We start from the raw sequence: 57671 nt of genomic DNA on the forward strand, positions 1-57671 counted from the left end.
GCCGGCGCACTCGACTCGCTCATCGGGCGCATGAGCTCGAACGTCTCGGTGCAGTCGCGGCAGCGGTAGGCGTAGGTGGGCATGACGGTGATTATCGCTGCCGCGCCTCGTTGGTGGGAAGCTGTCCCGGTGGATGTGCCTCAGTACGCGGATGTTCCGCATCTCAGCCAGGTCGTGCCGTCGTTGCTGGGCTCGCTCGGCGTGCCCGGCGAGGCCCGCAGCCTCGACCTGCCGGAAGCCCGCAGCGCCTGCGTCCTCCTGATCGACGGCCTCGGCTGGGAACTGCTGTCGCAGCATGCCGCCGACGCCCCGGTGCTCACCGAACTGGCCAGCCGTCCGTTGCGCGTCGGCTTCCCGTCGACGACGGCGGCCGGCGTCGCCGCGATCGGGACCGGCCTGGCGTCGGGTGAGCACGGAATGGTCGGCTACACCTTCGAGGTCCCGGGCGCCGGAGTGCTGAACGCCCTCCGCTGGCGCTCCCACGACGACGGCAGCGACCTCCGCGGCGCTCTCCCGCCGCGAGAAGTCCAGCCGTTGCCGACCACCTTCGAACGCGCCACCGCAGCCGGCATCGAGGCCGCGGTGGTGTCATCGGCGCATTTCGCCAACACCGCCTTGACCCAGGCGACGCAGAGCGGCGCTCGCTACGCCGGCGTCCATGCGCTGGGGGATCTGGCCGCGCGCACCCTGGAGATTCTTTCCTCACGGGCGTTTTGCTATGCCTACCACAGCGAATTGGACTTGCTGGGCCACCTGTACGGCCCCGGGTCGGCCGCCTGGCGGATGCAGCTGCGCCACGTCGACCGGCTTGTCGAGTCCATTGTGGAGGACCTGCCGTCCGGTGCCTTGCTGGCAGTGGTGGCCGACCACGGAATGGTGACCGTCGAAGAGAAACTGAATCTGGAAGACACCCCGGAGCTGCTGGCCGGCGTCCGCGCTTTCGCCGGGGAAGTCCGCGCCCGGCACGTTTACGCCGAACCGGGCGCGACCGCCGACGTCGTCGCGGCTTGGCGCGAGGTACTGGGCTCACGGGCCTGGGTGCTGCCCCGCGACGAGGCGATCGCCGCTGGCTGGTTCGGTGCTGCGGTAACAGACCGGGTTCGACCGAGGATCGGCGACGTGGTCGCCGCGGCGACCGGGACGTTCGGCATGGTCCGCGAACTGGCGGAAGCGGTCGAGACGAACCTGATCGGCCAGCACGGTTCGCTGACGACAGCCGAGCAGCTCGTCCCGCTGGCGATCGCGCACGGCTGACCGGAGGGTCCGGCTCCCGGCTAATCGGGCTGAGCCGGGCGGCCAAGCCGCGTGCCGAGAGTGCGGCCGCGATTTTCGTGCCTTGTTCGGCTGATTGGCCGCGATCTTCCCGCCGGTCTCTGGCGGGCCAGTCAGTCCTGTTCGCGCCTGGCCCACCGGCCCGTCGTCGCCAAGCATCCCGCGGCCATGGCGGCGAGCACCGCGCCGGAGAAGAACATCCAGGTCGCGTTCGCGGTCCCGGCCAGCCCGCCGACGAACGTCCCGACCGCGATCCCCACGTAAATCCCGGCCGCGTTCAACGAGATCACCAGCGGGGCCTCACCTGGCGCCGCGGCGATCAGCCGATACTGCTGGGGCGGCGTCTGACACCAGCAGCTCGCACCCCAGGCCACCGCCAGCACACCGGCCGCGACGGGGAACGTGCCGGCGAGTAAAGACAATCCGCCCAACGCGGCGAGCGCGCAGACCATCACCGAATAGCCCGCGACCAGGACCCGCGTCCCGCCGAACCTGTCGGTCAACCGGCCGGACAGCTGCGCGCCAACGATGGCGCCGACGCCGTAAAGAAGCAGCATCCACTGTGTGTCTTCAGGGGAAACGCCGACGGCCCCGAATGCCGGAATCGCGTAGGCGTACGCGGTGTAGGCCGCGGCCATGCCCAGCACGGTCACGGGCAGAATGATCCGCACGCCGCGGTTGCGCAGCACGGCTAAGCGTGTCGTCAGCGGAAGACGGACTCCGCCGCTCAGGTACGGCAGCAGGGCCGCCAAGCCCGCTCCGGCGAGCAGGCAAAGCCCGGCGACCAAGCCCAGCGCGGCCCGCCAGCCCATCACTCGAGAGGCCAAGTTCCCCAACGAAACCCCGATCGCCGTGGCGATCGTCAGACCGCTGATCACGAGTGCCAGCGCGCGGCCGCGGCGCTCCGCCGAGACGAGCGACGAGGCGGCCACGCCGGCGTTCGGCGTGAACCCGGCCGCGCCTGCCGCTGCCAGCGCACGCGACACCAGCAACAACGCGAAACTCGGAGCGAGCGCGGTGCCGACATTCGCCAGCCCGAGGACGACGAGTGCCGCCACCAAGAGCCGGCGTCGGGGAACGGTGGCGGTGAGCGTCGCGAGCACAGGGGAGAACACCGCGTAGCACAACGCGAACACGGTCATCGAGTAGCCCGCCGCCGCTTCGGACACCCGGAGTTCGCTTGCCATCTGCGGCAGGAACCCGGCGACGACGAACGCGTCCGTCCCGACCGCGAACGTGCCGAGCGCCAGCAACGACACCTGGCCACCAGCTCGGCGGGAAGCTGTCTCCGGTGCATTTAATGAGACACTCAATGTCCCGATTCTCCTTCCGAAAAAGGGCCTCGCCGCTCAGGTTGTAGTCGCAGGTCAGGCGGGTCTTTTACGAACCGCCGGTTGCGGTCGGTGGTCAGGCGGGTCTTTTACGAACTGCCGGTTGTGGTCGCTGGTCAGGCGGGTCTTCTACGAACCGCCGGTTGTGGTCGCTGGTCAGGCGGGGTTCTCGACGAACCGCCGGATCCGGTGCCGGGCCGCGGGCGGACTCGACGCGAGCAAATCGGCGAGGGTCTGGCCGGCAAGCTCGCGCCGCCAGGCCAGCTCGGCTTTGCGCATGGCCCGCGCGATCCCGCACGGCCGGGCGAACTCCTTCGCCGCCGCGGACGATCCCGCTCCGCGCTGTCGGATCTCAGCGCACTGGAACGGATCCGCGCTGCCCTCGATCGCGGTGACGACGTCCATCAAGGTGACCGACTCCGGCGCGCGGCCGAGCCGGTAGCCGCCGCGCGCGCCGGCTTCGGAGCGGAGGATGCCGCTCTTCGCCAGGGGCTGAAGCTGCTTCTTCAGGTACTCGGGCGGAAGGTCGAAGACCTCGGCGAGCCGCCCGACCGGAATCGGGGCGAGATCGTCGAGCCACGCGAGCACCAGGCAACAGTGCAGGCCCCACTCGATGCCTTCGCTCATCCGCATAATGGGGATGCTACACATCCCGATTATGCGGCGAAAGCTGGTTGCCCAGTCTGGGCAGGGCAGCCACCGGCAGGCAGGAGAGCTGATCATCGTCGGCAGGGTCCTCCCGCCGCCGCCCGCGGCTGCCGGTTACCGTTCAATTCGTGCCCCGACGCAATACTCCCGGCCGCGGTCGGCCCGGCCGCGGCGAGCAGCCCAGCCTGGGTGCGATCAGCGGCTGGGCGCACTCCGAATCCGGCCCCGACGGCGACTGGCTCGTCCGGACCGTGCCGGGTTCGCACGCCGCCAAGACCTACCGCTGTCCCGGCTGTGACCACGAGATCCGGCCGGGCACGCCACATCTGGTGGTGTGGCCCGCGGACGACACCGGCGGCGTCGCCGACCGCCGGCATTGGCACCGGCCTTGCTGGGAAGCCCGGGCTCGCCGACGCCCGAACCGTCGCCGCTGACTGGCTGCGCGATCGATGGGAGCCTTCTCATCGATCATGCTCGGGATCGCCGTCCTTCGGCGCCGCTGTTATGCACGGCCGTCGACGGCGGCGTTCCGTCAGCACTCCTGAACCGGCGGCGTTCCGTCAGCACTCTTGAACCGGCGGCGTTCCGTCAGCACTCTTGAACCAGCCGGAATCGCGCGCGTTCCGCCGCCGCGATCCACGCTCCCGTCGGGAGCTGAACCAGCCGGAGTCTCCGCGGCTCGCCCCGCCCCGCCCCGCCACAGCCCCTCGGCCCGCCCCGCCCCGCCACAGCCCGCTCGGCCCGTCCGTCAGGGGCCCCTTGAGGGAATCTAAGTCCGGCAATGGGCCCTTCACGGACGCGCCTGAGGCCGCTAGCGTTTTGCCGCCACCAGGAACCGCGTGCGTTCCGCCACCACCAGGAACCGCGAGCGCCCCGCCACCGCCTCAGCCGCCCGGGTCCGAGCTGGGCCGCCGCCTTCGGCCGCCGGCCGCCGCATTCGTCCGCCGGTCGCCGCCTTCGTCCGCCGGCCGCCGCCTTCGGCCGCCTACCGGCGGAAATGCCGCGACATCGCTCCGTCGTAAACGTCCTCCTGGTACTTCGTGAAACCCAGCTTCTCCACGACCCGCAGCGACGGCTCGTTCGTCACCGTCACGCTGATCAGCACCGGAATCTCCGGGATCTCCCGTTCCGCCCACTCCACCGCCGCCCGGGCGGCCTCCAGCGCGTAGCCCTTTCCCCACGCCGACGGGCGGAACCGGTACCCCAGGTTCAGCACCTTCTCTCCCCGGAAATCCCGCTTCCGTACTCCGGTCATCCCGATCACGTCCGACCCGTCCGCGGCCGCCGGCTTGCCGCGTTCCCGCACTGCCAGATAGCCGTAGCCGAGCTCGGCCCAATGCGCGAGCCAGCTGTCGAAGGTCAGCCGCGTGGTGGCGGCGTCCGGCGGCCGCGGGTTGAACCGGTTCGTCTCCGGATCGGTCTGGATCTCCAGCACCGCCTGCCGGTCCGCCTCCACGAACGGCCGCAGCACCAGCCGTTCCGTCACGATCTCTGTCACTCGTCCGACCATAGCTGCGGGGTACGACAAGAACCGGCGAGAATGCCGTCATGAGCGAGACCGACCTGCCGACCGAACCGCCGTCCGCCGAAGTCCCGTTGGTGCTCTTGCACGCTTTCCCGCTCGACGCGCGCATGTGGGACCCGGTCCGTGCGCCGCTCGCCGAGCGGCTCCGCGTCATCACGCCGGACCAGCGCGGCCTCGGCCGCAGCCCGCTGCCGGAGACCGACGCCGAGCCGAGCCTCGCGCACGCCGCCCGGGACGTCGTCGCGCTGCTCGACAAGCTCGGGCTCGACCAGGTGGTTATCGGCGGCTGCTCGATGGGCGGTTATCTCGCGATGGCCGTCCTCCGCGAGGCTCCCGAACGCGTCGCCGGGCTCATTCTCATCGACACCAAGGCGACTTCGGACACGCCAGAAGCCGCGGAGATGCGTGAAGTCGTCGCGAAGCGCGCCGAGGAAGAAGGCGTGGCCGGCTGGCTCGCTGACGCGAACCTGCCGAAGCTGCTCGCTGACACCGCGTCTCCGGACGTCGTCACGCGCGTACGTGAACTGATCGACGCACAGCCGCCGTCGGGGGTCGCCTGGGCTTCGCGCGCGATTCGTACTCGGCCCGACTCGGTGGAGCTGCTGCGCGAAACGGAGATTCCGGCGCTGGTAATCGTCGGCGAGCGCGACATCCTTACGCCGCTCGAGGACGCGAACACCATGGTGGAAGCGCTGCCCAACGCGACTCTCGTCGTGGTTCCCGAGGCCGGTCACCTGTCGTCGTTGGAAGCGCCCGCAAGCGTTGTCGAGGCGATCCTCGGCTGGTACCCGGTCAGCTGAAGTACTCCGCTGCGGTGACGCGCGCCTCGTCCAGCCGGTCTGGGAACCGCTGTGCGATCAGGAAGCGCCACGCCACCGCGAAAACCGACCGAAGCTGCGTACACGTCGCGAGGACGGCTTCGTCCGCTTCGCCCGGGTACGCGGCGAGGAATTCCGGCCCGCCTTGGCGCGCGAGGATCGCCAGGTCCCATTCGAGCGGTCCGCGCCACGCGTCTTCGAAGTCGAGCCAGCACGGGCCGTCGGCGGTCTGGATCAGGTTGCCGGGGTGCGCGTCGCCGTGCAGGGGCTGGCCGGGGCCGGTCGGCAGGAGTGCTTCGAGCCGGTCGCATTCCGCGCCGATCCGCTCGCCGAAGCCGTCCAGCGCGGCGGTGTTGAGGGCGATCAGGCCGCGCAGTTCCGAAACTGGCCCGCGATCGGGCAGTTCGCCCGGATAGTCGCGCAGCGCGCGGTGCACCTCGGCCAGCGATCCGGCGACCTCGGCCGGGGAGTGCCGATGGCCAGGATCGTGATCGGTCCAATGCCAGAGCGTGACCGGCAGGCCATCCGCGAAATGGGGGCCGGCCGGGGGATCCGTCGTCGGTGAGACGACGCGCACACCACGCTGGGTGAGATGTGCCGACAGTGCGACGTCCCTCTCCAGCCACGGCGTCGCGTCCGGCCGCAGCAGCTGGGTCGTGCCGGGGATCCGCGCGACGACCGGACCCATCCTCACCAGCACGTTCGAGCGCTCGTGGAGCACCCGCGCGGCCTCGGTGCGGAGGCCGAACCGGCGGCCGACCGAGAGCGCCGCGGAGACCGCCGCATCGCGGTGCGGGTCTGCCATGCGGTGATCTAACCAGCCGGTGCGAGCGACCGTCGGCACCGAGGGCTACGATCCCCCTAGCCGCCCGGATCAGGCCCGCCTGAAGCCCGAGCGACTGAACAATTTGACCACCACCAGGCTGCAGTGTTGGAGGCAGGAGTGACGGCCGTAGCCCCGAAGCCGATCGCAACGCGCCCGTATCCCGCGCGCGAGACGGCAAAGGGTTCGTACCTGCTGCGGTTGTTCCGCACGACGGACCACAAGCAGATCGGGATCATGTATCTCGTCGCGTCGTTCGCCTTCTTCATGGTCGGCGGCGCGATGGCCATGCTCATGCGGACGGAGCTCGCCCAGCCGGGCCAGCAGTTCCTGTCCCAGGAGCAGTACAACCAGCTGTTCACCATGCACGGCACGGTGATGCTGCTGCTGTACGCGACGCCCAGCCTGTTCGGGTTCGCGAACTTCATCCTGCCGCTGCAGATCGGTTCGCCGGATGTCGCGTTCCCGCGCCTGAACGCGTTCTCGTTCTGGCTGTTCCTCTTCGGCAGTCTGATCGTGCTGTCCGGCTTCCTCACCCCGGGTGGCGCCGCCGACTTCGGCTGGTTCGCCTACACGCCGCTGTCCGACGCGATCCACTCGCCAGGCGTAGGCGCCGACCTGTGGATCGCCGGTCTAGCGGTATCCGGTCTGGGCACGATCCTCGGTGGCGTCAACATGATCACCACCGTGGTGTGCCTGCGCGCGCCCGGCATGACCATGTACCGGATGCCGATCTTCACCTGGAACATCCTGATCACGAGCATCCTGATCCTGCTCGCGTTCCCGATCCTCACCGCGGCCCTGTTCGGCCTGATGGCGGACCGGCACCTCGGCGCCCACGTGTTCGACCCCGCCAACGGCGGCGTGATCCTGTGGCAGCACCTGTTCTGGTTCTTCGGCCATCCCGAGGTGTACATCGTCGCGCTGCCGTTCTTCGGCATCGTGTCGGAGATCTTCCCGGTGTTCAGCCGCAAGCCGGTGTTCGGCTACAAGGGCCTGGTCTTCGCGACGCTGTCGATCGCGGCGCTGTCGGTGGCGGTGTGGGCGCACCACATGTACGCGACCGGCGCGGTCCTGCTGCCGTTCTTCTCCTTCATGACGTTCCTCATCGCGGTCCCGACCGGCGTGAAGTTCTTCAACTGGATCGGCACGATGTGGAAGGGCCAGCTGTCCTTCGAGACGCCGATGATCTTCTCGATGGGCTTCATCGTCACGTTCCTCTTCGGCGGTCTGACCGGCATCATGCTGGCCGCGCCCGCGATCGACTTCCACGTGTCGGACAGCTACTTCGTGGTGGCGCACTTCCACTACGTGCTCTACGGCACGATCGTGTTCGCGACCTTCGCTGGCATCTACTTCTGGTTCCCGAAGATCACCGGCCGGATGATGGACGAGAAGCTCGGCAAGTGGCACTTCTGGACCACGTTCATCGGCTTCCACACCACGTTCCTGGTGCAGCACTGGCTGGGCGCGGAAGGCATGCCGCGGCGTTACGCGGACTACCTGGCCAGCGACGGGTTCACCACGTTGAACACGATCTCCACGATCGGCGCGTACATCCTCGGGGCGTCCACGCTGCCGTTCATCTGGAACGTGTTCAAGAGCTACCGCTACGGCGAGATCGTCACGGTCGACGACCCGTGGGGCTACGGCAACTCGCTCGAGTGGGCCACGTCCTGCCCGCCGCCGCGGCACAACTTCACCGAGCTGCCCCGGATCCGTTCCGAGCGGCCGGCGTTCGAGCTGCACTACCCGCACATGATGGAGCGGATCCACGCGGAAGGCGAGATCGGGTTCTTCGGCAAGGCCAAGCACCTGGCGGCGCCGTCGCAGAAACTGGTCGAGGCCACGATGCCGGGCGACCACGGCAAGGACAACGCCAGCGAGCAGTAGGCGATTGAGTCTGAAGGGCGCGTGCCCGGCCACTTGGCCGGGCACGCGCCTTTTTCGCGTAGTGAGCGGTTGAGGTCCATGAAGGACTCCAGGTCCGGCAAGCGGCCCTTCACGGCCTGGTGAGCGCGGATGCGGCAGGCTGGTTACCTGGTGAGGCCGTACCCCCGTTCGTGGTGCGACGGTGTGAAGCAGGGCACGAGGGCGTTCTGCCTGCCGCCTGGGGAGGCCAGACTGGGTGTGCCGACTCGCCGTGACCGAATGTCGGCGCCGAGACGAACGAGGGATAGCGAACCAGTGACCCAGACTCCCGTCCTCATCACCACGACCGGTCCGGACAGGCCCGGCGTCTCGTCCGTCCTGTTCGCCGTGCTCACCCGGCACGACGTGGACGTGCTCGACATCGAGCAGGTGGTGATCCGCGGGCAGCTTGTGCTCGGCGTGCTCGCCGGCGTCTACCGCGACCCGGAAGGGCTCCAGGAGTCCGTCGAGCAGGCCATGGCGACGGTCGGCATGCAGGTCGAGGTCCGGATCGGCGAAGCGATCGGAGCGGACCCGTTCGCGCTCGGGCGCCGGGACTCCTCGCATGTGCTGGTGCTGCTCGGACGGCCGGTGACGGCGCGGGCGTTTTCCGAGGTCGCGCGGCGGCTGGCGGGGGTCGAGGCGAACATCGACTCGATTCGCAGCGTCGCCGACTACCCGGTGACCGGGCTGGAGCTGTACGTCTCGGTGCGGGAAGACACCGAAGAGGCCGACGCCGAACTCCGGTCCACGCTGGCGGATGCCGCGTCGGAGGCGAACATCGATGTCGCGGTGGAGCGGGCCGGCATCACGCGCAGGGCGAAGCGGCTGGTGGTCTTCGACGTCGATTCCACGCTCATCCAAGGCGAGGTCATCGAGATGCTCGGTGCGTACGCGGGGGTCGAGGAGAAGATCCGCGAGGTCACCGAGGCCGCGATGCGCGGCGAGCTGAACTTCACCGAATCTCTCGAGCAGCGGGTTTCGCTGCTCGCCGGGCTGCCGGAGTCGGTGCTGGACGAGGTCGCAAAGGCGGTCGAGCTCACCGCGGGCGCTCGGACGACGGTGCGCACGTTGAAGCGGATGGGCTTCCGCTGCGGCGTGGTGTCCGGCGGGTTCACCCAGGTCATCAGCCATCTGGTCGAGGACCTGGGGCTGGACTTCGCGGCCGCCAACGAGCTGGAGATCGTCGACGGGAAACTCACCGGCCGGGTCGTCGGAGAGGTCGTGGACCGGGCTGGAAAGGCGACGGCGCTGCGGCGGTTCGCCGGACAGTACGGGGTCCCGCTGGAAGCGTGCGTCGCGGTCGGCGACGGCGCCAACGACATCGACATGCTCGGTGCGGCGGGCATGGGCGTCGCGTTCAATGCCAAGCCGGCGCTCCGGGAGGTCGCCGACACGGCGCTGTCGCACCCGTACCTGGACGCGGTGCTGTTCGTCCTCGGCGTCACGCGCGCCGAGGTCGAGGCGGCCGACGCGGCGGACGGGCTTGAGCTGGTCCGCCCGTGAACCCAGTGCTCGAACCGCTGCGCAGCCGGTACGCGACCTGGCTCGGCCTGCCCGCGGAGGACACCGCGGACACTTCGGACGAGAACCCGGACGAGGTCCGCGCGATGCCGATCATTCTGCGGATCGAGCGGGCTGAACCACCGGGGCGCACCGCGCTGCTCGAAGCGGCAGCCGCGGCGGCCTTGGCGGTGTGCTTGGACGAGCGTGCGGCTCCTGGCGGCGAATGGGCCGAGCCGGTGCACGCGTGGCTCGACAACCGGATTCGCAAGGTCGCGCGGCGGGCGCGCGGGACGCACTGGCAAGCCGTGCTCGACCAGCCGGGAATCACCGTGGAGGTCGACGGGGCAGAGGCGCGCGCTCTGGTGCCCGGGCTGGTCAAGGAAGCTCCGAAGGAGGTCTCGCGGCTGCAGATCTCCGGGAGCGAGCTGCCTGCCGACACGCCCGGTCCGGCCCCGGCGGACGTGCCGTTGCTGATGCTCAACCCGGAAGTGCCGATGACCGTCGGGAAAGCGTCCGCCCAGGTCGGGCACGCGACGATGATCCTCGCCGCGCTGCTGTCCGACGCGGAGCTGGCGGCCTGGGCGGCGCGGGACTACCGGGTCGCGGTGCGGACGCCCAGCCCCGGGCGGTGGAAGGAACTGTGCCCGGTCGACGACCCGGAAGCCGGCTGGCGCGAGAACCGGGTGGTCGCGGTCCGGGACGCCGGATTCACCGAGGTCGACCCCGGCACGATCACCGTGCTGGCGCAGCACCCCTGAGGAACATCGGCGCGGTCGGCACGGTTGGTGCCGAGGCGATCAGTCAGACGAGGGAAGGTGCCGGGATGACCCTGGAAGTGCAGCGCGAAGGCAAGCACAGCTTTGTCGGCCGCAACGAACGCGGCGCGGAGGTACGGGTCGGGCGGGCCGGTGCGGAGGGCGCGTTCTCGCCGTCGGAGCTGCTGCAGATCGCGACCGCGGGCTGCTCGGCGGTGACGGCCGAGGAGCTGATCACCCGCCGGGTGGGCGAGGACTCGAAGTTCCGCGTCGAGGTGTCGGCTGACCGGCGCGAGGGAGCCTCGGAGCTGGACGCGGTGCGGGTGGCGTTCGACGTCGACGTGTCCGGGCTGGACGAGAAGCAGCGGGCGGCACTGGCCGGTGCGGTGGACCGCGCGATTGAGCGGCTGTGCACGGTGCGCCGGACGCTGACGAAGGGGATTCCGGTTACCGAGAGCTTCCCGAAGGAATGAGCGGTGGCGCGGCTCCGTCGGGGGTGGCGGAGCCGCGGGCGGTGCGTTTTCGGCCTGGATGGCGCAGCCGCGCGGGTGGTGCGGGGAGGATTCTGCGGAGCCAGGCTGAGCCCGCGGCAGCCGTCCGGCGGCTGTCACCGGCTCCGGCAGGGCGAATCCGGCCGTGAGGTGCAGGTCTGGCGGGGGCCCGGCCGTGACACGCAGGTCTGGCCACCGAGTGCGAAACCCCGGCGGCCGCCCTCAGTCCTGGGGCGCGGTCAGCTCTGCCACACCACGTACGCCTGGTCGGCGTCCGTGGTCATCGCTTCGACGAACTTGTCGTTGTCGAACCCGGGCAGCGTCTGCAGGCGCTCGATGAGCGCGTCCGCGGCCGGGTCGCCGCTCGGGACCGCGGTGCCTTTGCCGTCATTGCCGACGAGCATGAAGAAGACGTCTTCGTTCCACGGTCCGTCGGGGATGACTCTCACCATCACGGATTGCAGCTCCGACCAGGCCACAGCCTCTTCGCTGCCGTCGGCGAGCCGGCGCCGCACGCCGGTGTCGTCGACACTGACGGTCCGGGATCGTGCGTTGGACGAATCCTGGGTCAACCGGTGCTCCCTGTCGTGGTTCGTTCCGTTCACCGTACCCGCTTGCCCCGTGCGCTCCGTCACGCGGGCGCGGCCGCGTCGAGCCGCTTCAGCGCGTCCCGGGCGACCTGCGGATCTGTCGTGGGCCAAAACGGCGGCAGCGACGCACGCAGGAAACCGCCGTAGCGGGCGGTGGCCAGGCGGGAGTCCAGCACGGCCACCACACCGCGGTCGGTGACCGAGCGGTGCAGGCGGCCGGTGCCCTGCGCCAGCAAAAGCGCGGCGTGCGTGGCGGCGACGGTGAGGAACCCGTTGCCGCCCCTGGCTTCCACCGCGCGTTGGCGTGCCGAGGACACCGGGTCATCCGGCCGGGGGAACGGGATCCGGTCCACCACCACGAGCTGCAGCGACGGACCGGGCACATCGACGCCCTGCCACAGCGTGAGTGTGCCGAACAGGCAGGTGCGCGGGTCCGCGGAGAACTGCTTCACCAGCAACGGTGTCGCGTCGTCGCCTTGGCAGAGGATCGGGTGGTCGAGGCGTTCGCGCATCGCCTCCGCGGCCTGTTTCGCGGCGCGCATCGACGAGAACAGGCCGAGCGTGCGGCCGCCGGCCGCTTCCACCAGTTCGGCCAGTTCGTCCATTGTGGACTCGGCAAGGCCGTCGCGGCCGGGCGGCGGCAGATGCTTGGCGAGGTAGAGGATCCCGTTGCGGCGGTGGTCGAACGGCGAGCCGACGTCCAGACCGGTCCACTTCGGGCCGGTGTCCTCATCCGACGGGGCTTCCTTGTCGGTCGCCGTGCCGGGCGCCTTCGTGACGCGCGCGCCGCCGGGCGGAAGGCCCCATTGCCGCGCCATCGTGTCGAATTCCCCGCCCAGGGTGAGCGTCGCCGAGGTGAGCACGGTGGTGTGCTGGTTGAACACCCGCTCCCGCAACAACCCCGCGACGCCGAGCGGCGCGACCTTCAACGCGGGCGGCCGCGGGTTCGCGGAGTACTTGTCGCCGGTCAGCCAGACGACGTCGCGCTGGTGCGCCAGATCCTCGTCGTAGGCGTCCAGCAACCGGACCGCGGTGTCGTGCACCTCTTCCAGCAGCGAACGCGCCAGTTTGCGCGCGGTGGCCTCGCCGACGTCCTCCTTGCGGTCCGAGCCCAGTGCGGTCAGGCATTCCTTCGCCGCGTCGCGCACCGCGGGGATCGCGCCCTGCAATGGCTTCGGCAGCGTGTCCAGCCGTCCGGCCGGGATGTCGTCGAGGATCAGCGCCAAGCCGTCGGACGATTCCAGCAGCCGGTCCGCGATGCCCGCGTCCATCAGCTTCCCGCAGCGGCGGGCGGCGGCCGACACCATGGCGCTGGTCAGCTCGCCGGTGGCGACCGAGGTGACCCGGTCGACCAGGTCGTGCGCCTCGTCGATGATCACCAGGTCGTGGTCCGGCAGCACCTGGTAGCCCTGCAACGCGTCGATCGCGAGCAGCGCGTGATTGGTGACGACGACGTCGGCGCGGCCGGCTTCGGCCCGGGCGCGCTCGGCGAAACAGTCGGTGCCGACCGGGCACTTCGCCGCGCCGAGGCATTCCCTCGCGGTGACGGAAACCTGCCGCCACGCCTGGTCGGACACGCCGGGCACCAGCTCGTCGCGGTCGCCGGTCTCGGTGTCCGACGTCCACTCGTGCAGCCGGGTGACTTCCTTGCCGAGCCGGGACACCGCGAACGGATCGAACAGCTGCGCGTCCTCCGGCTCGTCCGCCGGGCCGGTGTCGAGCCGGTGCAGGCACAGGTAATTGCGGCGGCCCTTGAGGATCGCGAAGGTGGGTTCGCGGCCGAGCGGCTTCTTGAGCGCCTTCGCCAGCCTCGGGAGATCGCGGTCGACCAGCTGGCGCTGCAGCGCGATGGTGGCGGTGGAGACGACGACGGTGGTGTCTTTCTCCACCGCGTGCCGGATGGCCGGGACCAGGTACGCCAGCGATTTGCCGGTGCCCGTCCCGGCTTGCACGGCGAGGTGTTCGCCGGTGCGGATGGCGTGGCCGACGGCGTCGGCCATCTTCACCTGGCCGGGGCGTTCGGCGCCGCCGACGGACTCCACCGCGTGGGTGAGCAGTTCGAGGACGCCGGGGAAATCGGTTCGGGCGGGCACAGCCAGACACGATAGCCGCCAGGCCCGACAGGATCTTCGATCCGGCGCGAACGGACCGCTCGCGCCGGATCGAAGCCGTGCTCAGTCTTCCTTGCGGAACCGGGAAACCGCAGCCCAGGCGAGCGGCAGCACACCCGCCGCGACGACCGTCTTCAGCAGGTCGCCGACGAGGAACGGGGCAACGCCCTTGTCGAACGCGGTGGCCAGATCGAACCCGGTGACGGCCATCAGCCACGGCACGCCGAACGCGTAGATGGCCAGATTGCCGAGCACCATGGTCCCCGCCGTGCGCAGCGGGGTGCGGTCGCCGCCGCGCCCGGCGAGCGCGCCCACGAGCGCGCCGGCGAAGACGAAGCCGACGATGTAGCCGGCCGAGGCGCCGGACAGCCCGGACGTGCCGCCCTGGAACCACGGCACGCCGACCGCGCCGACGAGCAAGTACAGCAGCATCGAAGCGGTGCCGCGGCGCATCCCGAGCGTCGCGCCGACCAGCAGCGCCGCGAAGGTCTGGCCGGTCATCGGCACCGGGGTGCCGGGAAGCGGGATCACCAGCTGCGCGGCCGCGCCGGTGAGCACGGCACCGCCCGCGACCAGCGTCAGGTCGCGCACCAGAGTGCCGGGGACCAGGTCAGCCAGCACCTGGCGGCGACCGGAGAGAGACAGTGACGACACGAGACCTCCAACCACGGGAAAACGGACGTCCGGGCAGGTTATCGCCGCGTGCGGAGGCGGAACGGGACAAGTTGCGTTCCTCACGGTGCCGGGACCGCGCCACTCGACCGGGTGAGCCGTGCGGCGCGACGTTTCGGACCCGGCCAGGCTGCCGATGTCGAAGCACCGGCGAAGGGAGACAGATCGAATGCGTGGACGGACCTTGCTGGTCACCGGGGTCTTGCTGCTGGCCGCGCCGGCGGCGGCGCACGCCGACCCGCCGATCGAGTCGACCGGCTGGGCCTCGGCCGGCAGCCTGGACGTGCTGGCCGACAACGAGCACGTAGTCACCGGGGAGCTCGCGCGCTGCGACGCCGACGGACCGGCGACCGTACGCACCCCCGGCGGAGCGGCCGGCCGGATCGCGGTGTTCGGCTTCGGCGGGACGGTCTGCGGGCGCAACGGCCCGATCGCCGAGGCGCAGGCAGGCGGCCAGCGGTTCGAGTCGGATTTCCTGGCCCGCTACGGCGGACCGAAGCTGAAGGTCCGCACGTACGCCGTCAACTGCTCGACGACGGCGGACGCGGGCAGCACCGGCTCGATGTCGATCGGCGAGGTCGCCGGGTTCACGGTGCCGTCGTCGATCCCGGCGAACTACCGGATCACTGTCCCGGGCGGGCCGGCCGGCACGGCGCTGGCCACGATCACGCTGAACGAGACCGTGACGCCGACGCCCGCCGACGGCAGCCTGGTCACGCACGCGGTGCACGTGAAGCTGTTCCCGCAGGGCGGACCGGCCAGCGGGGACATCTACCTGGGCACCGCGGCGTGCAACCCGTTCGGCAAGCACCCCAATGTGGCTTGGGGTGCTTTCGGTTAGGCGGGCGGCAGGGCGGGCGTGCCGGAGTAGCGCACGCCTGCCTCGTCGAAGTCCTTCAGCGTCGCGTCGACGGTCGGGCGCGAACCGCCGACCGTCAGGTCCAGCAGCACCTGCACGCCGAACCCGGCGCGAGCGGCGTCGAGAGCGGTGGCGCGGACGCAGAAGTCGGTGGCGATGCCGACCACGTCGACGTCCGTCACGTCGCGGGCGCGGAGCCACTCGTCGAGCGTCTTGCCGTCGCCGGACTTGCCCTCGAACCCGGAGTAGGCGGCGGAGTACTCGCCCTTCGAGAACACCGCCTCGACCGGCACCACGTCCAGCGCGGAGTGGAACGACGCGCCCGCGGTGCCCGCGACGCAGTGCCGCGGCCAGCTGGTGTTGAAATCGGGGGTGTCGCTGAAGTGGTCGCCCGGGTCGATGTGGTGATCGCGGGTGGCCACGATGTGCGCGTAGCCGCCGTCGGCCATCCGCTGCGAGATGGCCGCCGCGGCCGCCGCTCCGCCGGGCAGGCCCAGCGAACCTCCTTCGCAGAAGTCGTTCTGCACATCCACCACGATCAGCGCGGTACCCATGGTCGGCTCCCTACAGAAAAATCGTCGGAATCGCGGGCTCGCCGTGCGAGAGCTTGAGGCCCTCCCACGGCAGGCTCACCTGCGCGCGCCGCAGCCGGGCCCGCGCGTCGTCCAGTGTGGGCAGATCATCCACCGGAGCGCCGTCGCGCACCAGGGGGATCTGCAGCTCGAGATCGTTTTCGCCGGCCTCCGGGCGGCCCCCCGCCGAGGTCCAGACGACCTCTTCGACGGCCGTGCCGGTGCTTCGGTGCCGGCGCAGCGCGTACTTGCGTCCGCCGCGGGATTCCTTGTGCGCACTGCGTTTCGCCACCGGTTTGCCGTCGACCTCGACCAGCTTGTAGACCATCCCGGCGGTCGGCGCGCCGGAGCCGGTGACCACCGAAGTGCCGACGCCGTAGGCGTCCACCGGTTCCGCGCGCAGCGCCGCGATCGCGTGCTCGTCCAGGTCGCCGGACACGACGATCCGGGTGTCCTTCGCGCCGAGCGCGTCGAGCTGGTCGCGGGCCTTGCGGGCGAGCGGGCCGACGTCGCCGGAGTCGATCCGGATCGCGCCCAGCTCCGGACCGGCCACCCGGACCGCGGTCTCGATGCCCGCGGTGATGTCGTAGGTGTCGACCAGCAGCGTGGTGTCCGCGCCCATCTTGCTGACCTGGGCGCGGAAAGCGGCTTCCTCGCTGTCGTGCAGCAGCATGAACGCGTGCGCGACGGTGCCGCGGGTGGGGATTCCGTAGCGACGGCCCGCTTCGAGGTTCGACGTGGTGGCGAAACCGGCGAGGTAGGCGGCTCGCGAGGCGGCGACCGCGGCGTATTCGTGGGTGCGCCGTCCGCCCATCTCGATGATCGGCCTGCCGTGCGCCGCGCCGGACATCCGCGCCGCGGCGGAGGCGATCGCGCTGTCGTGGTTCAGGATCGACAGCACCAGCGTCTCCAGCACCACAGCCTCGGCGAAGCTGCCGGTCACGGTGAGGATCGGCGAGCCGGGGAAGTACAGCTCGCCTTCGCGGTAGCCGTCGATGTCGCCGCGGAACTCGTAGTCGGCCAGCCAGGCGAGCGTCGCCGGGTCGACGACCGCGGCCTGCTCCAGCATGGTCAGCTCGGCGTCGGTGAACCGGAAGTCGGCGATCGCGTCGAGCACCCGCGCGGTGCCCGCGACGACGCCGTACCGGCGCCCGTCGGGCAGCCTGCGGCCGAAGACCTCGAACACGCACGGCCGCTCGGCCGTTCCGTCCGCGAGGGCGCTCGCCAGCATGGTCAGCTCGTAGTGGTCGGTGAGCAGCGCCGTGCTCGCGCTGGTGACCGGCTCGGGGGAACCCATGGCAGCAGCCTATTCACCCACATGGACGGACCTGGCGCGGCGTACCGGGAGGCCGCCGTGACACCATGGGGTGCATGTCCACGCCTGTCGCATCCGAACAGACGCAGGTCGATCCACTCGGGGCCGAACTGGCCGACTCCGACCAGCCCTGGCGGACAATCGTGTGGAACGATCCGGTCAACCTGATGTCGTACGTGACGTACGTGTTCCAGAAGCTGTTCGGCTACAGCCGGGACCACGCCACGAAGTTGATGCTCGACGTGCACAACAAGGGCAAGGCGATCGTGTCGTCCGGTTCGAAGGAGAAGGTGGAGACCGACGTGGCGAAGCTGCACGCCGCGGGCCTGTGGGCGACGATGGAGCAGCCCTCGTGAAAGCGTGGCGCCGCAAGGGCGACGTCATCCTCGCCGGGTTCGAGCAGCAGGAAGCCGCGGTGCTGCGCGGGCTGGTCGGGCAACTGGAGGACATGCTCACCGCCCGGGCCGAGGAGGCCCCGCAGGACGAGCTCGCCGAGCTGACCGGCATCCGCACCGGGCCCAGCGAATCGCCGGACGACCCGGTGCTTTCGCGGCTGCTGCCGGACTTCCACAAGCTCGACCCGGACAACCCGAGCAGCGAGGAACTCGACTCGGCGGCCGCGATGCGGTCGCTGCACGAACCGGAGCTGCTGGAGAAGAAGGTCGGCGTCGCGAAGACGGTGCTGGACACGCTGCCGCGCGACGGCGGCCCGGTGCAGCTGAGCTTCGAGCAGGCGGACGCGTGGCTGGGCGCGCTGAACGACGTCCGGCTGGCGCTGGGCACCGCGCTGGACGTCACCGAGGACATGCCGGACGAGCTGCCCGAGGACGACCCGCGCGCGCCGCACCTCGGCGTGTACCACTGGCTGACCTGGGTGCAGGAGACGCTGATCCAAGCGCTCACCGGCTGACGTCTCGGAGGTTCGCGCGATGATCACCGACGTTCCCGGCGTGCTCGTCGGGCATTACCAGCGGCTCGGCGACGGCTGGGCCACCGGCACCACCGTGGTGCTCGTGCCCGGCGGCGCGACCGGCGCGGTCGACCAGCGAGGCGGCGCGCCGGGGACGCGTGAGACGAACCTGCTGGAGCCGGAGAACCTGGTGCAGCGGGTGAACGCGGTCTGCCTGTCCGGCGGCAGCGCGTACGGTCTCGCCGCGGCGGACGGCGTGATGCGGTGGCTGGCCGAGCAGAACCTCGGGTTCCCGGTCGGCGCGCAGCCGCACGAGGTGGTGCCGATCGTGCCCGGCGCGGTGCTGTTCGACCTGCCGCGCAGTGCCTGGGGAAACCGGCCGGACGCGGATTTCGGTTACGCCGCTTGCGAAGCGGCCACGGACACGGTGGTGTCCGGCACGGTCGGCGCGGGTACCGGCGCGGTGGTCGGTTCGCTCAAGGGCGGCATCGGGACGGCGAGCGAGGTCGTCGGCGAGGTGACCGTCGGCGCGATCGCGGCGGTCAACGCGGCGGGCGAAGCGGTGGATTTCGCGACCGGGCGTGCGTTCGCCGGGGATCACGAGGTGGACGGGGAGTTCGGCGTCCGCTGGCCCGATCGGCCGGGTGAGGTGCCGGGGCAGCGGACGGACTTGAACACCACGATCGGCGTCGTGGCCTGCGACGCTGCCCTCACCAAGGCTGAAGCGCGCCGGCTGGCGGTGGCCGCGCAGGACGGGCTGGCGCGGGCGGTGCGTCCGGCGCACTCGATGTTCGACGGCGACACGGTGTTCGCGCTGGCGACCGGTGCCTGGGAACTGCCCGGGGAGCCGGGCTCGTTCGCGCTGGCGGCGCGAGCCGGGGCGCTGGACGCGCTGTGCTCGGCCGCGGCGCGGGTTTTCGCGCGGGCGATGGTGCACGGGTTGCTGTCGGCTGCTTCGGCGGCCGAGGTTCCCGCGTATCGCGACGTGTGGCCGGAAGCGTTCAGCTGAACACCGGGCGTGCTCGCGGCGCGTCGGCGGCGACCGGCCGATGCCCGCTGGTCCGGGCGGCAGCCGGGCCGCGGATCGCCGTCGAACCGGGGCGTCCGGGTCGTCTCGGCTGACCTGCGGATGAGCGGTACGTCTCAGAGTGTGGACCCGCTCGGTCCACGACCTAAGATGTGCGTGTGCTCCGGATCCGCCGTGACCTCGTCGACGAGATCGTCGCCCATGCCCGTCGTGACCACCCCGACGAGGCGTGCGGCGTGATCGCCGGACCGCTCGGGTCCGATTCGCCCGAACGGTTCATCCCGATGCTGAACGCCGCGCGCTCGCCGACGTTCTACGAGTTCGACTCGGGCGACCTGCTCAAGCTCTACCGCGAGATGGACGCCAACGACGAGGTGCCGGTGGTCATCTACCACTCGCACACCGCCACCGAGGCGTACCCGTCCCGCACGGACGCGAACATCGCCGCCGAGCCGGACGCGCACTACGTGCTCGTCTCCACGAAGGACCCCGATTCGCACGAGTTCCGCTCGTACCGGATCGTGGACGCCGAGATCACCGAGGAGCCGGTCGAGATCTTCGACTGACCCCGGAATAAAGCGCGGCGTCCATTACGTCTGCGTCTAGGAACCCACCCGGAGGTAAGAACCCATGGCCGTGACCGTCTCCATCCCGACCATCCTGCGCACCCACACCGGCGGCGAGAAGTCCGTCGAAGCGGCGGGCAAGACCGTCCTCGAGATCATCGACGACGTCGAGTCGCGGCACGCCGGCCTGAAGGCACGCCTGGTCAAAGAGGAGAAGCTGCACCGCTTCATCAACGTCTACGTCAACGACGAGGACGTGCGCTTCGCGGGCGGCCTCGGGGCCGAGGTCAGCGACGGCGACACCGTGACGATCCTGCCCGCGGTGGCAGGCGGCGCTCGCTGATCCGATGGCCCGTTACGAATCCCTCCTCGACGCTCTCGGCGGCACGCCGCTGGTCGGGCTGCCGCGGCTGTCCCCGACCGACGACGTCCGGCTCTGGGCGAAGCTGGAGGACCGCAATCCGACCGGCTCGATCAAGGACCGCCCCGCGCTGGCCATGATCGAGGCGGCCGAGCGGGACGGCATCCTGCGCCGCGGGTCCACGATCCTTGAGCCGACCTCGGGCAACACCGGGATCTCGCTGGCCATGGCCGCGAAGCTCAAGGGCTACGGCCTGGTGTGCGTGATGCCGGAGAACACCTCGACCGAGCGCAAGCAGCTGCTGCAGGCGTACGGCGCGCGGATCGTGTTCTCCCCGGCCGCGGGCGGTTCGAACGAGGCAGTGCGGCGAGCCAAGGAACTGGCGAAGCAGAACCCCGACTGGGTGATGCTCTACCAGTACGGCAACCCGGCCAACGCGGACGCGCACTACCGCGGCACCGGTCCGGAGCTGCTCAAGGACCTGCCGACGCTCACGCATTTCGTCGGCGGCCTCGGCACGACCGGGACGCTGGTGGGAGTGGGCCGGTACCTGCACGACGCGAAGCCGGACGTCCAGGTCATCGCCGCGGAACCCCGCTACGGTGAACTGGTGTACGGCCTGCGGAACCTCGACGAGGGGTTCGTGCCGGAGCTGTACGACGAGAGCGTGCTCAACGGCCGTTACTCGGTTGGCGCGTACGACGCGCTGCGCCGTACGCGGGAGCTGCTGGAGCACGAAGGCATCTTCGCCGGGATCTCGACCGGTGCTGTGCTGCACGCGGCCCTCGGGGTCGCGGAGAAGGCCGCCGCGCGCGGCGAGAAGGCGGATGTCGCGTTCATCGTCGCGGACGCCGGGTGGAAGTACCTGTCGACCGGAGCGTATGCGGGCTCGTTGGACGAGGCCGCGGAACGGCTCGACGGCCAGCTCTGGGCGTGAAGATCGGAACGTCTGGTCCGTGAAGAGGCCCTTGAGAGACTCTGCTTCTCTCAAGGGCCCTGCACGGCTTCCAGCGCGACCGGGCACGGCCTGGACGCCCGGAAAGTAGGGGTTTTCTCCCGAGGCCCGGCGCAGCCACCCGACGTAATCTGGGTGGCGTGAGCACACTGCCTCCCCTTCCGCCGATGTCTCCGGTGCCTGCTGCCGGCGGTCCGGGCAAGTCCGTCGAAGCCTCGAAGCGCATCCTGCCCGCCAATCCCAAGGCGGCGGCGATCGTCGCGCTGGGGTTTGTCGCGGTGTTGTACCTCGTGGAGCTGCTGGACGTCATCTTGCCGGGCAGCTTCACGCACGGCGGGATCGTGTCGCGGCAGGTGACCGGGCTCGACGGGATCCTCTGGGCGCCTCTGCTGCACGCCGGGTGGTCGCACCTGTTCTCCAACACGGTGCCGGTCCTCGTCTTCTCGTTCCTCGCGATGGCGGCCGGCATCGGCCGGTACGTCGTTGTCACCGCCATCATCTGGGTGGTGTCCGGGGTGGGCGTGTGGCTCGTGGGGCCTTCGAACACCTACACCGTCGGCGCCTCCGGGCTCGCCTTCGGCTGGCTCGCCTACCTGCTGGTGCGCGGACTGTTCCACCGGTCGCTCGGGCAGATCCTGGTCGCCGTCGTCCTGCTCGGCATCTGGAGCGGGATGCTCTGGGGCATCCTCCCCGGCGACCCGGGCATCTCCTGGCAGGGCCACCTGTTCGGCGCGCTGGCCGGCGTCCTCGCGGCCTGGCTGACCTCACGCGGAGAACGCGTCAAATCCGCCCCGGGTAGCCTCGAGGCGTGAGTTTTCCCGAGGCGCCCATCGGTGTTTTCGATTCCGGCGTCGGCGGGCTCACCGTCGCCCGGTCGATTCTCGAACTGTTGCCCGCTGAGCAACTGCGGTACGTCGGCGACACCGCGCGCAACCCGTACGGGCCGTTGCCCATCGCTACGGCCCGCGAGTACGCGTTGGAGGCTCTCGACGACATGGTCGAGAGCGGGGTGAAGGCGTTGGTTATCGCGTGCAACACCGCGTCCGCGGCTTGCCTTCGCGACGCACGCGAGCGTTACGACGTGCCGGTGATCGAAGTAGTCCTCCCCGCCGCACGGCGAGCGGCTGTGGCGACGCACAGCGGGCGCGTCGGTCTGATCGGTACCGAGGGCACTGTGCGGTCGCGTGCGTATGACGACGCTTTCGCCGCTGCGCCGGACGTACAGCTCACCAGCGTCGCCTGCCCGCGTTTCGTCGACTTCGTGGAGCGCGGCATCACGACGGGGCGACAGATCCTCGGCTTGGCACAGGGTTACCTGCAACCGCTTCTCGAAGCGGAGGTGGACACTCTCATCCTCGGCTGCACGCATTATCCGCTGCTGTCCGGCGTCCTCCAGATCGTGATGGGCCAGGACGTCACGCTGGTCTCCAGCGCCGACGAAACCGCGAAGGACCTCTACCGGGTCCTGACCGAGCTGGACCTGCTGGCCGAGCGTGCCGAACCGCCTCGGCACGAGTTCCTCGCCACCGGTTCGCCGGAGCCGTTCGCGCGTTTGGCGCAGCGGTTCATGGGCTTCGCGCCCGGTGCCCTCGCCCCGGCGAGCGCGTGACGCTGCGGTCGCGACGAGCAGCGTTAGGGTGACGGGGTGCGACTGACGATCCTCGGGTGTTCGGGCAGCATTCCCGGCCCGAACGCTGCCGCGTCCGGGTACCTCCTGGAGGCGGAGGGGTACCGGCTCGGGCTCGAGCTGGGCACCGGTGCCTTCGCGCAGCTCCAGACCGTGCTGGACCCGTTTGACCTGGACGCGCTCGTCCTCTCGCACCTGCACGCGGACCATTGCGCGGACGTCAACTCGCTCACCGTGCTGCGTCGCTATCACCCTGCGTCGCCGTACCCGGCGCGCCCGCGCCAGCTGCCGCTGTATGCGCCGGCGGGGGCACCGTCACGGCTAGGGCACGCGTACGCGGCTGACGAGGCGGAGCGGGCGTCTGTGGATCTGTCTGACGTGTACGCGTTCCACGAGTTACGTGAAGAGTCTGTGCAGATTGGGCCCTTCGACGTGACCGCTGTGGCCGTCGACCACCCGACACCGGCATTCGGCCTACGCATCGCGTACGGCGGCACCATTCTCGCGTACACCGGTGATACCGGATACTGTCGCGCACTTGGCGAGCTCGCGGACGGCGTCGACGTGCTGCTTTCCGAAGCGTCCTGGACGGACGCCGCGGACCGGCCGCAGGGCGTGCACCTTTCCGGCAAACAAGCTGGTGAGCTGGCGAAGGAGGCCGGGGTCGGCCGCCTGCTGCTTACGCACGTCGCGCCCTGGACTGACCGGGCCGCGGTCCTGGCCGAGGCCCAGGCGGTGTTCCCGGACGCCGAACTGGTGACCCAGGGCGCGGTCTACGACCTCTGACCGCGAAAGGGACCGCGGGACCCGGCGTTCGCCCCTCCCACCACCCTCAGCGGACTGGCGTGGCCAGGCAGTATCGTCTGGCGCGTGGCTAGAAAAGATGGCAGGAACGACGACCAGCTCCGCGAAGTGAAGATCACCCGCGGATTCCAGAAGTGGCCTGCCGGGTCAGTGCTCATCGAGTTCGGCAACACCCGGGTGCTGTGCGCGGCGAGCGTCACCGAAGGCGTGCCGCGCTGGCGGGCCGGCTCCGGCCTCGGCTGGGTCACCGCCGAGTACGCGATGCTGCCGTCGGCGACGAACACCCGCAGCGACCGCGAATCGGTGAAGGGCCGCATCGGCGGCCGCACCCACGAAATCTCCCGGTTGATCGGCCGCTCGCTGCGCGCCTGCATCGACCTGGCCGCCTTGGGCGAGAACACCATCGTCATCGACTGCGACGTCATCCAGGCCGACGGCGGTACCCGCACGGCCGCGGTCACCGGCGCGTACGTCGCTCTCGCCGATGCGATCACCTGGCTGAGCGCGGCGAACCGGCTGAACGACCCGCAGCCGCTGTCGTCCTCGGTGGCCGCGGTGAGCGTCGGCGTCGTGGACGGCCGGGTGCGGCTCGACCTGCCGTACGAGGAGGACTCGCGTGCCGAGGTCGACATGAACGTCGTCGCCACCGACGCGGGCACCTTGATCGAGGTGCAGGGCACCGGCGAGGGCGCCACCTTCGCGCGGTCCACTTTGGACGCCATGCTCGACCTGGCGCAGGCCGGCTGCGAGGAATTGACCCGGCTGCAGAAGGAGGCGCTGGCCTTGCCGTACCCGGGCGAGCTGCCGGAACCGCGTCCGGACCGGAAGAAGGGCCAGAAGTGACCAAGCTGCTGCTGGCGTCGCGCAACGCGAAGAAGCTCGGCGAACTGCGCCGCATCCTCGAAGCGGAAGGCATCGAGGGGATCGAGGTGCTGGGGCTCGACGACGTCGACGAGTTTCCGGAGGCGCCGGAGACCGCGCCGGACTTCGAGGGAAACGCGTCGGCCAAGGCTCGGGACGCGGTCGCGGCTACCGGGTTGCCGGCCATCGCCGACGACTCGGGGCTGGCGGTGGACGCGTTGAACGGGATGCCGGGGGTGCTGTCCGCCCGGTGGGCCGGCCGGCACGGGGACGACTCGGCGAATCTGGAGCTGGTGCTGGCGCAGCTTCGGGACACGCCGGACGAGCGGCGCGGCGCGGCCTTCGTTTGCGCGGCGGTGCTTGCCTTGCCCGGGGGCGAGGAGACGGTGGTGCGCGGGGAATGGCGTGGGGTGCTGGTTCGGGAACGCCGGGGGGAGAACGGGTTCGGGTATGACCCGATTTTCGTTCCGGAGGGCGAGAAGAGGACCAGCGCGGAATTGACGGCGGCGGAAAAGGATGCGTTGTCGCATCGGGGAAAGGCGTTGCGGGCGCTGGTGCCCGCCTTGCGGGAGCTGGCTGGGTGAGCTGGGTCGGGCGCCTGCGCTGGTCGGGCGGTCCGGCGGCGGTTCGGGTCGTTGAGGTGCGTGAAGGGAACATTCAGGGACTCTGAGTCCCTCAATGTTCCCTTCACGGACTGGGGCGGCGGCCGGAGTCGAGGAGCGGCGCGGCAAAATCCGGCTAGGCTTCTTGGTCATGTGCGCCAACATCGTCCTGGCCGAAGACGATCCGAAGCAGGCGGCTCTGGTTCGGCTGTACCTGGAGCGGGAAGGCCACGTGGTCGCCACCGCTGACAACGGCGAGGACGCACTGAGCATGGTCCGGCAGCAGGTGCCTGACCTGCTGATCCTCGACGTCATGCTGCCCCGGCTGAGTGGTCTCGACGTCTGTCGCGCGATCCGGGCGTCGTCCGATCTGCCGATCTTGATGCTTACTGCCCGGTCCACTGAGGACGATCTGCTCCGCGGCCTCGATCTCGGTGCGGACGACTACGTCACCAAGCCGTACAGCCCCCGGGAGTTGATGGCTCGGGTGCGTACCTTGCTTCGCCGGACCGGGGCGGCGAAGGAGCTGGCGAGGGTCGGCAGCCTGACGGTCGACGTGTCGAAGCACGAGGTGACTGTCGACGGTCGGCGGATCGAGACCACTCCAGGGGAGTTCCGGATTCTCGAGGTGATGGCTGCCCGGCCGGACCAGGTGTTCACCCGGGCGCAGTTGCTCGAGCACTTGCACGGGTTCGACCGGTACATCACCCAGCGCGCGATCGACGTGCACATCATGAATCTGCGCAAGAAAATCGAGAATGAGCCTGGTAAACCGGAGCGGTTGCTGACCGTTTACGGGGTGGGCTACAAACTGACTGCGAAATTCGATGCCGCGTAGTCTTCTTTTTCGGCTCATCGCGGTTACCGCGATCATCGCGGTTTGCGCGGTCGCGGCCACCGCCTGGCTCGCCTCGCGGACCACCTCCAGCAGCATCGAGCGCGAGCAAGGGCAGGTCTTCGCCGACGACGGTACTGTCTACCAAGCCCTTCTTTCTTACGCCGCAACGCATCCGACCTGGAGCGGGGTGGAGAAGACTATCGACGAGTACGCGGAGAAGACCGGCCGGAAAATCGTGCTGACTACGCCGCAAGGCGAACTGATCGCTAGTTCGGAGCCGCATCCTGGCCAGTCGCCGCATCAGCCGTCCGCGGTCATCGATCCGTTGGCGGTCGATGCCCGGCTGGGCGTCAAGTCCACTCCGGACCGCATTGATCCGGACGCGGTTGGCCCATACCGCCTTCCCGAGGCCGAACGCAGCCGGCTGGAGCAAACCGCGCAGAAAGTCCTCGGCTGCAGTCAGCGGCTGACTGGGTTGGGCCGCATCGAAACCTCGCCCAGCGGCCACCCGCGGGTGATCGCGCCGGCGGGCACCGCGCAATGCGGCACGGCGGTGCTGGAACGGCCGACGCCGACCGAACAGGCGGCATTGGACAAGCTGTCCGAGCTGATCGACGCCTGCCTCGGCCGCAACGCCAAACCGGCCCCGGTCGCCAAGGCCGCGCTCAGCTGGACGTTCGACGGCCCGGTCGTCCAGGCGACCGGCCAGACCGTCACCACCTGCGTGACCGCGGCGAGAAAAGAACAGCTGACGCCGTACGTCGCGCCGGCGGCCTGGCTGTACATCACCGAGAAGGGCACTGATCAGCCGCCGACCGGGTTCACGTTGTCGCAGGAGAACCGGACCAAGCTCATCGCGGTGACGGCGGCGATCCTGCTGCTCACGGTGATCGTGATGGGGCTCGCGTCCATCCGCCTGATCCGGCCGCTGCGCGCGCTCACTGGGGCCGCTCAGCGGATGAAGGCGGGCGAGACCGGCGCGCGGGTGCGGGTGCGCGGCAAGGATGAGATCGCGCGCCTCGCCACGGCGTTCAACGACATGGCCAGAGCGCGGGAGGAGCTGGAAGGCGCGCGCCGGGCGATGGTCAGCGATGTGGCGCACGAGCTGCGCACTCCGCTCGCCAGCATTCGCGGCTGGCTGGAGGCGGCCCAGGACGGGGTGAGCCAGCTGGACGACGAGCTGGTCGCTTCGCTGCTGGAGGAGGCCGTCCACCTCCAGCACATCGTCGACGACCTGCAGGACCTCGCCCTCGCCGACGCGGGCGCGCTGCGCGTCCACCCGGAACCGATCGACGCGAACGCGCTGCTGGCCCAGCTCGCGTCCGCGCACACACCGCGGGCCGAAGCCGCGGGCGTCCGGCTGTCGGTTCCGTCGATGGCGGACCCGGCGCTGACCGCGGATCCGGTCCGGTTGCGGCAGATCTTGGACAATCTGGTCTCGAACGCCGTCCGGCACACGCCGCGAGGGGGCCGGGTGACGGTCGCCTCCCGTCGCGAGGGGGCCGACGCGGTCTTCGAGGTGGCCGACACCGGCACCGGTATCCCCGCGGAGGACTTGCCGCACGTGTTCGACCGGTTCTGGCGTGCCGATGCGTCCCGTGCTCGCGCGTCCGGGGGCAGTGGGCTGGGGCTGGCGATCGTCCGCAAGCTGGCCGAGGCGCACGGCGGCGAAGTCGCGGCGGTCAGCGCGGTCGGCGAGGGGACGACGTTCACCTTGCGGTTGCCGGCCCAAATGTCGTGAAGGGAACATTGAGGGACTCTGAGTCCCTCGATGTTCCCTTCACGACACGCGGGAGGTCAGGAAGCGATGCCCAGGTCGCGGATCAGCTTCGCGACGTGCCCGGTCGCGCGGACGTTGTACGCGGCCTTGGCGATTTTCCCGTCCGCGTCCACGACGAACGTGGACCGGATGACGCCCTGGACGATCCGGCCGTAGTTCTTCTTCTCCCCGAACGCGCCCCATTCGGTGAGGACGGACTTGTCCGGGTCGGACAGCAGCGGGAAGGTGAGCTGCTCGGCCGCGACGAACTTGGCGAGCTTCTCCGGCTTGTCCGGCGAGATGCCGAGCACCTGGTAGCCGGCGTCGTTGAGCTCGGCGAGGTTGTCGCGGAAGTCGCACGCCTGCTTCGTGCAGCCGGGCGTGCTCGCTGCCGGGTAGAAGTACACGACCACGGCCTGGCCGCGGAAGTCGCTGAGCGAGACGTTCTTGCCGGTGCTGTCCGGCAGGGTGAACCCGGGTGCTTCGTCCCCCGGAGCGAGTCGCTGGTCGGTCATGGGACGAGGGTAATTCAGGCGTCCCCGAAGTACGTGACGACGGCGGGCTCGCCGGAGCTGGGCCGCACCTGCACGGCCATCCGGGCGCTGTCGGCGGGCACCGCGAAAGCGAGCGTGACCTGCGTGGACCGGCCCGGGGCCAGGTCGCGGCCGGCGTCGGTGACGCCACCGAGGCCCTGCGTGGCGTCCACGACCTGCTTCGCCGGCTTCCCGGCGACCGTCGCGGTGACCGACAGCCCGGTGAGCTGGTACGGGTCAGTGCCGTTATTGGTGACCTGGAGGTAGAACGCCGCGGCGCGGGCGCTGCGCGGGTACGCGGCCGGGCTCGGCTGGAACGACTGCGGGGCCGACACCGAGACGGTGATCCCGTTCGCGAACTTGTGGTCGGCGCCGAACTGCAGGTCGCCGGACGCTTGCGCGGCCGCCGCGGGCTGCGCCGCCGCATTGCCGCCCAGCGCGGCCGACCCTTCCCGCGGGTTGACGCCGCAGGCCGCCACCGCGAACAGCAGGCAGGCGGTCATCAGCATCTTCGGGGTGCGCGGGGGCGCCATCGCGGGGTACTCCAGTCGGGGTGGGGCGGCGAGTCCGTTCGGCCTAATTGCCGAGCTGACCCGCTCCACTCTGGCGGCAGTAATAACGTCACGGTGGCGAAGACGCGGACCTGGTGTCGTCCCGTGGCCGATCCGTGATCGAAGGAGCACGCCGGGTGACAGTCGTCACCACGATGTCAGCCTGGGTTTAACCAGGGCCAGACAGCGCGGTCAAACAGCGAAGGCGAACAGCAGGATGAAGACCGCCACGCCGGCTCCCCACGCGACCATGAGCCAGCCGAAGTCGCGCACCGGGTCGACCGCGCGGCTTTCCTCGCCGGGGATGTAGACGCCGCGGTTCTCGAACCAGTCCGCGCACTTGCGCAGCATCCGCAGCGGATTGCGTCCCGGCACGGCGCACCTCCCCGATCGTCGGCGCCCAGCCTACGGGTTCGCGGCGAGCCCGCGCGTCGCGCTCGGTCCGGCTTCCGCGATGCGGACGGCCAGTTCGGCGAAGGACCGGACGAGCGGCGGCGTCGAGTCCTCCCGCCAGGCCACCACCAGCCGGCTGGGCGGGCAGTCCGCCAGCGGGACCATGGCGATGCCCTCCGGCGGCGGGTGCACGAGCGGGGCGAGCCCGACGCTTCCGTTCCACAACACCGCCTGCAGGCATTCGTGCACTGTGCGGACGACCGGCCCGCCCGGCCCGCCGCTCCAGAACGCCTGCCACCGCGGATCGGTGCCCTCCGGAAAACGGAACCAGGCCCGGTCCGCCAGCTCCTCGCGGGTCACCTCGGCGCGCCCGGCCAGCGGATCGTCGGCGCGCAGCACCACGCCGACCGGGTCGGCACGCAGCACGTGGGTGCGGATTCCGGCGTCGTCGAACGGAATCCGGGTCAGCGCGACGTCCGCCCGCCCGCTGCGCAGGCCGGTGGTCGGGTCGGTGAGGTCGGCCTCCCGCACGCTGATCCGCACCCCTGGGTGCCGCCGCCGGAACGCCCCGGCGAGCCGGATCGCGATGGTCTCGCCCGCGTCCGCGAGCGTGCCGACGGTGAGGGCGCCCGGTCCGGCCACGGCGGCGACCCGTGCCCGAGCCTGGTCGGCGGCGGACAGCAGCGAGCGGGCTTCGTCGTAGAGCGCGGTTCCGGCGGGGGTGAGCGCGACGCCGGACGGTGAACGGTCCAGCAGGTTCGCGCCGAGTTCGGTCTCGAGCTGCTTGATCGCTCTGCTCAGCGGCGGCTGGGTCATCCGCAGCCGCGCCGCGGCCCGGCCGAAATGGCGCTCTTCGGCGACCGCGACGAAGTACCGCAGCGAGCGGAGGTCCACGACCGGCCACGATACCCGCCGAGTATCGGGAAAACCGGATCGGTCTTGGCACTGGAGCGGCACCCCGCGCTGGACTGGCAGGGACAGCGGATCCGCGAGAACCGAGGAGTGCACCGGCCATGGCCGACTATCCCTACCCCGACCCGGTCGTACAGACCGGGCACGCCCGCGAGCTGGCCCGCGACCTCGTCGTGCTCCCGAACCAGGGGGTGCAGCTGGTGCCGAACGTCGGCATCATCGGCGGGACGCACTCCGTCCTGGTGGTCGACACCGGCATGGGCCCGCGCAACGCGGACACCGTCCTGCGGTTCGCGACCGAGTACGCGCGGGACCGCCGCATCTACCTCACCACCACGCATTTCCACCCGGAACACGCGTTCGGAGCGCAGACGTTCGCCGGGCCGGCCACCTATCTGGTCAACCGGGCGCAGGCGGTCGACCTGGCCGAGAAAGGCCCGGGCTACCTGCGGATGTTCGCCGGGCTGGGGGAACCGGTCGCACGGCAGCTGGAGGGCGTGCAGCTGGCCGAGCCGGACGTGGTCTACGACGAGTCCTACGACCTCGACCTCGGCGGCCGGGTCGTGGAACTGCGCGCGACCGGTCGGGCGCACAGCCGGGGCGATCAGGTGGTGACCGTTCCGGACTCGGGGGTCCTCTTCACCGGCGACCTGGCCGAGGCCGGGCAGTTCGCGATCTTCCCCTGGTTCCCGCCGCACGACACCGACGTCTCCGGGATCCGCTGGATCGAGGTGCTGCGCCGGCTGTCCGGACAGCGGTCGGAGATCGTGGTGCCCGGACACGGCGCGGTCCGCGGGCCGGAACTGCTCGACGAGCTGCGGGGCTATCTCGAAGTGCTCCGCGACGAGACCTGGCGGCGGCGGGATTCGGCGATGGACGAGGCGACGGTGATCGCGGAGGTACGAGAGGTGCTGATCGCCCGGCATCCGGAATGGGAGGGGCGGGAATGGATCGAAACCGCGGTCGCCTGTTTGTGCGCCGAGCACCGGTGAACGGGCTGCTGGTGAGCGGCGAACCCGCCATTCACCAGCAACTTTAGAGCGCTCTCAGGTGGCGCTGTCGTGATGCCTGAGCGGCCAGTGTGCCGGTCTGTCCGTGAAGGGCCCCTCGAGGGACTTGGATTCCCTCGAGGGGCCTTTGCGGACAGGTCAGCGGCACCACATGAGACAAGGTCTTGGAGCGCTCTAGGGCGCGGCCGGGGAAGAAAGGGGAAATGCGACGAGCGCTTCGCCCCTTACCGTCGTCGTCCCGTCGGCCAGCTTTACCGTCAGGGACAGCTTGGCCAGCAGTCCGTTCTCCTCTTCGGACACCGAGAGCACACGCCCGGTGCACGTCGGCCGCGCGCCGAGCGGGGTCGGAGCGACGAAGCGGGCACGCAGCGAGCGGATCCGGTGCTGCGGCACCCATTCGCCGACCAACCGGCCGAGGTAGGCCATCGACAGCATGCCGTGCGCGATGACGTCCGGATGGCCGGCTTCGGCGGCGGCGGCCGGGTCCAGGTGGATCGGGTTGTCGTCGCCGGAGGCTTCGGCGAAGCGGGCCAGCAGCTCGCGGTCCACCGGTCCGGCGGTGAGCGGCGGGAGTTCGTCGCCGACGGCCGGTGCCAGCACGTTCTGCGTCATGCCCGCACCTGCGCCATCAGTACCTGCCGCAGTTCGGCGACGACGGTGCCGTCGCGGGTGATTTCCGTGTCCTGCACGACGAATTCCAGTCCTCGGCGGGTGTAGCGATCGGAGACGACCGTGTCGAAGGCCAGCTCTTCGCCGGCGTGCGCCGGGGAGTGGTAGGTGAACCGCTGCTCGGCGTGCAGCACCCGGTCGACCGGGATGCCGATCCCCGCCAGCGCGTCGACGCCCCGGTGCTCCAGTTCGATGCCGAACAGCAGCGTGGGCGGGAGGGGGACTCCGGGATGGCCGGCGGCGCGCGCCGCGGCCGGATCGTGGAATACCGGATCGTCCGCGCCGACGGCACCGGCAAAGCGGCGCACTCGGTCTTCGTCGACGGTGGTCCGGAACGGGGCGAGCCGCACGGCGGCGAACTTTTGTTCGGGCACAGCGCGATTCTACGGTCCGCCGCCCGTTTTATCGACTGCTTCCGCGAGCCGGGGAAAGGCGTGGAAGGTTTATTTCACGTGAGCTTCGGGTGAAACCCGGGCGTCGGTGTTCCCGGTAAGCGGGGAGCCGGGGGCAGCGTTCCGCGGGCGGGGATTCGGCCATTACGGGCCCGGCGGTTTGGCCGGGTCATACTTTAGGAGGATGCTCGCTCTCCTCCCTTGGAACCACATTCGGCGCGGACAGGCGGCCCAGGGCGCGAGCACCGGCAGCGGGTACGTCGACCTGATTCACTCCAACGCGTGACGACAAGATCCACTTCTTCTGACTGTGAGTCACTGGGTTTCCGCGTTACGGTCCCCCGAACGGGGGGTGTCGGGTGCTGCGGGTCGCCTGGTGGAGTGCTCGTTCAAAGAATGGTTGTCAGCGGTCACGATCTTCGGTAAGGGTGGCCGACGGCAGGGGTTGTCCTGCGAATTGTCTAGTCCGGGGCGGTTGCCTGGCAGGGCGAGATCTCGCAGGTAGCGGCGATGTCGATCACGATAGTGCCGGCGCCCGACGGGCGGGCGGGACGGGGCTGGAGCGGTCCGCGAAAACGAAAACCGTCCGGACTAAATGGTGGTTGGCCGAATTGTTTCCGGCCCTCTTTCCGTCGGCGGTCACTGCGTCGGACGGCGGTCACAGACGGTGTCGCACGGCTGCCTCCGTTCGTGATCCAGATCGGCTCCACGGGCGTTGACCAGGCGCTCGCCCGGGGCCTGGCGGCACCCTCCGCCGGGCTTTCGGCGCACCGGGCGAGGGCTTGGCGGCCTGTACCGGTTGAGCTAGGCTCCGATTGCGTCGAGGGGGACCAGAACGGTAAATCGACGGGAGTACCACGCTCAGCGGAATCAGATTCGGTTTCATCGTGCGAACCGCGCGCAATGCGCGGAGCTGTCCGGGAAAGCAATCTTCCCGGCCTCAATGTGTACGACATCCTGGGGGAAGTCTCACATGTCAGACTTGGCAAACAGTCCTGCCTTCGCCGTGGTGCCCGGCGCGGCCGTCCAGCAAGCGCTGGCCGGCAACGAAAAAGTGGTCGCCGGCATTGTGGAGAACGCCTACCGGCTGCACGGCGGCGGCCGCACCGTCAATCCGCCGTCCTACTTCCTGCGTTTCCCGGACCGGCCGAGCGCGCGGATCATCGCGCTGCCCGCGTCGCTGGGCGGCGACGAGCACCCGGTCGACGGGCTGAAGTGGATCTCGAGTTTCCCGGAGAACCTCGGCAAGGGCCTCCCGCGGGCGTCCGCGGTGCTCATCCTGAACGACCCGGAGACCGGATATCCCTTTGCCTGCTTGGAATCCTCGGTGATCAGCGCGGCGCGCACGGCGGCTTCGGCGGCGCTGGCCGCCGACGTGCTGAGCCGGGACCGGGCCCGCCCGTCGCGGGTCGGGTTCGCCGGCACCGGGCTGATCGCGCGGTACGTGCACCAGTATCTGGCGGGCACCGGGTGGGAGTTCTCCGAAACCGGGGTGTACGACCGGTCCGCGGAATACGCCGAAGGGTTCCGGGGCTACCTCGAACGGTCCGGCGCGACCGGGGTGCGGGTGCACGACGACGCCGAATCGCTGATCCGCGCGAGCGATCTGCTGGTGTTCGCGACCACGGCCGCCGAGCCGCACATCGCCGACCCGGCGTGGTTCGACCACCATCCGCTGGTGCTGCACGTTTCGCTGCGCGACCTCGCGCCGGAGATGCTGGTGACCGCGTGCAACGTGGTCGACGACGTGGAGCACTGCCTCAAGGCGAACACCTCGGTGCACTTGCTCGAACAACGCTTGGGGCACCGGGAATTCCTTGCCGGGACGCTCTTCGACGTGCTCACCGGCGCGGTCTCGGCGCCCGCCGATCAGACGGTGGTGTTCTCGCCGTTCGGCCTGGGAGTGCTCGACCTCGCGGTGGGGGAGTACGTCTACGCGGAGACCGCGCGGGCCGGTCGGCTCGTCTCGATCGACGGATTCTTCTCCGAGCTCAGCCGGCATGGCTGAGCCCGGCTCCGCGGACCGCGGGCCGGGGCACGACCACAAGCGAAGGTGGCAGCAGTGACCGTCATTACTCGCGCGGAAGACTTCAACGCCGACGACCTCTACGTCGACCTCGAGCCGGTGCTGGGCCAGGCGCTGCACCTCAAGTGCGAAGGGTTCAACTTCGCCGGGTCGATCAAGCTCAAGGCGGCCCAGCAGATGGTGAGCGCGGCCGAGGACCGGGGCATGCTGCGGCCGGGCTCGACGATCGTCGAATCGTCGTCGGGCAACCTGGGCGTCGCGCTCAGCGTGATCGCGGCCGGGCGGGGCTACCGGTTCGTCTGCGTCACCGACGCCAAGTGCAACGAGACGGTCCGGCTGCAGATGCAGGCGCTCGGCGCACAGGTGCACGTGGTGACCGAGCCGGCCGGCGAACGCGGGCTGGTCGGCGCGCGGATCGACCTGGTGCGCAGGCTGTGCGCGCAGGATCCGACCTGCGTCTGGCTGAACCAGTACGAGAACCCGGACAACTGGGCGGCGCATTTCCACGGCACCGGGCCGGAGATCGCCAAGCAGTTCCCGGATCTCGATGTGCTGTTCGTCGGCGCGGGCACCACCGGGACGCTGACCGGGTCCGCCCGGTTCTTCCGCGAGTACAAGCCGCAGACCCGGATCGTCGCGATCGACGTGGCCGGCTCGGTGCTGTTCGGCGGGCCGCCCGGGCCGCGCCGGATTCCCGGGCTGGGCAACCACATCACCCCGGGCATCTTCGATCCGTCCATCGTGGACGAGGTGGTGATCGTGGACGAGGCGGAGACGGTGCGGATGTGCCGCCGGCTGGCCCGGCACGGCTTCCTCTTCGGCGGGTCCACCGGCAGCGTGGTCAGCGGGGCGTTGTCCTGGCTGGCTTCCCGCGACCGGCTGCCCGGTTCCGCGGTCGCGGTGGCGCCGGATTTCGGAGTGCCGTATCTGAACACCGTCTATCGCGCTGAATGGGTGCGTGAAACCTACGGAGCCGCGGTCTAGCGTCTCGTGCTCCCGGTGTCTCCGCTTTGCGTTGTCGCCGACGAGTCTTCTTGATCGCGGCCGGGGCGAGCCAGACCTGGATGCCGGTGCAGGTGCGGCGACCCAGGTCCGGGAAGGGCCCCTTGCGGGAATCTGAGTCCGGCAGGGGTCCTTCGCCCGGCAGTCCCGCGGTAAGGCGAACACGACACTGGGAGCCGCTTTTCCCGCGCTGGGGAACTCGGTTGCCGGCCCGCTGGGAAGCGGGCCGGCAACCGCTTCACGAATTCGGCGTGAACGGGCACTTCCAGTCCGGCTCGGTGAACCTTCCGGCGTAATGCCGGGCCTCGTCTTTGTATTTGACGAAGCTGGGGTTCACCGAGCCGGACAGGGCCCGTTCGCGCTTTCGTATTTTGCTCTTCAGGGTCAGGAACTTCATTCCCATGGCGTTGAACTGGAGATGCGAGTTGAACACCAGCGCGGGCTTTTCGAAACGACGGCTCGGCCGCGACGCGCCGGGATGCAAACCGACCACGAAGAACGGGTGCGAACCGACCGAGAACGCGAAGTTCGCGGACGCCGGATCGGAGTCGTAGAGGTCGCTCCACGGGTGGTCGGCGCGGTCGATCTCGTGCATCCGCTGGAGGTATCGCCAGACGAGTTCTTCGAAGTGAAACTCGTTGGTGTGCAACGGTTTCTCGAAGGTCGCCACGAACGAGCTGAAGCTCGTCGCGGACGGCTCGAAGCCCTTCAGGAAGGTCAGCAGATCCTGGTGGTGGTCGGCGGCGGAAACGTCCGGGTCGAGTGCGCGGTAATGGTGGTGCACGATCGTTTTCCGGCGCAGCGCGGCGCGAGCTCCGAGGCAAACAAAACGCTCTTCCGAGATGAACTCTTCGAGTGCGGCGTAGACCGCGTGGGAAACAGATTCGGACATGAGACTCACCCCTGTGCTGTCGACTAGAGCCCCGTCCGGAATGAAGCTACCGGCACGCTGCTCCGACGACAACGGCCCGTCCTGGCATTCGGGTCGGCTAATCCTTCGCGTGGGCAGGGCGGCTCGTCCATTAGGCGGACTTGACACTCGATTCGAGCGCTGTCTACTCTCCTTGCGGAGGACTTCGGAAGAGGTTTCTCATCACTGCGAAGTAGCACTGGGGGGTGCTGCGGGGACTCTGGGGGCAGTGTCCTCGAAGGAAGACAGGCCGGCGCTGCGCGTCGTTTTTCGTCCTGCGTTCCGATCACTCCGGTGCCGGTACCCGGCAATGCGTCTTCTCCGATGGGTGGGAGCCGAAGTGGACCTGCATGTCACCGACCAAGACGAGGAAATCTCGCCCGCGCGGATCGCGGCCGGCTGCCGGAACCTCGCCGGCGTGCTCCGCGCCCGCGGAGTGTCCGAAGAGGACCGGGTGGTGCTGTCTGCGGGCAACTCCGCGGACTTCGTGCTCGCCCTGTTCGCGCTGCTGGAGCTAGGCGTGTCGGTCGCGCTGGCGGACCGGCGCACGCCGCAGGCCGAACTCGCCGAGCTGGTCGGGGATTCCGGCGCGCGCTGGTTCCTGTCCGACCATGACCAGCTGGACGCGGCGTTCGACCGGGTACGGGTCGGCTGGCTGCCGCTGGGCGAGCTCGCCGCGGCGGCCCGGGCGCAGGGCGAACCGGCCGAGGCGGGTGAGATCTCCTTCGAGCGCTGGGCGGCCCGCACCGACGCACTGGTGGTGTGGAGCTCGGGAAGCTCCGGCCGTCCCAAGGGGATTGTCCGCTCCGGCGCCTCGGTGCTGCGCAATGTCGCGGCCACGAGCGACCGGATGGGCTACACCGGCGCGGACGTGCTGATGCCGCTCCTGCCGTTCACCCACCAGTACGGCCTGTCGATGCTGCTGCTCTGGTGGCAGGCGGGCGCGACGCTGACGCTGGTGTCCAGCCGCCGGATCGACCAGGCACTGGAGACGATCGCGCGGCGCGGGGTGACCGTGGTCGACGCGGTGCCCGCCGCCTACGACACGATGCTGCGGATCCTGGCCGGTCGCCGGGAGGCGGTCGCCGGCCTGGCTTCGGTGCGGATGTGGTGCGTCGGCGGCGAACCGCTGCGCGACGAGCTGCGCGCCCGGTTCGAAGAGCTGATGAATTCCCCGTTGCTGGACGGCTACGGCAGCAGCGAGGCGGGCAACATCGCGCTGGCCAGCGCCGCCAACCCGGTCCACTGCGGACGGCCGCTGGACGAGGTGCGGGTCGAGGTGCTCGGCCCGGACGGCAACCCGGTCCCGGCCGGCGAGGTCGGCGAGGTCGTCGTGCACACGCCGGACCTGATGACCGGGGTGCTCGAGCCGGGCGGGCGGGTGCGGCCGGTGGAACGGACCGTGCACCGCAGCGGCGACGTCGGTTTCCTCGACGAGGCAGGCAACCTGCGGGTGCTCGGCCGCAAGTCGGCGGTGCACCGGTTCGGCTACACGATCTACCCGGACGCGCTCGCGGACAAGCTGAGCGCCTGCGGGGCGCCGGTGCGGATCGTGCCGGTGGCCGACGAACGGCGCGGCGCGCAGCTGGTGTGCCTGGTCGCCGACCCGGCCGACCAGTCCGCCACGCACTGGCGCCGGGTGATCGGTCAGCTGCTGGCCGACCACGAACGGCCGAACCGGGTCGTGGTGCTGCGCGAGTTCCCGGTGAACAACAACGGCAAGGTGGACCTGCGCGCGTTGCAGGACATCGCGGAGTCCGCGGTGGCGCTGGACGGGGTGAAGGGCGTGCTGCCGGTCGGCCGCGGCGGCGGCGCTTCCGGCAACCTGTCGGCGATTCCGTTCCCGGACCGGGTCGCCAAGCTCACCGAACTGACCGAGCTGCTGCGCACCCGGCGGGAAGAAGTACTGCAGCTGCTCACCGAGGTCAGCACGTACAAGACCGCGTACGGCGAGATCGACGCGTCGATCGCCGCGCTGTCCGGCGCGGTCGCCGAGGTGACCGAGCACACGCCGCCGGCGGTAGAGCAGATCGGCGTGCTGATGCCGTCGAACATTCCGCTCTACAGCTACATCCTCTACCTGGTCATCCCCAGCCTGTACAGCCGCCGCGTGGTGTTCCGCCCGTCGCGGCGGATCTCGGACCAGACGCGCAAGCTGCACGAACTGCTGTCCGGCACGCACGGTCTGCCGATCGTGCTGGACGACGGCGACCAGGCCGAGTTCCTCGAAGGCGAGGGCGGGCGTTCGGACGTGCTGGTGTTCACCGGCACCTACAAGAACGCCGAGAAGATCCGGCTCGGCTTGCGTCGCGAGCAGCTTTTCCTCTACTTCGGACAGGGCGTCAACCCGTTCATCGTCGGCGCGGACGCGGATCTGCCGAAGGCGGTCGACGGCCTGCTGCGGGTGCGGATGCTCAACTCCGGCCAGGACTGTTTCGGCCCGGACGTGGTCTTCGTGCACACGTCGGTCAGCGCGCAGTTCTGCAACCTGCTGTGCCGCCGGGTGAACGGCTTGCGGCACGGCCGCTACGACGACCCGTCGGCCGAGTACGGCTCGATGTTCTACCTGGACGCGTTCGACGCGTCGGTGGAATACCTGCGCAAGAACCGCGAGTTCCTGGCCGCCGGCGGCGAGGTCAACTTCGTCGAGGACCATCTCCGGCCGACCGTGCTGATCCGTCCGGCGGACACCAAGGTCACGCCGCCGGAGCTGTTCGCGCCGATCTTCAACGTGGTGCCGTTCACCTCGCAGGAATGGCTGCACACGATGGTCGACCACCCGTACTTCGAGGAGCGGGCGATGGCGGCGAGCGTGTTCGGCACCATGCCGGAGACCGTCGAGCTGTTGCGCCGCCGGCACACGGTGAGCGTGAACGAAACGCTGATCGAAGTGGAGGACGGCAACGCGCCGTTCGGCGGCACCGGGATCCGGGCCAACTACGCCGCGATCGGCAAGAAGCGCTACGCGCAGCCGTTGCTGGTCAGCAAGGCGGTGGCGGACCACCTGTCCGTCGCCGACACCTCGGCCGGGCGCACCGCCTAGCCACGAGCCGCACGACTACTGGGGATGAACGACATGGGTTCGGGTGAAACGGGCAAGGGCGGCTGGGCCGCGGCCGCGGCCGTCCTCGCCGGCGCGGGGGTGCGGTCGGTGTTCGGCCTGCCCGGCGACGATCTGGACGCGCTGGCCGCGGTCCGCGGCGAGGGGCTGGGCTTCACGCTGTGCCGGGACCAGCGCAACGCGGTGTTCATGGCGACCGGGTATGCGATCCAGTCCGGCGCTCTCGGCGTCGCGGTGGTCGGCAAGGGCCCGGCGGTCACCAACACGGTGACCGGGTTGCTGGAGGCGCGGTGTTCGGCGGCTCCGGTGCTGGTGCTGTCCGGCGGCACTTCGGCCGAGCACGCGGGCAGCGGCGCGTTTCAGGAGCTCGACCAGGTGTCGGTCCTTCGTCCGCTGGTGAAGTGGGCGGCTCGGGTGGAGCACCCGTCCCGGCTGGTTCCGTTGCTGCGCCAGGCGATTCTCGCCGCGCAGGACGGTGTGCCGGGCCCGGTGTACCTGGAGCTGCCCGATCACCTGGCGAAGGAAGAGATCCCGGTGTCGCACGATGGCGTCGCGACGGAGCTGCCGACCGCGGTGACGCTGTCGGATAGCTCGCCCGCGGTGGCCGCGCTGCGGGCAGCGACCCGGCCGACCATTCTCGTCGGCGGCGGGATGCGGCACCGCAACGCCGGTCGCCGGGTGGAACGGCTCGCCGAGGCGTTCGGCGCCGCGGTCGCGTGCACCGCCAGTGGTCGCGGCGCGGTCGACGAGGCACTGCCGTTGTTCTGCGGGCTTTCCGGGCTGTACACGCCGGAGCCAGTCGGTCCGTTGTGGACGGAGACCGACTGCGTGCTGGTGCTGGGCAGCCGGCTGGAGGAGACCGCGACGTTCGGCTGGCCGGACCGGATCGGCAAGGACGTGCCGGTGGTGCAGGTCAACCTTTCCGCCGGGGAACTCAGCACCGAATTCGGCGGTCCCGCGGTGATCGCGGATGCGGGTACGGTGGTGGACGCGTTGCTCGCGCACGCGCCTGCCAAGCCGGCCGCTTGGGCGGGGCGGGTCGCCGAGGTGCATCGCGAGCTGCGCACGGCGCACCAGGACACGCTCGCGCGACTGCGCACCGAGGGCGAGCTCTGCATCGCGGAGCTGCTCGAAGCACTGGACGAGGTTCTGCCCGCGGACCGGATTCTGGTGCAGGAGAACGGACTGCAGGACATGTGGTCCTACCGGTTCCCGCTCTGGACTTGCTCCGGCGGCGCTGGTTCCGTGGTGCCGTCGGAGCAGACCAGCCTCGGCTTCGGGGCGGCTGCCGCGGTCGGCGTGCGGCAGGCGGCGCCGGACCGGCCGGTGGTCGCGTTCGTCGGCGACGGCGCGTTCGGGCTGTTCGCCGCCGACCTGCCGACCGCGGTGCGCGAGGGCGGCCTGCTCTACGTGGTGCTGCGCAACGGCGGGTACGGCTGGCTACAGGCACAGCTCGACCAGCGAGACGGCGGAGTGCCCGGGGCGGCCTTCGTGGACGAAGCACTGGTCTCCGCGACCGCGCCCGAGCTGCCCGGGCTTCACCAGCGCAGCGTCACCGGCCGGGACAACCTCCGAGCCGAGCTGACCGAGGCGTGGAAGCTCTGCGCGGCCGGCCGGACGGTCGTGCTGGACGTCCCGGTCCGGCTCGAAGACTCCATGTTCGGCGGGGAAAAGGCGGGCGGCGACTTCCCGCTGCTGCCTGGCCCCGCGTGAGCCGGCCCACCCATCGAGAGGAGCGGATCATGTCAACGCCGAACACGGAAACCCGCCGCAAGGTCGTGCTCACCGGGTGGGGCGCGGTGACGCCGCTCGGCCTGACCGCCGACGAGACCTGGCAAGCGATGCTCGCCGGGACCAGCGGAATCGGCACCATCACCTGCATCGAGGCCGGCGACCTGCCGACCAGCCTGGCCGGCGAGGTCAAGGGCTTCGACCCGAAGAAGTACCTGGCGCACAAGCAGGTCCGCCGGATGGACCCGTACGCGCAGTACGCCTACGCCGCCGCCGGCGAAGCACTCGCCATGGCGAAGCTGGACATCGACGAGGAGAACGGGCCGCGCGTCGGCGTGCTGATCGGCAGCGGCTACGGCCCGATGAACTCGATCGCCGAGCACGTCGGTGCGCTGAACGAACGCGGGCCGCGCGCGGTCAGCCCGTTCGCACCGGTGACCGGAGCGATCGACAGTGCTGCGGGCGAACTCAGCCTGGCGTACGGGATCCAAGGCCCCAGCCGGGCGATGAGCAGCGCCTGCGCCTCGGGCACGGACGCGCTCGGCGAGGCGGCGCGGTGGATCCGGTACGGCGTGGTGGACGCGGTGCTGGCCGGTGGCGCGGAGAACATCCTGACCCGGGTCGACATGGCGGGCAGCGGCAACGCGAAGGCGCTGTCCACCCGGACCGACGCGCCGACCGAAGCGTGCCGGCCGTTCGACGAGGACCGCGACGGCTTCGTGATGGCGGCCGGCGCCGGCGTGCTGGTGCTGGAGTCGGAAGAGCACGCGCTCGCACGCGGCGCCACGATTCTCGCCGAGGTCGCCGGATACGCGTCCACTTCGGACGCCCACCACTGGACCGCGCCGCATCCGGAGGGCCGGGGCGTTCGGGCGGCGATGCGCGGCGCGCTCGCCGATGCCGGGCTTGAACCGTCCGATGTGGACTACATCAACGCACACGGCACCAGCACGGTCGCCAACGACCGGGCGGAGCTGGACTCGATCCGCGCGGTGTTCGGCGAGCGGGCCGAGCAGATCCCGATCAGCTCGACGAAGTCGATGACCGGGCACATGATCGGCGCGGCCGGTGCGGTGGAGGCGATGGTGAGCGCGCTGGCCATCACCACCGGGATCGTGCCGCCGACGATCAACTGCCACCGGCCGATCGACCCGAAGGTGAACTTCGTGCCGCTGACCGCCCAGGAGCACCAGGTGGACGTGGCGATGAGCAATTCGTTCGGTTTCGGCGGGCACAACGCGGTCGTCGTGCTGCGCCGGCAGTCCTGAGGAGCGGGCAGGCAATGCAGAACGTCCCCGCCGGCGAGCGCCGGCCGCTTTCGGCCGGGCAGCGCGGAATCTGGTACGCCCAGCAGCTGAACCCGGACAACGTCTTCGTGATGTCCGAGTACTTGGTGATCCACGGACCGATCGACGTCGCGCTGTTCGAGGAGGCGCTGCGCCGGACCGTCGCCGAGGCGGAGACGGTGCAGGTCCGGTTCGTCGAGGACGACGACGGGGTGTGGCAGTACCCGGTTCCGGAGCCGCATCTGCACTACTTCGACCACGGCGGCCGGGAGGATCCGGTCGGGGACGCCGAAGCGTGGATGCAGGCCGACCTGTACCGGCCGTTCGACCTGTCCGCCGCGCCGCTGTCGGTCGACGCGCTCTTTCGCATCGAGGACGACCAGTACCTGTACTACCAGCGCAACCACCACTTGATCGCGGACGGGGTGAGCGGCCGGATCTTCACCGACCGGCTCGCCGAGATCTATTCCGGGCTGGTCGAGGGCACCTGCTACCGCGAGAAGTTCTTCGCTTCGCTGGACGAGTACCTCGCCGACGAGCAGTCCTACCGGGCCTCGGCGATGTTCGAACGGGACCGGGAGTACTGGTCTCGGCGGCTGGCCGACCGGCCTGCCCCGGTCGGCCTGTCCGCGGCCACCGCGCCGGCGAGCGCGCGGCCGGTCCGCAGCACCGCGTACCTTTCGCCGGAGCTGCTGGACCGGCTGCGCGACGTGGCGCGGGACAACGCCAGCACCTGGTCGGTCGGGCTGACCGCGGCGGTGGCGGTGTACCTGCACCTGGTCAGCGGGGCGCGGGTGGTGCCGGTCGGGTTCCCGGTGATGGCGCGCAAGGGCAAGCTGCTCAAGGAAACCCCGGTGATGGCGAGCAACATCCTGGCACTGGTGGTGGACGTCGACCCGGGAGTCACGTTCGCCGAGGTGCTGCGCCGGGCGACCCGCGAGGCGCGGCAGACGCTCAAGCACCAGCGCTACCGGCAGGAGGACATCCTGCGGGAGCTGAACCTCGTCGGCGGCGCGGGGCAGCTCGCCGACGTGGTCGTCAACATCATGCCGTTCGACTACAACGTCACCTTCGGCGGACATCCGGTCACCGCGCACAACCTGTCCAACGGCGTGATCGACGACATCGAGATCACCGCATACGACCGGCTCGACGGCGGCCCGGTGCGGATCGACTTCGACGGCAACGAGGCGCTGTACGCCGAGGACGAGATCGCCGGGCACCTCGACGGACTTTTGCGGCTGCTGGAGCGGCTGGTCGCCGAGCCGGACGCGCCGCTGTCCCGGTTCGACCTGATCTCCGACGAGGAACGCGAACGCGTGCTTGTCGAGTGGAACGACACCGAGCGGCCGCTCGAATTCACCGACGTCGTGGCGCGGGTGCGCGAATTCGCCCGGACGACGCCGGACGCGATCGCCGTGGTGGACGACAGCGGCGAGACCACGTACGCGGAGCTGGTCGCCCGGGCCAGCGCCGTCTCGCGGCGGCTGCGGGAGGCGGGGGCCGGGCCGGACACGCTGGTCGCGCTCCCGACTGATCCGGGCGTTGGGTTCATCACCGCGGTGCTGGGCGTTTTCGGGGTGGGCGCGGCGTATGTGCCGATCGACGTGGCCGCACCGCTCGCGCGGTCGGTGTCACTGATCGAGGAGTGCGGTGCGCGGTTCGCCGTGTGCTCGCCCGCGCTGGCGGAGTTCTCGGCGCGACTGCCTGGTGTGCAGGTGCTGGAGCTGGACGGCGCGCAGGACGCGGAGCTGTGCGAGCTGGCGGGTGCGCCCGACAATCTCGCCTACGCGCTGTACACATCTGGCTCGACCGGAAAACCCAAGGGTGCGTTGGTGCACCGGCGCGGAATGGCGAACCACCTGCAGGCCAAAGTGGACGATTGCGGGCTGACCGCGGCGGACACGGTGGTGCAGAACGCGCCGCTCACGTTCGACATCTCGATCTGGCAGATGCTGTCCGCGCTGGTCGTCGGCGGCCGGACGCGGGTGGTCACTCGTGAGCTGGCGGCGGATCCGCGTGAGCTGTTCAGCCGGGTCGCGGCGGAGCGGGTCACGATCCTGGAGGTCGTGCCTTCGCTGCTGCGGGCCGCGCTCGACGCGTGGCAGGCCAGCGAGCAGCCGATTCTTCCCGATCTGCGGTGGCTGCTGGTCACCGGCGAAGCGTTGCCGGCCGAGGTCGGCAAGCGGTGGCTCGCCCAGTACCCGCAGATCCCGCTGATGAACGCCTACGGCCCCACCGAATGCTCCGACGACGTGACGCACGCTGTGCTCGATTCGGCGGACGCGCTGGACGTCGTCCCGATCGGCAAGGCGCTGCGCAACACCCGGCTGTACGTGCTGGACGACCGGCTGCGCCCAGTGCCGGTCGGGGTGCCGGGCGAGCTGTACGTCGGCGGGATGGGCGTCGGACGCGGGTACCTGCACGACCCGGCTCGCACCGCCGCGGTGTTCCCGGCGGACCCGTTCACGCCGCACGCCGGTGCCCGGATGTACCGCACCGGCGACTACGTGCGCGCGCTGCCGGACGGCACGCTCGTCTTCCTGGAGCGTCGCGACCACCAGGTGAAGGTCCGCGGCCACCGGATCGAACTCGGCGAGATCGAGGCAGTGCTGGCCAAGCACCCGGCCGCCGGTCCGCTGGCCGTCGTGGTGCGCGAAGACCGGCCGGGCGACAAGCGACTGGTCGCCTATGTGGTGCCCGCCGAGTCCGAAGCGGACACCGAGACGCTGCGTGCGCACGCGGCGGCCGCGCTGCCGGAGTACATGGTGCCGGTCGCGTTCGTCGTGCTGCCCGAGCTGCCGCTGACCCCGAACGGGAAACTGGACCGGCACGCGCTGCCAGAGCCCGAGTACGCCCGGTCCGGCCGCGCGCCGCGCGGGTACCACGAGGAACTGCTGGCCGGTCTGTTCGCGGACGTGCTCGGTCTGCCATCGGTGGGCGTGGACGACGGGTTCTTCGACCTCGGCGGGCATTCGCTGCTGGCGACTCGGCTGATCAGCCGGGTCCGGACCACGCTGGACGTCGAGCTTTCGGTTCGCGAGGTGTTCGAGGCGCCGACGGTGGCCGAGCTGGCGAAGCGGCTCGACGGGGCAGGTCAAGGACGCGCCCGGATCACTGTCCGGGAGCGGCCGGAGGTGCTGCCGCCGTCACCGGCCCAACGCCGGCTGTGGTTCCTGCACCAGCTGGACGAGGCTAGCGGCGTCTACAACATCCCGCTTCCGTTGCGGCTGGAGGGAAAGCTCGACGAGGCTGCGCTGCGCGCGGCTCTCGGCGACCTGGTGGCCCGGCATGAAACGCTGCGCACAGTGTTCCCGTCGGTCGGCGGCGAACCGGTGCAGCAGGTGATCCCGGCCGCCATCGCGATCGCCCGGCTGGACGGGCTGTTCACCGCGGAAGCGGTGGCTGAAGCCGATCTGGCGGATCGGCTGACCGAGGCCGCGGCATGCGCGTTCTCTCCCGCTGGCGAGTTGCCGCTGCGGATCCGGCTGTTCGAGCGGAGCGAAACCGAGCATGTCCTGCTGATCGTGCTGCACCACATCGCCGGAGACGGCTGGTCGCTGGCACCGCTGCTGCGGGATCTCGAAGCCTCGTACCGGGCCCGGCTCGGCGGGTCCGCGCCGGAACTCGCCGCGTTGCCCGTGCAGTACGCGGATTACACGCTGTGGCAACAAGAGGTACTGGGGTCCGAAGAGGACGCGGACAGCGTGCTGGCGCAGCAGGTGCGCTACTGGCGCGAGCGGCTCGCCGGACTGCCGGAAGCGCTGGAACTGCCCACCGACCGGCCGCGTCCGGCAGCGGCGTCCTATCGCGGCGGCCGGGTGCCGTGGGAGCTGGACGCGGAAACCTATGCCGGGCTCGTCGCGTTGAGCCGGGAATGCCGGGCGAGCCTGTTCATGGTGCTGCAGGCGGCGGTGTCGGTGCTGCTGAGCCGCCTCGGCGCGGGCACCGACATTCCGCTCGGCACAGTGGTGGCCGGCCGGACCGACGAGGCGCTGGACGACCTGGTCGGGTTCTTCGTGAACACGCTGGTGCTGCGCACCGACACCGCGGGCGAGCCGTCGTTCCGCGAGCTGCTGGACCGGGTCCGGCGCGACGATCTGGCCGCCTACGCCCACCAGGACGTGCCGTTCGAGCGGCTGGTGGAAGAGCTGAACCCGCGCCGGTCGCTGGCGCAGCACCCGTTGTTCCAGGTGCTCCTGGTGCTGCAGAACGCGCCGGAGCCGGAGTTGGAGCTGCCCGGGCTGCGGCTCGGCCTGGCCGAGCTGCGGACCACCGTGTCCAAGTTCGACCTGTGGTTCGACCTGCGCGAGACCTACGCCGAGGGGACCGGTCTGTCCGGCGACATCGAGTACGCGGCGGACCTGTTCGACCCGGCCACGGTGGTCGCGCTCGGCTCCCGGCTTTCCGCTCTGCTGAGGGAGATCGTGCGTCGTCCGAACGCGCCGATCGGCTCGCTGGAGCTGCTGTCGGCGGACGAACGCGCGCAGCTGGTGGTGGAGTGGAACGACACCGCCCGCGAGTTCCCGGACACCACGCTGGCTGAGTTGCTGGAAGCCGTCGCGGTGCCGCATTCCGGCCGGATCGCGGTGCGCTGCGGCGACGAATCACTGACGTATGCGGAGCTGCACGAGCGAGCCAACCGGCTGGCGCGGGTCCTGGTGGACCGAGGGGTCGGACCGGAGAACCTGGTCGCGGTCGCGTTGCCGCGCACGGTCGGCACGGTGGTGGCCTTGCTCGCGGTGCTGAAGGCCGGCGGCGCGTATCTGCCGGTGGACCCTGGGTACCCGGCAGAGCGGATTTCGTTCCTGCTGAGCGATGCCGCACCGGTGTGCGTCCTGACCGCTGGCGGCATGGAACTCCCGCTGCGGGCGGGGAATACGTTGGTGCTGGACGACGCGGAGGTGCAGGCTGAGATCGCGCGGCAGTCTTCCGCCGCACTGTCCAATGCGGACCGTCGGGCACCGGTGTCGCCGGACAACCTGGCGTACGTCATCTACACCTCCGGCTCGACCGGACGTCCGAAGGGCGTGGCGATCGGCCAGCGCGGAGTGGTGGATCTGCTCTGCTGGGCGCGCGAGTACTTCAGCGCCGAACAGCTGGCTTCGGTACTGCTGTCGACGTCGCTGAACTTCGACGTCTCAGTGTTCGAGTTGTTCGCTCCGCTCGCGGCGGGCGGTTCGGTAGAGGTAGTGGAGAACCTGACCGCGCTGGTCGATCGCGGCTGGTCCGGCGGGTTGGTGTCCGGCGTGCCCTCGGTGTTCGCGCAGGTGCTGAGCGCCGGTGTCGACTTGTCGGCGAGGAGCGTCGTGCTGGCCGGCGAGGGATTGTCGGCGCGGGTGTTCAACCAGGTCCGGCGGACGGTGCCGGGCGCGGAGATCGCGAACATCTACGGGCCGACCGAGGCCACGGTGTACTGCCTGGAGTGGCGCTCGACCGGCGACGAGGAGCTGACCCGGGCGGCGCTGACCGGACGGCCGCTGGCGAACCACCAGGCGTACGTGCTGGACGCCGGGTTGCGTCCGGTGCCGACCGGGGTGGCAGGCGAGCTGTACATCGCCGGGGCCGGGCTGGCGCGCGGGTACCTGGGGCGGCCGGGGCTGACCGGTGAGCGGTTCGTCGCGAACCCGTTCTCCGAGGACGGCGAGCGGATGTACCGCACCGGCGACCTGGTGCGCTGGACCGCGGGCGGCGACCTGGAGTACCTGGGCCGGGCGGACGACCAGGTCAAGGTGCGCGGGTTCCGGATCGAGCTGGGCGAGATCGAGTCCGTGCTGATCCGGCAGCCCGGCGTGGAGCAGGCCGCGGTCGTCGTCCGGCTGGACCGGCTGGGCGACAAGCAGCTCGTCGCGTACGTCGTCGGTTCGTCGGAAGGCCTGCGCGATCAGGTCGCGGCCCGGCTGCCGGGCTATCTGGTGCCCGCGGTGTTCGTCGAGCTTCCGGAGTTCCCGTTGAACGCCAACGGGAAGCTGGATCGGCGCGCGCTGCCGGACCCGGAGTTCGCGACGGCTGGCGAGAGCCGCGAGCCGGGTACCCGCAGCGAAGCCGTGCTCTGCGAGGTCTTCGCCGAGGTGCTGGAGCTGGACAAGGTCGGCGTCGACGACGACTTCTTCCTGCTGGGCGGGCACTCGCTGCTGGCGACGAAGCTGATCAGCCGGGTGCGCGCGGCACTGGATGTCGAGCTGCCGATTCGGGCGGTGTTCGAGACGCCGACGCCGGCTGGCCTGGCTCGTTCGGCGGACGCTTCGGGCTCCGCGCGGATCGCGCTCGCCGCTCGCGACCGGCCTGCCGAACTTCCGTTGTCCTTCGCGCAGCGCCGGTTGTGGTTCCTGAACCGCCTGGACGAAGACGGCGGCAGGTACAACATCCCGCTCGTGCTCCGGCTTTCCGGCACGCTGGATGTCGAAGCGCTGCAGGAAGCGCTCGCCGACGTCGTGGTGCGGCACGAAGCTTTGCGCACCGTCTTCCCCGAGGTAGACGGACGGCCTCGGCAGCGGATTCTCGACCCGGAGCGAGCGCGGGCCGCGCTGCGGTTCCGAGTCGAGCAGAGTGACGAGGCGGACCTGACCGCACGGATCAGGGAATCGGCGACAGCCGGATTCGACCTGTCCGTCGAGCTGCCGATCACCGCCACAGTATTCGAAATGGACTCGGCGAACCGAGTGCTTTCGCTGGTCCTGCACCACATTGCCGGTGACGGTTGGTCGCTCGCCCCGCTGCTGCGGGACCTGGCCACGGCGTACCGGGCGCGCCATGACGGTGCGGTTCCGGAGTTCCGGCCGCTGCCGGTGCAGTACGCGGATTACACGTTGTGGCAGCGGGAAGTTCTTGGCTCCGAAGAGGACAGCGACAGCCCGCTGGCCGGTCAGGTGCAGTTCTGGCGCGACCAGCTGGCCGGCCTGCCGGACGTGCTGGACCTGCCGACCGACCGGCCGCGTCCCGCGGTCGCGAGCCACCGGGCGGGGACGCTCGGCTGGCAGCTTCCACCGGAGCTGCACGCCCGCCTCGCCGAGCTGGCCCGCGAACACCGCGCGAGCCTGTTCATGGTGCTGCAGGCGGCGGTTTCCGCGCTGCTGTCGCGCCTCGGCGCCGGTACCGACATTCCGCTCGGCACCGCGATCGCCGGACGCACCGATGCCGCGGTCGAAGACCTGGTCGGGTTTTTCGTGAACACGCTGGTCCTGCGCACCAATACGGCAGGCGACCCGGCCTTCGGCGAGCTGCTGGACCGGGTGTGCCGGAACGACCTGGCCGGGTTCGCGAACCAGGACCTGCCGTTCGACCGGCTGGTGGAGCTGCTGGAACCGGACCGTTCGCTGGCCCGGCACCCGCTGTTCCAGGTCATGCTCGTGCTGCAGAACACCCCGGAGCCGGATCTCGACCTGCCCGGCGTCACGCCGTCGCTGCTCGATCCGGGCGTCGCGCCGGCGAAGTTCGATCTGTCCTTCGAACTCACCGAGACCTTCGCCGCCGACGGTTCGCCGAACGGAATCGAGGGCACCGTCGACTACGCCGCCGACCTGTTCGACGAGTCCACCGTGGAGCTGCTGCTCACCCGGTGCACGCGGCTGCTGACGCAGGTCTCGGCGGATCCCTCGCTCCGGCTGTCCGGAATCGAGCTGTTGACGGCCGAGGAACGCGAGCAGGAGCTGACCGGCTGGAACGGCGCTCAGCTCAGCGAGGAACAGCCGCTGCTGCCCGCACTGTTCGAGGCGCAGGCGCAGCGGACCCCGGACCGGACCGCACTGGTCTACCGCGAGGCCGAGTTCTCCTATGCCACGCTGAACGAGCGGGCCAACCGCCTTGCCCACTACCTGCTCGCGCTGGGCGTCGGCCCGGAACAGCCAGTCGCGGTCGCACTCCCGCGCACGCCGGAGACCGTCGTGGCGATCCTGGCGGTGCTCAAGGCCGGGGCCGTACACGTCCCGATCGACCCGGAGCTGCCCGCCGAACGGCTGGCTTTCCTGCTCGGCGATGTCGGCCCGGTGGTGGCGCTCACCGCGGGTGCCGAGCTGCCCGGAGTCAGCACGGTCGACCTGGCCGCACGGTCCACTGTGGACGCGCTGGCGGCGTGCCCGGCGACCGATCCCACCGATGCCGAACGCGGCTCGCTGACCCCGGACCACGCGGCGTACGTGATCTACACGTCCGGTTCGACCGGCCAGCCGAAGGGAGTCGTGGTCCCGCACCGCGGCCTGGCCAACCTGGCCGCCGACCACCGGCTGCGCTGGCCGGGCAGCGACCCGATGCGGGTCGCGCTCACCGCGGTGTTCTCGTTCGACACCGCATGGGAAGGCTTGCTGCTGCTCGCGGACGGCCACGAACTGCATCTGATCGACGCGGACACCCGGCTCGACCCGGAAGCGCTCACCGCTTACCTCGTCGAGCGGCGGATCGACTTCCTCAACGTCACCCCGTCCTTCCTGCACGCGCTGCGCGCGGCCGGGTTGTTCGACGGTCCGGTCCCGCGCCGGATCGTCGTCGGCGGCGAAGCGATGGACGAGGCGCTGTGGCGGGAGCTGTCCGAGCTGCCGGGTGTGGTCGCGGAGAACTTCTATGGACCCACTGAGTCCACTGTGGACGCGTTCACCGCGGTAGTGGTCGGCGACCGCCCGGCGATCGGCCGCCCGCTGCCGAACCTCTCCGCGTATGTGCTGGACAGCTTCCTCCGCCCAGCCCCGGCCGGCGCGGTGGGCGAGCTGTACCTGGCCGGTCCGCAGCTGGCGCGCGGATACCTCGGCCGGTCCGCGCTCACCGCGGAGCGGTTCGTCGCGAATCCCTACGGCGCACCGGGTTCCCGGCTCTATCGCACCGGGGACCTGGTCCGCCGCCGCGCCGGCGGTGCGCTGGAGTTCCGCGGTCGCGCCGACGACCAGGTCAAGATCCGCGGATTCCGGATCGAACTCGGCGAGATCGAGACGGCGCTGGCGGCGGTGCCGTCGGTCGCCGGAGCGGTCGCGCTGGCCCGCGAGACCGGCAACGGCCCGCGCCGGCTGGTCGGCTACGTCCGCCCCGAACCGGGTGCGGAACTCGACCCGGCCGAGGTGCGCGCGGCGTTGCGCAGCCGGCTGCCCGATTACGCGGTGCCGGCGGCGATCGTGGTCGTGCCGGAGTTCCCGTTGACCCGCAACGGCAAGCTCGATCACCGGGCGCTGCCGGAGCCGGACTTCGCGGCCGGCGAGACGGCCCCGCGCGACCGGCGCGAGGAGCTGCTGGCCGAGGTGTTCGCGAACGTGCTCGGCCTGGAGAAGGTCGGCGTCGAGGACAGCTTCTTCGACCTCGGCGGCGACAGCATCGTGTCGATCCAGCTGGTGAGCCGGGCCCGCAGCGCCGGGCTGGTGTTCACGCCGCGCGACGTTTTCGAGCACAAGACCGTCGCGGGGCTGGCCGAGGTCGCCGTCGAGCCAGACGAAACGCAGCTGGTCGCGGCGGACGACGGTGTCGGCGAACTTCCGCTGACCCCGGTGATGCGCGCGCTCGTGGAAAGCGGCGGGCCGTTCGACGGGTTCAACCAGTCGCGTCTGCTCGCGGTGCCCGCCGGGCTCGGCGAAGACCACCTGGTCGCTGCCGTGCAAGCGCTGCTGGACCAGCACGACGCGCTCCGGATGCGGCTGGCCGAGGGCCGGCTGATCGTCCCCGAGCCGGGTGCTGTCCAGGCGCGGGAGGTGGTCCGGACCGTCCCGGCCAGCGCGAACCGGCAGGCCGAAGCCGACGCCGCGCGCGGCAGGCTGTCCCCGGCGGACGGCCGGCTGTTCGAGGTGGTCTGGTTCGACGCGGGCCCCGAACCCGGACAGCTGCTGATCGTCGCGCACCACCTGGCGGTCGACGGAGTGTCCTGGCGGATCATCGTGCCGGACCTCGCCGCCGCCTGGCAGGCCGCCGCCGCGGGCCGGACCCCGGAGCTGGCCCCGGTGTGGACGTCGTTCCGGGCCTGGTCGAACGCGCTGGCCGAGGCCGCCCGCGCGCGGATCGACGAACTGCCGTTCTGGGCCGCGACCCTCGACGGTCCGGACCCGGTGCTCGGTGCCCGGCCGCTCGACCCGGTCCGCGACACCTTGGAGCACGTCGCGGTCACCGGCCTCCAGCTGCCGTCCGACCTCACCGAAGCGCTGCTCGGCGCGGTGCCCGCGGCCTTCCACGCCGGTGTCGACGACGTGCTGCTCACCGCGCTCGCGATGGCGGTCGGCCGGTGGCGGGAGCGGCGCGGCCTCGGGCGCGACAGCTCGGTGCTGATCGACGTGGAAAGCCACGGCCGGACCGAACTCCGTCCTGGCATGGATCTTTCCCGCACGGTCGGCTGGTTCACCAGCATTTCCCCGGTGCGGTTAGACCCGGGCCGGGCGACCGGTCCGGCCGAGGCGCTCAAGCGGGTCAAGGAACAGCTGCGCCGGGTACCGGACAAGGGACTCGGCTACGGCCTGCTCCGTCACCTCGACCCGGTCGCCGGCGACAAGCTGGCCGGGCTGGGCGCCCCGCAGATCGCGTTCAACTACCTGGGCCGGTTCGCCACCGGCGCCGCGGGCGAGTGGACGTCGGTCTCGGAGACCGAGGAAGCGACCGCGGCCGGCGATCCCGGTCTGCCGCTCGCGCACGTCATCGAGATCAACGCGGTCACCGAGGACACGCCGGACGGACCGCGGCTGGCCGCTTCGCTGGCCTGGCCCGCGGAACTGCTCGCCGAGACAGGCGTTCGCGAGCTGGCGCGGGACTGGGAGAAGGCGCTGCGCGAACTGGCCGGGCTGGCCGCCGCCCCGGAAACAGGCGGGTTCACCCCGTCCGACCTGTCCCTGGTCTCGCTCAGCCAGGCGGACATCGATCTGCTCGAGAACGACGAGGACGAGTGATATGACCCAGCCCCCGCGCAAGCGGTCCGCCGTCGAGGACATTTTGCCGCTCACCCCGCTGCAGGAAGGCTTCCTCTTCCACTCCCTCTACGACCGGGACGGCCTGGACGTCTACACCGCGCAGATGGAGATCGGCCTGCACGGCGACCTAGACCCGGCCGCGTTGCGCGCGGCCGCCGAGGCGCTGGTGCGCCGGCACGCTAACCTGCGCGTGGCGTTCCGCCACCACGGCCTGGACCGGCCGGTGCAGGTGGTGCGCCGCGAGGTGCGGTTGCCGTGGCGCGAAGCCGACCTCACCGGGGCAGCCGACCCGGCCGCCGAGTACGCCGAGCTGACCGACGCCGAACGCGTCCGCCGGTTCGACCTGGACCGGGCCCCGCTGCTGCGGTTCGTCCTGGTCTCGCTGCCGGGCCAGGCGTTCAAGCTGGTGCTGACCGTGCACCACATCCTGCTCGACGGCTGGTCCGTGCCGGTGATGCTGGACGAGCTGTTCTCGCTGTACGAAACCGCGGGCGACGCGTCCGGGCTGCCACGGGTCGCGCCGTACCGCGACTACCTCGCCTGGCTGGGCGGGCAGGACACCGAGGCCGCGCTGACCGCGTTCGCCTCGGCGCTCGACGGGCTGACCGAGCCCTCGCTGACGCACGCGGGCGCGGACGGCGGCGATCTCGGAGTGCCGGAACAGGTCCACCTGGAGCTGACCGCCGAAGAGACCGCGCGACTGTCCACAGTGGCCCGCCAGAACGAGTGGACGATGAACACTCTCGCGCAGGTCGCGTGGGGCATCGTGCTCGGACGCCACCTCGGCCGCACCGACGTGGTCTTCGGCGGCACGGTGTCCGGCCGTCCGCCGGAGCTGCCCGGCGTGGAGCGGATGATCGGCCTGTTCATCAACACCCTGCCGGTGCGAGTGGCGTGGTCGCCCGGCGACCGGCTCGCCGACGTGCTCACCGCGGCGCAGCGGCGGCAGACCGAACTGCTGGCGCACCAGCACGTCGGGCTGGCGCAGGTGCAGCAGCGGCACGGGCTGGGCGAGCTGTTCGACACCGCGACCGTGTTCGAGAACTACCCGGTCGACGTAGAGACCACGCCGGAGCTGGCGGGCGGCGTCCGGATCACCGACTTCCACGGCCGCGACGCCACGCACTTCGCGCTCAGCCTGGTCGGCATCCCGGGCGAGCGGCTCACCTTCCGCATCGACTACCGGCAGGACCTGTTCGAGCACGCGACCGTGCGGCGGCTCGGCGGCTCGCTGCGCCGGGTGCTGGCCGCGGTCGCCGCCGAGCCCGGTCGCGCCGTCAGCTCTCTTGACCTGCTCGACCCGGCGGAGCGCGAGCAGATCCTGGTCGGCTGGAACCAGACCGCGCGTCCGACCGAACGCGCCACCCTCACTGAGCTGCTGCGCCGCCAGGCGGACCAGACGCCGGACGCGCTCGCCGTGGTCCACGGCGACGTCGAACTGGACTACCGGCAGCTGCACAGCTCCGCGAACCGGCTGGCTCGCCTGCTGATCGAGCGGGGTGCCGGTCCGGAACAGCTGGTCGCGATCGCGGTGCCGCGCGAACCGGGGCTGATCGCCGCCATTCTCGCCGTCCTGGCGACGGGCGCCGGCTACCTGCCGCTCGACCCGGAGCTGCCCGCCGACCGGCTGGCCGGGATGCTGGCCGAAACCAGCCCGGTCTGCCTGATCACCACGACCGAACTCGCTCCGCGCGTGCCCGCCGGTGAGATTCCGGTGCTGCGACTGGACGACGACGCGGTGCGCAGCGAACTGGCAGCCACTTCGGACGCACCGCTCCGCGCACCGGTGCGCCCGGAGAACCCGGCGTACGTCATCTACACGTCCGGTTCGACCGGCAAGCCCAAGGGCACCGTCATCGAACACCGGGCCGCGCTCAACTACCTGCTATGGGCTGTGGACACGTACCCGGCGTCGCGCGAAAGCGTCCTGCTGCACTCGCCGGTGTCGTTCGACCTCACCGTGACCGGCCTGTTCGCACCGCTGATCTCCGGCGGTTCGGTGCACCTGGGCCGGTTGATGGACGGCGGTGTCGAAGCCGGAAGCCGGACCGCGCGCGAAGGGTTCGCGTTCCTCAAAGGCACGCCCAGCCACCTGTCGGTGCTGAACGTGCTGCCGGACGAGTACTCGCCGAAGGCGGAGCTCGTGCTCGGCGGCGAGCCGCTGCCCGGCGCGGTGCTCGACGTGTGGCGGCAGCGACACCCGGACGCGCGCGTCGTGAACGAGTACGGACCGACTGAGACAACGGTCGGCTGCACGTCGCTGGCGATCGAGCCGGGCGAGCAGATCCCGGCCGAGGTGCTGTCGCTGGGCGTTCCGCTGTGGAACACCCAGGCGTACGTGCTCGATGCCGCGCTGGCCGTGGTGCCGCCGGGCGAGGTGGGCGAGCTGTACATCGCGGGGGAGAACCTGGCGCGCGGCTACGTCGCTCGCGCCGGGTTGACCGCGGGCCGGTTCGTGGCGAACCCGTTCGGCGCACCGGGTTCGCGGATGTATCGCACCGGCGACCTCGCGCGCTGGCGTGAAGACGGCACGCTGGAGTTCGCCGGCCGTTCCGACGATCAGGTCAAGATCCGCGGATACCGGATCGAGCTGGGCGAAATCGAGTCGGTGCTCTCCACGCACCCGTCGGCCGGTCCGCTGGCTGTGCTGGTGCACGAGGAACAGGGCGACAAGCGGCTGGTCGCCTACGTTGTCCCGGCGGCTGGCGAAAGCTTCGACGGCACCGCGTTGCGGGCGCACGCGGCGGCCGCGCTGCCGGAGTACATGGTCCCGGCCGCGTTCGTCGAACTGGACCGGCTTCCGCTGACCGGCAACGGAAAGCTGGACAAGCGCGCGCTGCCCGCGCCGGACTTCGGCGGCGCGGCGGCCGGTGGCGGCCGGGCCCCGAAGGGCTACGCCGAGGAACTGCTGGCCGGTCTGTTCGCCGACGTGCTCGGTCTGTCCACCGTGGGCGCGGACGACGATTTCTTCGAGCTGGGCGGGCATTCGCTGCTGGCGACCCGGCTGATCAGCCGGGTCCGCTCGGTGCTGGAAGTCGAGCTCTCGATCCGCGCGGTGTTCGAAGCGCCGACCGTGGCCGGGCTCGCCCGCGCGGTCGAATCCGCGCAGGGAGCGCGCCGCACCGTCGAGGTGACCGAGCGACCGGCCGTACTGCCGCTGTCGTTCGCCCAGCGCCGGTTGTGGTTCCTGAACCAGCTGGACGAAGCTGGCGACACCTACCACATCCCGCTCGCCCTGCGGCTCACCGGCGAGCTGGACCAGCCCGCGCTCGAAGCCGCGCTCGGCGATGTCGTGACACGGCACGAAGCGCTGCGCACGGTGTTCCCGGAGGTCGACGGCGAGCCGCGGCAGCTGGTGCTGGCCGCGGAAGCCGCGCGGGAACGGCTCACGATCCGCTTCGCGGAAGCCGACGAGGACACCCTGTCCGAGACGCTCGCCAAAGCGATCGCCGCTCCGTTCGACCTGGCCGCCGACCTGCCGATCCGAGTGTCCCTTGTGGACCTTGCGACCGACGAGCGCGTGCTTCTCCTGACGCTGCACCACATCGCGGGCGACGGCTGGTCGTTCGCCCCGCTGCTGGGAGACCTCGAACGCGCCTACCGCGCCCGGCTGACCGGCACCGCGCCGGAGTTCGAGCCGCTGCCGGTGCAGTACGCGGACTACACGCTGTGGCAGCGGCAGCTGCTCGGTTCCGAAACGGACGAAGAAAGCCTGTCCGCGCAACAGTTGCGCTTCTGGCGCGAGCAGCTGGCCGACGCACCAGTCGTGCTCGAACTGCCCGCCGACCGGCCGCGTCCGCCCGTCGCGTCCTACCGCGGCGACCGGACCGAGCTGCGGATCCCGGCCGCGCAGCACGAACGGCTGGCCGCGCTGGGCCGCGAATGCAAGGTGAGCGTGTTCATGGTGCTGCAGGCCGCGGTCGCGGCGCTGTGCACCGGACTCGGCGCGGGCACGGACATCCCGCTCGGCACCCCGATCGCGGGCCGGACCGACGACGCCTTGGACGACCTGGTCGGCTTCTTCGTGAACACGCTGGTGCTGCGCACCGACACCTCGGGCGATCCGGCGTTCCGCGACCTGGTCACCCGGGTGCGCCAGGCCGACCTCGCCGCCTACGCGCACCAGGACGTGCCGTTCGAGCGGCTGGTCGAAGTGCTCAACCCGGCGCGGTCGCTGGCCCGGCATCCGCTGTTCCAGGTCATGCTCGTGCTGCAGAACGCGCCGGAGCCGACACTGGACCTGCCCGGGCTGGCGCTCGGCATCGAAGACACGTCGGTGCCGGTAGCGAAGTTCGATCTGCTCTTCGACCTGCAGGAGACTTTCGACGCGGCCGGTCGTCCGGCTGGCATCGAGGGCAGCCTCGACTACGCCACCGATCTGTTCGACCGGCGCACCGCCGAGTCGTTCGGCCGCCGCCTGCGCCGCCTGCTCGACGCGGTGCTCGCCGACCCCGGCATCCGCATCGGCGACATCGACCTTCTCGGCGCCGACGAACGCGAACGCGTCCTCGTGACCTGGAACAACACCGCGCGGCCGCGGCCGGACACCTCGCTGATCGGCCTGCTCGAAGCGCGCGCGGCCGACCGGCCGGACGCGGTGGCCGTGGTCTGCGGAGACGAGTCGATGACGTACTCGGAGCTACACGAGCGCGCGGCCCGGCTGGCGCGGGTCTTGTCGGGCCGGGGCGTCGGGCCGGAAACGCTGGTCGCGGTCGCGTTGCCGCGCACGGCGGAAGTGGTAGTCGCGCTGTTGGCAGTGCTGAAAGCGGGCGGCGCGTACCTGCCGGTGGACCCGGGCTACCCGGCGGAGCGGATTTCCTT

Annotated in this window: 46 protein-coding genes (2 of these 46 running past the window's edge); 29 read left to right on the plus strand and 17 right to left on the minus strand. The window is 70.5% G+C overall.

Translation table 11 applies throughout. The annotated features are described in order from the left end of the window. A protein-coding gene (locus tag AMYBE_RS0100330) for an FmdB family zinc ribbon protein (protein WP_020657326.1) crosses the window boundary here: on the minus strand, positions 1–83 show its start. It extends 121 nt beyond the left edge of the window; 83 of the gene's 204 nt are visible here — the first part of the coding sequence; its start codon is at positions 81–83; the stop codon falls past the left edge of the window. On the opposite strand from AMYBE_RS0100330, the gene AMYBE_RS0100335 reads away from it, so the two are divergent. Beyond that, on the plus strand, positions 82–1254 hold the full coding sequence (locus AMYBE_RS0100335; protein WP_425386891.1) for an alkaline phosphatase family protein: 1173 nt from the start codon (positions 82–84) through the stop codon (positions 1252–1254). The two genes, AMYBE_RS0100330 and AMYBE_RS0100335, sit on opposite strands and share 2 nt — an antisense overlap. A 131-nt stretch (positions 1255–1385) precedes the next feature. On the opposite strand, the gene AMYBE_RS0100340 is transcribed toward AMYBE_RS0100335, so the two are convergent. Both AMYBE_RS0100340 and AMYBE_RS0100345 read right to left on the minus strand, forming a co-directional pair. Beyond that, the gene (locus AMYBE_RS0100340) at positions 1386–2531 is read right to left on the minus strand and encodes an MFS transporter (protein WP_020657328.1); all 1146 of its coding nucleotides are present in this window, start codon (positions 2529–2531) and stop codon (positions 1386–1388) included. A 228-nt stretch (positions 2532–2759) separates the two neighbouring features. Further along, complete coding sequence (locus tag AMYBE_RS0100345) at positions 2760–3236, minus strand: RrF2 family transcriptional regulator (RefSeq protein WP_020657329.1); 477 nt, start codon at positions 3234–3236, stop codon at positions 2760–2762. A 143-nt stretch (positions 3237–3379) separates the two neighbouring features. Between AMYBE_RS0100345 and AMYBE_RS43745 the strand changes: the two genes are divergently transcribed. Next, positions 3380–3685 (plus strand): hypothetical protein, encoded by a 306-nt coding sequence (locus AMYBE_RS43745; protein WP_084469835.1) that lies wholly within the window; start codon positions 3380–3382, stop codon positions 3683–3685. A 551-nt stretch (positions 3686–4236) separates the two neighbouring features. Here the strand turns inward: AMYBE_RS43745 and AMYBE_RS0100355 are convergent. Next, positions 4237–4761 (minus strand): GNAT family N-acetyltransferase, encoded by a 525-nt coding sequence (locus AMYBE_RS0100355; protein WP_027927242.1) that lies wholly within the window; start codon positions 4759–4761, stop codon positions 4237–4239. Positions 4762–4799: 38 nt separating this feature from the next. Here AMYBE_RS0100355 and AMYBE_RS0100360 point away from each other — a divergent pair, with 38 nt between their 5' ends. Continuing rightward, entirely contained in the window at positions 4800–5576 is a 777-nt protein-coding gene (locus tag AMYBE_RS0100360; protein ID WP_020657332.1) for an alpha/beta fold hydrolase, read from the plus strand. Here AMYBE_RS0100360 and AMYBE_RS0100365 read toward each other — a convergent pair. Then, positions 5569–6399: a phosphotransferase gene (locus AMYBE_RS0100365; RefSeq protein WP_020657333.1), complete on the minus strand. Its 831-nt coding sequence runs from the start codon at positions 6397–6399 to the stop codon at positions 5569–5571. The genes AMYBE_RS0100360 and AMYBE_RS0100365 overlap by 8 nt on opposite strands. Positions 6400–6537: 138 nt before the next feature. Here AMYBE_RS0100365 and ctaD point away from each other — a divergent pair, with 138 nt between their 5' ends. The 4 genes from ctaD (at position 6538) to AMYBE_RS0100385 (ending at position 11062) form a co-directional block, all read left to right on the plus strand. Next, on the plus strand, positions 6538–8310 hold the full coding sequence (gene ctaD, locus AMYBE_RS0100370; protein WP_020657334.1) for an aa3-type cytochrome oxidase subunit I: 1773 nt from the start codon (positions 6538–6540) through the stop codon (positions 8308–8310). Between the two features lie 294 nt (positions 8311–8604). Then, entirely contained in the window at positions 8605–9834 is a 1230-nt protein-coding gene (gene serB / locus AMYBE_RS0100375; protein WP_020657335.1) for a phosphoserine phosphatase SerB, read from the plus strand. Next, positions 9831–10592 carry a peptidyl-tRNA hydrolase gene (locus AMYBE_RS0100380; RefSeq protein WP_020657336.1) on the plus strand — a complete coding sequence of 254 codons (762 nt, stop codon included), beginning with the start codon at positions 9831–9833 and terminating at the stop codon, positions 10590–10592. Before serB ends, AMYBE_RS0100380 begins: the two co-directional genes overlap by 4 nt. 65 nt (positions 10593–10657) lie before the next feature. Next, positions 10658–11062, plus strand: coding sequence for an OsmC family protein (locus tag AMYBE_RS0100385; RefSeq protein WP_020657337.1), 405 nt, complete (start codon positions 10658–10660; stop codon positions 11060–11062). A gap of 257 nt (positions 11063–11319) precedes the next feature. On the opposite strand, the gene AMYBE_RS0100390 is transcribed toward AMYBE_RS0100385, so the two are convergent. From AMYBE_RS0100390 to AMYBE_RS0100400, 3 genes are all read right to left on the minus strand, one after another. After that, entirely contained in the window at positions 11320–11652 is a 333-nt protein-coding gene (locus AMYBE_RS0100390; RefSeq protein ID WP_027927244.1) for a hypothetical protein, read from the minus strand. 59 nt (positions 11653–11711) lie between these two features. Continuing rightward, positions 11712–13763: an ATP-dependent DNA helicase gene (locus AMYBE_RS0100395; protein ID WP_020657339.1), complete on the minus strand. Its 2052-nt coding sequence runs from the start codon at positions 13761–13763 to the stop codon at positions 11712–11714. An 81-nt stretch (positions 13764–13844) separates the two neighbouring features. Next, entirely contained in the window at positions 13845–14435 is a 591-nt protein-coding gene (locus AMYBE_RS0100400; RefSeq protein ID WP_027927245.1) for a biotin transporter BioY, read from the minus strand. A 187-nt stretch (positions 14436–14622) separates the two neighbouring features. On the opposite strand from AMYBE_RS0100400, the gene AMYBE_RS0100405 reads away from it, so the two are divergent. Beyond that, on the plus strand, positions 14623–15294 hold the full coding sequence (locus tag AMYBE_RS0100405; RefSeq protein WP_020657341.1) for a choice-of-anchor P family protein: 672 nt from the start codon (positions 14623–14625) through the stop codon (positions 15292–15294). Here AMYBE_RS0100405 and AMYBE_RS0100410 read toward each other — a convergent pair. Further along, complete coding sequence (locus tag AMYBE_RS0100410) at positions 15291–15866, minus strand: isochorismatase family protein (RefSeq protein WP_020657342.1); 576 nt, start codon at positions 15864–15866, stop codon at positions 15291–15293. The genes AMYBE_RS0100405 and AMYBE_RS0100410 overlap by 4 nt on opposite strands. Positions 15867–15876: 10 nt before the next feature. Then, on the minus strand, positions 15877–17181 hold the full coding sequence (locus AMYBE_RS0100415) for a nicotinate phosphoribosyltransferase (protein ID WP_020657343.1): 1305 nt from the start codon (positions 17179–17181) through the stop codon (positions 15877–15879). Positions 17182–17255: 74 nt separating this feature from the next. Between AMYBE_RS0100415 and clpS the strand changes: the two genes are divergently transcribed. The 13 genes from clpS to AMYBE_RS0100480 all read left to right on the plus strand — a co-directional run bounded on the left by clpS (position 17256) and on the right by AMYBE_RS0100480 (position 27491). Continuing rightward, positions 17256–17555, plus strand: coding sequence for an ATP-dependent Clp protease adapter ClpS (gene clpS, locus AMYBE_RS0100420; RefSeq protein WP_020657344.1), 300 nt, complete (start codon positions 17256–17258; stop codon positions 17553–17555). After that, positions 17552–18109, plus strand: coding sequence for a DUF2017 domain-containing protein (locus AMYBE_RS0100425; RefSeq protein ID WP_020657345.1), 558 nt, complete (start codon positions 17552–17554; stop codon positions 18107–18109). The genes clpS and AMYBE_RS0100425 overlap by 4 nt, the downstream gene beginning before the upstream one ends. Positions 18110–18128: 19 nt before the next feature. After that, positions 18129–19118 carry a P1 family peptidase gene (locus AMYBE_RS0100430; protein WP_020657346.1) on the plus strand — a complete coding sequence of 330 codons (990 nt, stop codon included), beginning with the start codon at positions 18129–18131 and terminating at the stop codon, positions 19116–19118. 176 nt (positions 19119–19294) lie between these two features. After that, positions 19295–19702, plus strand: coding sequence for a M67 family metallopeptidase (locus AMYBE_RS0100435; protein ID WP_027927246.1), 408 nt, complete (start codon positions 19295–19297; stop codon positions 19700–19702). Between the two features lie 64 nt (positions 19703–19766). Then, positions 19767–20045 carry a MoaD/ThiS family protein gene (locus AMYBE_RS0100440; RefSeq protein ID WP_020657348.1) on the plus strand — a complete coding sequence of 93 codons (279 nt, stop codon included), beginning with the start codon at positions 19767–19769 and terminating at the stop codon, positions 20043–20045. A gap of 4 nt (positions 20046–20049) precedes the next feature. Then, on the plus strand, positions 20050–21000 hold the full coding sequence (locus AMYBE_RS0100445; RefSeq protein WP_020657349.1) for a PLP-dependent cysteine synthase family protein: 951 nt from the start codon (positions 20050–20052) through the stop codon (positions 20998–21000). A 185-nt stretch (positions 21001–21185) separates the two neighbouring features. Beyond that, positions 21186–21830: a rhomboid family intramembrane serine protease gene (locus AMYBE_RS0100450; protein ID WP_051124607.1), complete on the plus strand. Its 645-nt coding sequence runs from the start codon at positions 21186–21188 to the stop codon at positions 21828–21830. Continuing rightward, positions 21827–22627 carry a glutamate racemase gene (gene murI / locus AMYBE_RS0100455; RefSeq protein WP_020657351.1) on the plus strand — a complete coding sequence of 267 codons (801 nt, stop codon included), beginning with the start codon at positions 21827–21829 and terminating at the stop codon, positions 22625–22627. The genes AMYBE_RS0100450 and murI overlap by 4 nt, the downstream gene beginning before the upstream one ends. A gap of 36 nt (positions 22628–22663) precedes the next feature. After that, on the plus strand, positions 22664–23431 hold the full coding sequence (locus tag AMYBE_RS0100460) for an MBL fold metallo-hydrolase (RefSeq protein WP_020657352.1): 768 nt from the start codon (positions 22664–22666) through the stop codon (positions 23429–23431). 84 nt (positions 23432–23515) lie between these two features. After that, positions 23516–24292 carry a ribonuclease PH gene (gene rph, locus AMYBE_RS0100465; protein ID WP_027927247.1) on the plus strand — a complete coding sequence of 259 codons (777 nt, stop codon included), beginning with the start codon at positions 23516–23518 and terminating at the stop codon, positions 24290–24292. After that, entirely contained in the window at positions 24289–24894 is a 606-nt protein-coding gene (rdgB, locus tag AMYBE_RS0100470) for an RdgB/HAM1 family non-canonical purine NTP pyrophosphatase (protein WP_020657354.1), read from the plus strand. The genes rph and rdgB overlap by 4 nt, the downstream gene beginning before the upstream one ends. A 169-nt stretch (positions 24895–25063) precedes the next feature. Beyond that, positions 25064–25750, plus strand: a complete 687-nt coding sequence (locus AMYBE_RS0100475; protein WP_020657355.1) for a response regulator transcription factor — start codon at positions 25064–25066, stop codon at positions 25748–25750. Beyond that, entirely contained in the window at positions 25740–27491 is a 1752-nt protein-coding gene (locus AMYBE_RS0100480) for a sensor histidine kinase (RefSeq protein ID WP_020657356.1), read from the plus strand. The genes AMYBE_RS0100475 and AMYBE_RS0100480 overlap by 11 nt, the downstream gene beginning before the upstream one ends. Before the next feature lie 56 nt (positions 27492–27547). On the opposite strand, the gene bcp is transcribed toward AMYBE_RS0100480, so the two are convergent. The 4 genes from bcp to AMYBE_RS0100500 form a co-directional block, all read right to left on the minus strand. After that, entirely contained in the window at positions 27548–28024 is a 477-nt protein-coding gene (gene bcp / locus AMYBE_RS0100485) for a thioredoxin-dependent thiol peroxidase (protein ID WP_020657357.1), read from the minus strand. 14 nt (positions 28025–28038) lie between these two features. Continuing rightward, a complete protein-coding gene (locus AMYBE_RS0100490; protein WP_020657358.1) occupies positions 28039–28575 on the minus strand; it encodes a hypothetical protein in 537 nt (178 codons plus the stop codon). A gap of 210 nt (positions 28576–28785) precedes the next feature. Further along, positions 28786–28968, minus strand: a complete 183-nt coding sequence (locus tag AMYBE_RS0100495) for a hypothetical protein (RefSeq protein WP_020657359.1) — start codon at positions 28966–28968, stop codon at positions 28786–28788. 30 nt (positions 28969–28998) lie between these two features. Beyond that, positions 28999–29880 (minus strand): LysR family transcriptional regulator, encoded by an 882-nt coding sequence (locus AMYBE_RS0100500; RefSeq protein WP_020657360.1) that lies wholly within the window; start codon positions 29878–29880, stop codon positions 28999–29001. Positions 29881–29999: 119 nt separating this feature from the next. Between AMYBE_RS0100500 and AMYBE_RS0100505 the strand changes: the two genes are divergently transcribed. Then, positions 30000–30890: an MBL fold metallo-hydrolase gene (locus AMYBE_RS0100505; protein ID WP_020657361.1), complete on the plus strand. Its 891-nt coding sequence runs from the start codon at positions 30000–30002 to the stop codon at positions 30888–30890. Between the two features lie 192 nt (positions 30891–31082). Here AMYBE_RS0100505 and AMYBE_RS0100510 read toward each other — a convergent pair whose 3' ends face one another. Together AMYBE_RS0100510 and AMYBE_RS0100515 are read right to left on the minus strand one after the other, a co-directional pair. Next, a complete protein-coding gene (locus AMYBE_RS0100510) occupies positions 31083–31520 on the minus strand; it encodes a MaoC/PaaZ C-terminal domain-containing protein (RefSeq protein ID WP_020657362.1) in 438 nt (145 codons plus the stop codon). Further along, on the minus strand, positions 31517–31951 hold the full coding sequence (locus AMYBE_RS0100515) for an FAS1-like dehydratase domain-containing protein (protein ID WP_020657363.1): 435 nt from the start codon (positions 31949–31951) through the stop codon (positions 31517–31519). The genes AMYBE_RS0100510 and AMYBE_RS0100515 overlap by 4 nt, the downstream gene beginning before the upstream one ends. 991 nt (positions 31952–32942) lie before the next feature. On the opposite strand from AMYBE_RS0100515, the gene sbnB reads away from it, so the two are divergent. Both sbnB and sbnA read left to right on the plus strand, forming a co-directional pair. Further along, a complete protein-coding gene (gene sbnB / locus AMYBE_RS0100520) occupies positions 32943–33977 on the plus strand; it encodes a 2,3-diaminopropionate biosynthesis protein SbnB (RefSeq protein WP_020657364.1) in 1035 nt (344 codons plus the stop codon). 54 nt (positions 33978–34031) lie between these two features. Then, positions 34032–34979, plus strand: a complete 948-nt coding sequence (gene sbnA / locus AMYBE_RS0100525; RefSeq protein WP_020657365.1) for a 2,3-diaminopropionate biosynthesis protein SbnA — start codon at positions 34032–34034, stop codon at positions 34977–34979. Positions 34980–35235: 256 nt separating this feature from the next. Here the strand turns inward: sbnA and gntA are convergent, their stop codons facing one another. Next, complete coding sequence (gene gntA / locus AMYBE_RS40745) at positions 35236–35889, minus strand: guanitoxin biosynthesis heme-dependent pre-guanitoxin N-hydroxylase GntA (protein WP_020657366.1); 654 nt, start codon at positions 35887–35889, stop codon at positions 35236–35238. 346 nt (positions 35890–36235) lie between these two features. Between gntA and AMYBE_RS40750 the strand changes: the two genes are divergently transcribed. The 5 genes in view from AMYBE_RS40750 to AMYBE_RS0100555 are tightly spaced (at most 33 nt apart) and all read left to right on the plus strand, a layout consistent with a single transcriptional unit that may run on beyond the window. Beyond that, the gene (locus AMYBE_RS40750) at positions 36236–38950 is read left to right on the plus strand and encodes an aldehyde dehydrogenase family protein (protein ID WP_169515201.1); all 2715 of its coding nucleotides are present in this window, start codon (positions 36236–36238) and stop codon (positions 38948–38950) included. Between the two features lie 33 nt (positions 38951–38983). Continuing rightward, positions 38984–40681 (plus strand): thiamine pyrophosphate-binding protein, encoded by a 1698-nt coding sequence (locus AMYBE_RS40755; RefSeq protein WP_051124860.1) that lies wholly within the window; start codon positions 38984–38986, stop codon positions 40679–40681. Positions 40682–40710: 29 nt separating this feature from the next. Further along, positions 40711–41967 (plus strand): beta-ketoacyl-ACP synthase II, encoded by a 1257-nt coding sequence (gene fabF / locus AMYBE_RS0100545; protein WP_020657369.1) that lies wholly within the window; start codon positions 40711–40713, stop codon positions 41965–41967. Between the two features lie 14 nt (positions 41968–41981). Next, positions 41982–52829 (plus strand): non-ribosomal peptide synthetase, encoded by a 10848-nt coding sequence (locus AMYBE_RS40760; RefSeq protein ID WP_051124611.1) that lies wholly within the window; start codon positions 41982–41984, stop codon positions 52827–52829. Position 52830: 1 nt separating this feature from the next. After that, positions 52831–57671 carry the 5' portion of a non-ribosomal peptide synthetase gene (locus AMYBE_RS0100555; protein ID WP_027927250.1) on the plus strand. Its footprint extends 6085 nt past the window's final position, so the window shows 4841 of its 10926 coding nt (coding positions 1–4841); the start codon lies at positions 52831–52833; its stop codon lies off the right edge, out of view.

This window comes from Amycolatopsis benzoatilytica AK 16/65 (assembly GCF_000383915.1).
In the GTDB taxonomy this organism is placed as follows: Bacteria; Actinomycetota; Actinomycetes; order Mycobacteriales; family Pseudonocardiaceae; genus Amycolatopsis; species Amycolatopsis benzoatilytica.

Excerpts from the sequence above, each read along its gene's own strand:
- AMYBE_RS0100335 (WP_425386891.1), top strand. The coding sequence starts at position 82 with ATGACGGTGATTATCGCTGCCGCGCCTCGTTGGTGGGAAGCTGTCCCG.
- AMYBE_RS0100345 (WP_020657329.1), bottom strand. The coding sequence starts at position 3,236 with ATGCGGATGAGCGAAGGCATCGAGTGGGGCCTGCACTGTTGCCTGGTG.
- AMYBE_RS0100355 (WP_027927242.1), bottom strand. The coding sequence starts at position 4,761 with ATGGTCGGACGAGTGACAGAGATCGTGACGGAACGGCTGGTGCTGCGG.
- AMYBE_RS0100360 (WP_020657332.1), top strand. The coding sequence starts at position 4,800 with ATGAGCGAGACCGACCTGCCGACCGAACCGCCGTCCGCCGAAGTCCCG.
- AMYBE_RS0100365 (WP_020657333.1), bottom strand. The coding sequence starts at position 6,399 with ATGGCAGACCCGCACCGCGATGCGGCGGTCTCCGCGGCGCTCTCGGTC.
- AMYBE_RS0100385 (WP_020657337.1), top strand. The coding sequence starts at position 10,658 with ATGACCCTGGAAGTGCAGCGCGAAGGCAAGCACAGCTTTGTCGGCCGC.
- AMYBE_RS0100405 (WP_020657341.1), top strand. The coding sequence starts at position 14,623 with ATGCGTGGACGGACCTTGCTGGTCACCGGGGTCTTGCTGCTGGCCGCG.
- AMYBE_RS0100410 (WP_020657342.1), bottom strand. The coding sequence starts at position 15,866 with ATGGGTACCGCGCTGATCGTGGTGGATGTGCAGAACGACTTCTGCGAA.
- AMYBE_RS0100415 (WP_020657343.1), bottom strand. The coding sequence starts at position 17,181 with ATGGGTTCCCCCGAGCCGGTCACCAGCGCGAGCACGGCGCTGCTCACC.
- clpS (WP_020657344.1), top strand. The coding sequence starts at position 17,256 with ATGTCCACGCCTGTCGCATCCGAACAGACGCAGGTCGATCCACTCGGG.
- AMYBE_RS0100430 (WP_020657346.1), top strand. The coding sequence starts at position 18,129 with ATGATCACCGACGTTCCCGGCGTGCTCGTCGGGCATTACCAGCGGCTC.
- AMYBE_RS0100440 (WP_020657348.1), top strand. The coding sequence starts at position 19,767 with ATGGCCGTGACCGTCTCCATCCCGACCATCCTGCGCACCCACACCGGC.
- AMYBE_RS0100445 (WP_020657349.1), top strand. The coding sequence starts at position 20,050 with ATGGCCCGTTACGAATCCCTCCTCGACGCTCTCGGCGGCACGCCGCTG.
- AMYBE_RS0100450 (WP_051124607.1), top strand. The coding sequence starts at position 21,186 with ATGTCTCCGGTGCCTGCTGCCGGCGGTCCGGGCAAGTCCGTCGAAGCC.
- AMYBE_RS0100475 (WP_020657355.1), top strand. The coding sequence starts at position 25,064 with ATGTGCGCCAACATCGTCCTGGCCGAAGACGATCCGAAGCAGGCGGCT.
- AMYBE_RS0100480 (WP_020657356.1), top strand. The coding sequence starts at position 25,740 with ATGCCGCGTAGTCTTCTTTTTCGGCTCATCGCGGTTACCGCGATCATC.
- bcp (WP_020657357.1), bottom strand. The coding sequence starts at position 28,024 with ATGACCGACCAGCGACTCGCTCCGGGGGACGAAGCACCCGGGTTCACC.
- AMYBE_RS0100490 (WP_020657358.1), bottom strand. The coding sequence starts at position 28,575 with ATGGCGCCCCCGCGCACCCCGAAGATGCTGATGACCGCCTGCCTGCTG.
- AMYBE_RS0100505 (WP_020657361.1), top strand. The coding sequence starts at position 30,000 with ATGGCCGACTATCCCTACCCCGACCCGGTCGTACAGACCGGGCACGCC.
- AMYBE_RS0100510 (WP_020657362.1), bottom strand. The coding sequence starts at position 31,520 with ATGACGCAGAACGTGCTGGCACCGGCCGTCGGCGACGAACTCCCGCCG.
- sbnB (WP_020657364.1), top strand. The coding sequence starts at position 32,943 with ATGTCAGACTTGGCAAACAGTCCTGCCTTCGCCGTGGTGCCCGGCGCG.
- gntA (WP_020657366.1), bottom strand. The coding sequence starts at position 35,889 with ATGTCCGAATCTGTTTCCCACGCGGTCTACGCCGCACTCGAAGAGTTC.
- AMYBE_RS40755 (WP_051124860.1), top strand. The coding sequence starts at position 38,984 with ATGGGTTCGGGTGAAACGGGCAAGGGCGGCTGGGCCGCGGCCGCGGCC.
- fabF (WP_020657369.1), top strand. The coding sequence starts at position 40,711 with ATGTCAACGCCGAACACGGAAACCCGCCGCAAGGTCGTGCTCACCGGG.
- AMYBE_RS40760 (WP_051124611.1), top strand. The coding sequence starts at position 41,982 with ATGCAGAACGTCCCCGCCGGCGAGCGCCGGCCGCTTTCGGCCGGGCAG.